Origin of the sequence: Klebsiella michiganensis (assembly GCA_000963575.1) — a bacterium.
Taxonomy (GTDB): Bacteria; Pseudomonadota; Gammaproteobacteria; order Enterobacterales; family Enterobacteriaceae; genus Cedecea; species Cedecea michiganensis_A.
Genome location: CP011077.1, coordinates 4,323,555 through 4,381,225, shown reverse-complemented (window position 1 = coordinate 4,381,225; position 57,671 = coordinate 4,323,555). Strand labels below are relative to the sequence as shown.

General features: G+C 55.0%; 53 protein-coding genes and 1 tRNA gene (2 of these 54 cut by a window edge). 29 read left to right on the top strand and 25 right to left on the bottom strand.

Features of this window, described 5'->3' with window-relative positions:
* The 5 genes from VW41_20245 to VW41_20225 all read left to right on the top strand — a co-directional run.
* Positions 1-1,121 carry the 3' portion of a 5-dehydro-2-deoxygluconokinase gene (locus VW41_20245; protein AJZ91181.1) on the top strand. It extends 793 nt beyond the left edge of the window, so the window shows 1,121 of its 1,914 coding nt (coding positions 794-1,914); its start codon lies beyond the left edge, outside the window; the stop codon is at positions 1,119-1,121.
* Positions 1,122-1,131: 10 nt separating this feature from the next.
* Entirely contained in the window at positions 1,132-2,022 is an 891-nt protein-coding gene (locus VW41_20240; GenBank protein AJZ91180.1) for a hypothetical protein, read from the top strand.
* Between the two features lie 9 nt (positions 2,023-2,031).
* The gene (locus VW41_20235) at positions 2,032-2,856 is read left to right on the top strand and encodes a 5-deoxyglucuronate isomerase (GenBank protein AJZ91179.1); all 825 of its coding nucleotides are present in this window, start codon (positions 2,032-2,034) and stop codon (positions 2,854-2,856) included.
* A gap of 218 nt (positions 2,857-3,074) precedes the next feature.
* Complete coding sequence (locus VW41_20230; protein AJZ91178.1) at positions 3,075-3,602, top strand: acetyltransferase; 528 nt, start codon at positions 3,075-3,077, stop codon at positions 3,600-3,602.
* Position 3,603: 1 nt separating this feature from the next.
* A complete protein-coding gene (locus tag VW41_20225; protein ID AJZ91177.1) occupies positions 3,604-4,758 on the top strand; it encodes a hydrolase in 1,155 nt (384 codons plus the stop codon).
* Between the two features lie 15 nt (positions 4,759-4,773).
* Here the strand turns inward: VW41_20225 and VW41_20220 are convergent, their stop codons facing one another.
* Genes VW41_20220 through VW41_20210 form a run of 3 tightly spaced genes read right to left on the bottom strand, consistent with a single transcriptional unit; the run spans position 4,774 to position 8,388 of the window.
* Positions 4,774-5,970 carry an aspartate aminotransferase gene (locus tag VW41_20220; protein AJZ91176.1) on the bottom strand — a complete coding sequence of 399 codons (1,197 nt, stop codon included), beginning with the start codon at positions 5,968-5,970 and terminating at the stop codon, positions 4,774-4,776.
* A gap of 5 nt (positions 5,971-5,975) precedes the next feature.
* Positions 5,976-7,277, bottom strand: coding sequence for a nitrilotriacetate monooxygenase (locus VW41_20215; GenBank protein ID AJZ92031.1), 1,302 nt, complete (start codon positions 7,275-7,277; stop codon positions 5,976-5,978).
* A 16-nt stretch (positions 7,278-7,293) separates the two neighbouring features.
* Entirely contained in the window at positions 7,294-8,388 is a 1,095-nt protein-coding gene (locus VW41_20210) for a glycerol dehydrogenase (protein ID AJZ91175.1), read from the bottom strand.
* 254 nt (positions 8,389-8,642) lie between these two features.
* Between VW41_20210 and VW41_20205 the strand changes: the two genes are divergently transcribed.
* The gene (locus VW41_20205; protein ID AJZ92030.1) at positions 8,643-9,959 is read left to right on the top strand and encodes a hypothetical protein; all 1,317 of its coding nucleotides are present in this window, start codon (positions 8,643-8,645) and stop codon (positions 9,957-9,959) included.
* Between the two features lie 17 nt (positions 9,960-9,976).
* On the opposite strand, the gene VW41_20200 is transcribed toward VW41_20205, so the two are convergent.
* The 3 genes from VW41_20200 to VW41_20190 are packed head-to-tail and all read right to left on the bottom strand — an operon-like array spanning position 9,977 to position 12,550.
* Positions 9,977-10,738: an arginine ABC transporter ATP-binding protein gene (locus VW41_20200; GenBank protein ID AJZ91174.1), complete on the bottom strand. Its 762-nt coding sequence runs from the start codon at positions 10,736-10,738 to the stop codon at positions 9,977-9,979.
* Complete coding sequence (locus VW41_20195) at positions 10,731-11,657, bottom strand: amino acid ABC transporter permease (GenBank protein ID AJZ91173.1); 927 nt, start codon at positions 11,655-11,657, stop codon at positions 10,731-10,733. Before VW41_20195 ends, VW41_20200 begins: the two co-directional genes overlap by 8 nt.
* The gene (locus VW41_20190) at positions 11,654-12,550 is read right to left on the bottom strand and encodes an ABC transporter substrate-binding protein (GenBank protein AJZ91172.1); all 897 of its coding nucleotides are present in this window, start codon (positions 12,548-12,550) and stop codon (positions 11,654-11,656) included. Before VW41_20190 ends, VW41_20195 begins: the two co-directional genes overlap by 4 nt.
* Positions 12,551-12,920: 370 nt before the next feature.
* On the opposite strand from VW41_20190, the gene VW41_20185 reads away from it, so the two are divergent.
* Together VW41_20185 and VW41_20180 are read left to right on the top strand one after the other, a co-directional pair.
* Positions 12,921-14,783, top strand: coding sequence for a glutathionylspermidine synthase (locus VW41_20185; protein AJZ91171.1), 1,863 nt, complete (start codon positions 12,921-12,923; stop codon positions 14,781-14,783).
* Positions 14,784-14,852: 69 nt separating this feature from the next.
* Positions 14,853-15,248, top strand: coding sequence for a hypothetical protein (locus tag VW41_20180; protein AJZ91170.1), 396 nt, complete (start codon positions 14,853-14,855; stop codon positions 15,246-15,248).
* Positions 15,249-15,623: 375 nt separating this feature from the next.
* Here the strand turns inward: VW41_20180 and VW41_20175 are convergent.
* Positions 15,624-15,699: transfer RNA gene (locus VW41_20175), tRNA-Phe, on the bottom strand.
* Between the two features lie 432 nt (positions 15,700-16,131).
* On the opposite strand from VW41_20175, the gene VW41_20170 reads away from it, so the two are divergent.
* Positions 16,132-18,267: an ornithine decarboxylase gene (locus tag VW41_20170; protein ID AJZ91169.1), complete on the top strand. Its 2,136-nt coding sequence runs from the start codon at positions 16,132-16,134 to the stop codon at positions 18,265-18,267.
* Between the two features lie 114 nt (positions 18,268-18,381).
* On the opposite strand, the gene mltC is transcribed toward VW41_20170, so the two are convergent.
* The 3 genes from mltC to VW41_20155 are packed head-to-tail and all read right to left on the bottom strand — an operon-like array spanning position 18,382 to position 20,871.
* Positions 18,382-19,464 carry a murein transglycosylase gene (mltC, locus tag VW41_20165; GenBank protein ID AJZ91168.1) on the bottom strand — a complete coding sequence of 361 codons (1,083 nt, stop codon included), beginning with the start codon at positions 19,462-19,464 and terminating at the stop codon, positions 18,382-18,384.
* Between the two features lie 40 nt (positions 19,465-19,504).
* Positions 19,505-19,780, bottom strand: coding sequence for an oxidative damage protection protein (locus VW41_20160; GenBank protein AJZ91167.1), 276 nt, complete (start codon positions 19,778-19,780; stop codon positions 19,505-19,507).
* A gap of 2 nt (positions 19,781-19,782) precedes the next feature.
* Positions 19,783-20,871: an adenine glycosylase gene (locus VW41_20155; GenBank protein AJZ91166.1), complete on the bottom strand. Its 1,089-nt coding sequence runs from the start codon at positions 20,869-20,871 to the stop codon at positions 19,783-19,785.
* A 149-nt stretch (positions 20,872-21,020) separates the two neighbouring features.
* Here VW41_20155 and trmB point away from each other — a divergent pair, with 149 nt between their 5' ends.
* The 3 genes from trmB to VW41_20140 all read left to right on the top strand — a co-directional run bounded on the left by trmB (position 21,021) and on the right by VW41_20140 (position 22,850).
* Positions 21,021-21,740, top strand: coding sequence for a tRNA (guanine-N7)-methyltransferase (gene trmB, locus VW41_20150; protein ID AJZ91165.1), 720 nt, complete (start codon positions 21,021-21,023; stop codon positions 21,738-21,740).
* Positions 21,740-22,066, top strand: coding sequence for a hypothetical protein (locus VW41_20145; protein ID AJZ91164.1), 327 nt, complete (start codon positions 21,740-21,742; stop codon positions 22,064-22,066). The genes trmB and VW41_20145 overlap by 1 nt, the downstream gene beginning before the upstream one ends.
* 67 nt (positions 22,067-22,133) lie before the next feature.
* Positions 22,134-22,850, top strand: a complete 717-nt coding sequence (locus VW41_20140) for a hypothetical protein (protein ID AJZ91163.1) — start codon at positions 22,134-22,136, stop codon at positions 22,848-22,850.
* A 153-nt stretch (positions 22,851-23,003) separates the two neighbouring features.
* On the opposite strand, the gene VW41_20135 is transcribed toward VW41_20140, so the two are convergent.
* The 5 genes from VW41_20135 to VW41_20115 are packed head-to-tail and all read right to left on the bottom strand — an operon-like array spanning position 23,004 to position 26,325.
* Entirely contained in the window at positions 23,004-24,146 is a 1,143-nt protein-coding gene (locus tag VW41_20135) for a coproporphyrinogen III oxidase (protein ID AJZ91162.1), read from the bottom strand.
* The gene (locus VW41_20130) at positions 24,139-24,732 is read right to left on the bottom strand and encodes a nucleoside-triphosphate diphosphatase (GenBank protein ID AJZ91161.1); all 594 of its coding nucleotides are present in this window, start codon (positions 24,730-24,732) and stop codon (positions 24,139-24,141) included. The genes VW41_20135 and VW41_20130 overlap by 8 nt, the downstream gene beginning before the upstream one ends.
* Before the next feature lie 13 nt (positions 24,733-24,745).
* Positions 24,746-25,045 carry a hypothetical protein gene (locus VW41_20125; protein AJZ91160.1) on the bottom strand — a complete coding sequence of 100 codons (300 nt, stop codon included), beginning with the start codon at positions 25,043-25,045 and terminating at the stop codon, positions 24,746-24,748.
* Positions 25,042-25,596, bottom strand: a complete 555-nt coding sequence (locus tag VW41_20120; GenBank protein ID AJZ91159.1) for a membrane protein — start codon at positions 25,594-25,596, stop codon at positions 25,042-25,044. Before VW41_20120 ends, VW41_20125 begins: the two co-directional genes overlap by 4 nt.
* Positions 25,597-25,620: 24 nt before the next feature.
* Positions 25,621-26,325 carry a hypothetical protein gene (locus tag VW41_20115; protein AJZ91158.1) on the bottom strand — a complete coding sequence of 235 codons (705 nt, stop codon included), beginning with the start codon at positions 26,323-26,325 and terminating at the stop codon, positions 25,621-25,623.
* A 16-nt stretch (positions 26,326-26,341) separates the two neighbouring features.
* Here VW41_20115 and VW41_20110 point away from each other — a divergent pair, with 16 nt between their 5' ends.
* Both VW41_20110 and VW41_20105 read left to right on the top strand, forming a co-directional pair.
* Entirely contained in the window at positions 26,342-27,367 is a 1,026-nt protein-coding gene (locus tag VW41_20110; protein ID AJZ91157.1) for a Twitching motility protein PilT, read from the top strand.
* Between the two features lie 267 nt (positions 27,368-27,634).
* Entirely contained in the window at positions 27,635-28,090 is a 456-nt protein-coding gene (locus VW41_20105; GenBank protein AJZ91156.1) for a CopG family transcriptional regulator, read from the top strand.
* A gap of 5 nt (positions 28,091-28,095) precedes the next feature.
* On the opposite strand, the gene VW41_20100 is transcribed toward VW41_20105, so the two are convergent.
* The 8 genes from VW41_20100 to VW41_20065 all read right to left on the bottom strand — a co-directional run bounded on the left by VW41_20100 (position 28,096) and on the right by VW41_20065 (position 35,382).
* Positions 28,096-28,515: a Holliday junction resolvase gene (locus VW41_20100; protein ID AJZ91155.1), complete on the bottom strand. Its 420-nt coding sequence runs from the start codon at positions 28,513-28,515 to the stop codon at positions 28,096-28,098.
* A complete protein-coding gene (locus VW41_20095; GenBank protein ID AJZ91154.1) occupies positions 28,515-29,078 on the bottom strand; it encodes a hypothetical protein in 564 nt (187 codons plus the stop codon). Before VW41_20095 ends, VW41_20100 begins: the two co-directional genes overlap by 1 nt.
* A gap of 147 nt (positions 29,079-29,225) precedes the next feature.
* Positions 29,226-30,173 carry a glutathione synthetase gene (locus VW41_20090; GenBank protein AJZ91153.1) on the bottom strand — a complete coding sequence of 316 codons (948 nt, stop codon included), beginning with the start codon at positions 30,171-30,173 and terminating at the stop codon, positions 29,226-29,228.
* Between the two features lie 12 nt (positions 30,174-30,185).
* Positions 30,186-30,917: a 16S rRNA methyltransferase gene (locus tag VW41_20085; protein AJZ91152.1), complete on the bottom strand. Its 732-nt coding sequence runs from the start codon at positions 30,915-30,917 to the stop codon at positions 30,186-30,188.
* A gap of 145 nt (positions 30,918-31,062) precedes the next feature.
* A complete protein-coding gene (locus VW41_20080; GenBank protein AJZ91151.1) occupies positions 31,063-31,770 on the bottom strand; it encodes a DNA-specific endonuclease I in 708 nt (235 codons plus the stop codon).
* Between the two features lie 92 nt (positions 31,771-31,862).
* A complete protein-coding gene (locus VW41_20075; protein AJZ91150.1) occupies positions 31,863-32,336 on the bottom strand; it encodes a hypothetical protein in 474 nt (157 codons plus the stop codon).
* A gap of 112 nt (positions 32,337-32,448) precedes the next feature.
* A complete protein-coding gene (locus VW41_20070; protein AJZ91149.1) occupies positions 32,449-33,843 on the bottom strand; it encodes a D-galactose transporter GalP in 1,395 nt (464 codons plus the stop codon).
* Between the two features lie 384 nt (positions 33,844-34,227).
* The gene (locus tag VW41_20065; protein AJZ91148.1) at positions 34,228-35,382 is read right to left on the bottom strand and encodes an S-adenosylmethionine synthetase; all 1,155 of its coding nucleotides are present in this window, start codon (positions 35,380-35,382) and stop codon (positions 34,228-34,230) included.
* 901 nt (positions 35,383-36,283) lie between these two features.
* On the opposite strand from VW41_20065, the gene VW41_20060 reads away from it, so the two are divergent.
* Both VW41_20060 and VW41_20055 read left to right on the top strand, forming a co-directional pair.
* The gene (locus tag VW41_20060; GenBank protein AJZ91147.1) at positions 36,284-38,182 is read left to right on the top strand and encodes an arginine decarboxylase; all 1,899 of its coding nucleotides are present in this window, start codon (positions 36,284-36,286) and stop codon (positions 38,180-38,182) included.
* Between the two features lie 205 nt (positions 38,183-38,387).
* Positions 38,388-39,308, top strand: a complete 921-nt coding sequence (locus VW41_20055; protein ID AJZ91146.1) for an agmatinase — start codon at positions 38,388-38,390, stop codon at positions 39,306-39,308.
* 36 nt (positions 39,309-39,344) lie between these two features.
* Here VW41_20055 and VW41_20050 read toward each other — a convergent pair whose 3' ends face one another.
* The gene (locus tag VW41_20050) at positions 39,345-40,103 is read right to left on the bottom strand and encodes a metalloprotease (GenBank protein AJZ91145.1); all 759 of its coding nucleotides are present in this window, start codon (positions 40,101-40,103) and stop codon (positions 39,345-39,347) included.
* A gap of 268 nt (positions 40,104-40,371) precedes the next feature.
* Here VW41_20050 and VW41_20045 point away from each other — a divergent pair, with 268 nt between their 5' ends.
* From VW41_20045 to VW41_19990, 12 genes are all read left to right on the top strand, one after another.
* On the top strand, positions 40,372-42,363 hold the full coding sequence (locus tag VW41_20045) for a transketolase (GenBank protein AJZ91144.1): 1,992 nt from the start codon (positions 40,372-40,374) through the stop codon (positions 42,361-42,363).
* Between the two features lie 327 nt (positions 42,364-42,690).
* A complete protein-coding gene (gapA, locus tag VW41_20040) occupies positions 42,691-43,737 on the top strand; it encodes a glyceraldehyde-3-phosphate dehydrogenase (protein ID AJZ91143.1) in 1,047 nt (348 codons plus the stop codon).
* A gap of 21 nt (positions 43,738-43,758) precedes the next feature.
* Complete coding sequence (locus VW41_20035) at positions 43,759-44,922, top strand: phosphoglycerate kinase (protein ID AJZ91142.1); 1,164 nt, start codon at positions 43,759-43,761, stop codon at positions 44,920-44,922.
* A gap of 98 nt (positions 44,923-45,020) precedes the next feature.
* Positions 45,021-46,100 (top strand): fructose-bisphosphate aldolase, encoded by a 1,080-nt coding sequence (locus VW41_20030; GenBank protein AJZ91141.1) that lies wholly within the window; start codon positions 45,021-45,023, stop codon positions 46,098-46,100.
* Positions 46,101-46,500: 400 nt separating this feature from the next.
* A complete protein-coding gene (locus tag VW41_20025; protein ID AJZ91140.1) occupies positions 46,501-47,439 on the top strand; it encodes a transcriptional regulator in 939 nt (312 codons plus the stop codon).
* 105 nt (positions 47,440-47,544) lie between these two features.
* Complete coding sequence (locus tag VW41_20020; GenBank protein ID AJZ91139.1) at positions 47,545-48,543, top strand: threonine dehydratase; 999 nt, start codon at positions 47,545-47,547, stop codon at positions 48,541-48,543.
* Positions 48,544-48,558: 15 nt separating this feature from the next.
* Positions 48,559-49,890: a septum site-determining protein gene (locus VW41_20015; protein ID AJZ91138.1), complete on the top strand. Its 1,332-nt coding sequence runs from the start codon at positions 48,559-48,561 to the stop codon at positions 49,888-49,890.
* A gap of 36 nt (positions 49,891-49,926) precedes the next feature.
* The gene (locus tag VW41_20010; protein AJZ91137.1) at positions 49,927-51,135 is read left to right on the top strand and encodes a propionate kinase; all 1,209 of its coding nucleotides are present in this window, start codon (positions 49,927-49,929) and stop codon (positions 51,133-51,135) included.
* Between the two features lie 29 nt (positions 51,136-51,164).
* Positions 51,165-53,459: a pyruvate formate-lyase gene (locus tag VW41_20005; protein ID AJZ91136.1), complete on the top strand. Its 2,295-nt coding sequence runs from the start codon at positions 51,165-51,167 to the stop codon at positions 53,457-53,459.
* Positions 53,460-53,630: 171 nt separating this feature from the next.
* Positions 53,631-54,491 (top strand): mechanosensitive ion channel protein MscS, encoded by an 861-nt coding sequence (locus VW41_20000; GenBank protein ID AJZ91135.1) that lies wholly within the window; start codon positions 53,631-53,633, stop codon positions 54,489-54,491.
* A gap of 142 nt (positions 54,492-54,633) precedes the next feature.
* Positions 54,634-55,269, top strand: a complete 636-nt coding sequence (locus VW41_19995) for an arginine exporter protein (protein ID AJZ91134.1) — start codon at positions 54,634-54,636, stop codon at positions 55,267-55,269.
* Positions 55,270-55,378: 109 nt separating this feature from the next.
* Complete coding sequence (locus tag VW41_19990; protein ID AJZ91133.1) at positions 55,379-56,116, top strand: hypothetical protein; 738 nt, start codon at positions 55,379-55,381, stop codon at positions 56,114-56,116.
* 53 nt (positions 56,117-56,169) lie between these two features.
* On the opposite strand, the gene VW41_19985 is transcribed toward VW41_19990, so the two are convergent.
* Positions 56,170-57,069 carry a chromosome replication initiation inhibitor protein gene (locus VW41_19985; GenBank protein ID AJZ91132.1) on the bottom strand — a complete coding sequence of 300 codons (900 nt, stop codon included), beginning with the start codon at positions 57,067-57,069 and terminating at the stop codon, positions 56,170-56,172.
* Between the two features lie 188 nt (positions 57,070-57,257).
* Here VW41_19985 and VW41_19980 point away from each other — a divergent pair, with 188 nt between their 5' ends.
* Positions 57,258-57,671, top strand: the 5' portion of a protein-coding gene (locus VW41_19980) for a ribose 5-phosphate isomerase (GenBank protein ID AJZ91131.1). It continues 246 nt past the right edge of the window; only the first 414 of its 660 coding nucleotides appear in the window; it begins with the start codon at positions 57,258-57,260; the stop codon falls past the right edge of the window.

Sequence of the window (57,671 nt, the reverse complement as noted above, 5' to 3'; positions counted from 1 at the left end):
TTAGCGGCGTGCGGGTGGAAGTGCTCAACGTGCTGGGCGCGGGGGACGCGTTCATGTCCGGACTGCTGCGCGGCTACCTTAATGACGAAGGCTGGGAGCTGGCCTGCCGCTATGCCAATGCCTGCGGCGCGCTGGTGGTTTCACGCCACGGCTGCGCCCCGGCGATGCCGAGCAAAATCGAGCTGGATGATTACCTGTCGCGTGAACATCAGGTGCCTCGCCCGGATCTCGACCCACGTCTGAACCATCTGCACCGCGTCACCACGCGCCGCCGTCAGTGGCCGGAACTCTGCGTGATGGCGTTCGACCATCGCAGCCAACTGGAAGAGATGGCGCTGAAAAGCGGCGCGGATTTACGCCGTATTCCGGTGCTGAAACAGCTGATTCTGCAGGCCAGCCGCGAAGCCGCACAGCGCGCTGAACTGGAGGGCAAGGCCGGGCTGCTGTGCGACGGTACTTTCGGCCAGGATGCGCTGAATTCAATCACCGGTGAAGGCTGGTGGATTGGCCGTCCGATTGAGTTGCCCGGTTCGCGCCCGCTGGAGATGGAGCACGGCAATATCGGCTCGCAGCTGATTAGCTGGCCGCAGGAGCACATCGTTAAGTGCCTGGTCTTTTTCCACCCGGAAGATGCTCACGCGCTGCGCCTGGAGCAGGAGCAGAAGATTGCGGAGGTGTACCGCGCCTGCTGCCAGTCGGGCCACGAACTGCTGCTGGAAGTCATCCTGCCGGCGGATATGCCGCGCAGCGACGAGCTTTATCTCAGAGCGGTTTCCCGCTTCTACAACCTCGGTATTTACCCGGACTGGTGGAAGCTTCCGCCGCTGAGCAGCGCTGGCTGGGCGGCCATGAGCGAGCTGGTTGAGAAACGCGATCCCCACTGCCGTGGCGTGGTGATCCTCGGCCTGGATGCTCCAGTTGATGTGCTGCGCGAGGGGTTCAACGCTGCCGCTAACTACCCGATTGTGAAAGGCTTTGCGGTAGGACGCACGCTGTTTGGTGAAGCGTCGCAGGCCTGGTTAAAACGCGATATCGATGATGCGCAACTGGTGGCGCGCATCCGTGACAATTATCTGCGGCTGATCGCCCTGTGGCGCGAGCGCGGCCAGCATAAACAATAAGGAGAGCATTATGACCGTGCATTTAGGCATTAACCCGCTGACCTGGACCAATGACGATCTGCCTTCTTTGGGCGCCGACACGCCGCTGGAAACCTGTCTGAGCGAAGGCAGAGAGGCCGGGTTTGAAGGTTTTGAACTGGGGAATAAGTTCCCGCGAGAGGCTGGCGTGCTGGGGCCGATTCTCGATAAGCATGATTTGAAGCTGGTCTCCGGCTGGTATTCCGGCCGCTTGCTGGAGCGCACCGTTGAGGAGGAAATCGAGGCCGTGCAGCCTCACCTGACGCTGTTGCGCGAGCTGGGCGCGAAGGTGTTGGTCTTTGCCGAAGTCACCCACTGTATTCACGGGGAGCAGCAAACCCCGGTGCATTTACGACCTCGTTTCCCCGTCGAGCGCTGGCAGGAATACGGCGAAAAGCTTACCGCCTTCGCCCGTTATACCCAGCAGCAGGGCGTGCAAATTGCCTATCACCACCACATGGGGACGGTGATTGAGAGCGCGGATGACGTCAATAACTTGATGATTCATACCGGGCCGGAAGTCGGGCTGCTGCTGGACACCGGGCACCTGACTTTTGCGGGAGCCGATCCGCTGGCGGTGGCCGAGCGTTGGATCTCTCGTATTAACCATGTGCACTGCAAAGACGTGCGCGCTGGGGTGCTGGCGGATGTGAAAAACCGTAAAACCAGCTTCCTGGATGCGGTACTGAGCGGCGTGTTTACCGTGCCGGGCGACGGCTGCGTGAACTACCCGCCGATCATGGCGCTGCTGAAAAAACATGGTTATCAGGGGTGGCTGGTTGTCGAGGCCGAGCAAGATCCGGCGGTGGCACACCCGATGACCTACGCGCGGCTGGGCTACGCTAACCTGAGCCGTTTTGCTCGCGAAGCCGGGCTGATTTAAGGAGGGAGCATGGCCGAATTACTTTCCCGCTGGCAACAGCCAGACTCGCAGGGGCAGACGCAGCATATCACGCCGGAAAACGCGGGCTGGGGCTACGTGGGATTTGCCGCTTATCAGCTTCAGGAAGGGCAAGTGCTGGAGCTGCCGGCCGTGGACGAGGAGCGCTGCCTGGTTCTGGTCGCAGGCCGCGCGACGGTGGACACGCCTCTCGCTCGCTTTCCTGAAATAGGGGATCGCATGAGCCCGTTTGAGCGCCGCAAGCCCTGGGCCGTGTACGTGACGTCCGGTGAGGCGGTAAAGGTTCAGGCGCTCACCGCGCTCGAACTGGCCGTTTGCTCCGCGCCAGGCAAAGGGACTTATGCCACGCGACTTATTGCCCCACAGGATATTGATGCCGAAGCGCGCGGCAAAGGCCACAACCAGCGCTATGTCCACAATATCCTCCCGGAGGATAAGCCCGCCGACAGTCTGCTGGTGGTGGAGGTGTACACCAACGAGGGCTGCACCAGCTCATACCCGAGCCACAAGCACGATACCGATAACCCGCCCAACGAGACTTATCTTGAAGAGACCTATTATCACCGGCTCAACCCGTCGCAGGGGTTCTGTTTGCAGCGCGTTTACACCGATGACCGCGCGCTGGATGAGTGCATGGCGGTGTACGACAAAGACGTGGTGAAAGTGCCGAAGGGCTACCATCCGGTGGCCACGATGGCCGGGTACGACAGCTATTACCTGAACGTGATGGCGGGGCCGGTACGCAAGTGGATGTTTACCTGGGAGAAAGATCACGCCTGGGTGAACGGCAGCGAGTACGGCACTCAGCCGAAGTAACAGGCCGATAGACCAAAAAGGCTGCCCGATGAGGCAGCCTTTTTCTTTGGAGGCACGGCCAGAGATATATAGCTTTTGGCGCTGGCATATAGCGTTACATTATCACCGGCTGTTACCCGGAATGTTATTTTAGACGTATCTGGCACAGAAAAAGTGACCGCCGATAGCGTCACCTGCCGCAGGCTTTTCCCCCTAAAAGATGTTCCGGAGTCAAGGTTATGAGCGACAGCTTTCGTCAGTTAACCGCTGAAGATACCGCGATTTATTATCCACTGGTGCATGAGGCATATGCCTCCGCGCGCGAGCTGGGCATTAAGTTCGATGCCGCCAGCGCCGATGCGGAAAAAATGCAGGCCCACATCAATAGCCACGCCGTTTATGGCATGTTCCGCGACGGCGAGCTTATCGCGTCGGTCACGCTCCGTTACCCGTGGGGGCCGCTGCCGGGGCCGTTTGGCCTGCCGCATATCGGCTGGTTTGCCACCGCCCCGCGGCTTCGGGGCCAGCGCCTTGGCGCCCGGTTACTCGACTGGCTTGAGCAGGCCGTACTACACCGGGAGCTACGCGCGCCCGCTTATTCACTGGGCACCGCCGAGAGCCATCCCTGGTTGATTCAGCTCTACCGCTCGCTGGGATTTGAAACAGTCAGTACCAAAGATCTCGGTAAAGGCCACATCACCGTTTATATGCAGAAAACCATTAGCCCCAGACAGCCCGCTTTCGAGCGATGTTTCAGGAGGACATAAGATGAAAGAGCTTCTCGCCGAACACCGGCCACTGGCCGAACAGATTCAGGCTTTCCGCCACGATATGCATCGCTTCCCCGAGTTATCCAATCAGGAATTCGAAACCACTAAAAAAATTCGGGCTGCCCTGGGCGAGGCCGGAATCCGCGTGCTTGATTTGCCGTTAAAGACGGGCCTGGTTGCGGAGGTCGGTGGTTTTCAGCCGGGGCCGTTAGTGGTCCTGCGTTCTGACATTGACGCACTGCCCATTGAAGAAGAGTCCGGCGTGGCGTTCAGTTCTCAGCACAAAGGCGTAATGCATGCCTGTGGGCACGATTTTCATACGTCAGCCGCATTAGGGGCAGCCATTTTGCTTCGCCAGCAGGAGGAGCGCCTGCCCGGGAGAGTGCGAATTCTTTTCCAGGCGGCGGAAGAAACGGGCCTTGGAGCCCCGGAGCTGATCGCCACAGGCGCCCTGGATGACGCGGCGGTTATTTTTGGCATTCATAACGATCCTACCCTGCCGGTGGGCGTGCTGGGCGGCAAAGACGGGGCGTTAACGGCGGGCGTCGATCGTTTCGAAATTAAGATCGCGGCCAAAGGTGCCCACGCCGCCAAACCTCACGAAGGCAACGATCCGATCGTGATAGTCAGCCAGATAGTGACTGCGGCGCAGACGCTGATCAGCCGTAATCTGCCGTCCGAACAGAATGCGGTTGTTTCTATCACGCAGATCCACAGCGGCAGCACATGGAACGTTATTCCTGACACCGCTTATATGGAGGGAACGGTGCGCACCTTCAACGCGCAGGCGCGTGAACTGATTGAAAAGCGTTTCCGTGCTTTGCTGAATGGCCTTGCGGTGGCGTTTGACGCCCAAATTGAGTTTCTGTGGCACGCGGGGCCGCCTTCGGTGGTCAACACGCCCGAATGGGTGGCGTTTGCCCTGGCGCAGGCGAGTGAGGTGGGTTTTGAGGCTCGCCGGGTTGAAGCGAGCCCCATCGGGGAAGATTTTTCGTTCTATCAGCAGAAGGTGCCCGGTACTTTCATGATGGTCGGCTCCGGCGGGCCCTGGGCGCTGCACCACCCTAAATTCAGGGTGGATGACAACGCGCTGTTCCCGACCGCCCAGTATCTGGCGCAGCTGGCGGAGAAGGCGCTGGAAAAACTGTCTTAGCTTTATGCGCCTGAGCTACCTTAGCGTGGCGCAGGCGCGCGCTATTCGCCTGCCGGCTTCTACAACCGTGTCGAAGTCGGTGGCAATGGAAAGCCGGAAATAGGGAGAAAGCCCGTAGGCGCTTCCCGCCACGCCTGAAACACCGTTTTCCAGCAATAAGTGCATCACATCCTCTTCATGTTCAAGGCGTTTACCGTTCGCTTTCACCCTGCCGAGCAAACCTGCGACGCGGATAAAAACAAAGAATGCCCCTTCAGGCTGGAGAAGTTCCAGCCCTTCAACCGGTCGCAAAATATCGACCAGGGCATCACGCCGCGCCTGATAAGCGGCCACCTGCTGCGGCAGGAAATCCAGCCCACCGTTAAACGCGGCGGCCGCAGCGGCCTGGCTGACGGCGCTTGCGCCGGAGCTAATTTGCGATTGCACCACCGCGAGCTGATGCGCCAGCGGCACGGGGGCAGCGCCATAGCCGATACGCCAGCCCGTCATGGCATAGGTTTTGGAGACGCCGCCGACCAGCAGCGTGCGCTGCCGCAGATCTGGCGCAACGTTGAGCAGGTTTACGTGCTGGCGAGCGTCGAACAGGATGTGCTCATACAATTCGTCCAGCAGGATCCAGACTTGCGGGTGCTGGCGCAGAACGTCGGCCAGCGCCTCAAGCTCTTGCGGGCTATAAACCATGCCAGAAGGATTGCCGGGATTATTCAGCACCAGCCAGCGGGTGCGGGGCGTGATGGCTTGCTCAAGCTGGGCCGGGAGCAGCTTGTAGTGCTGTTCCAGCGGGCAGGCAAGAATGACGGCTTCTCCGCCGTTAAAGCGGACGCTATCCGGGAACGTCGGCCAGTAGGGGGCGGGCACCAGAACTTCATCCCCGTCATCAAGCGTGGCGGCGAAAGCATTGAAGATTATCTGCTTGGCCCCGTTGGCGATGACGATTTCGTCGCTGGTGAAGTCGAGATTATTCTCGCGCAGAAGCTTGGCCTGAACGGCTTTCCGCAGTAGTAAAGTCCCCTGCGTTGGCGTATAGCGGGTTTGCCCCTCTTCCATTGCCTGCCACGCGGCTTCACGAATGTGGCGCGGCGTGTCGAAATCAGGTTCGCCGGTCGTCAGGTCGAGGATGTCCACGCCATCGGCCTTCAACTGGCGGGTTAAATCTCTTGCCGCCGCGTTGGCCGATAGCGTCACCCGCTGGACTCGCTGTGAAAGTTTCATCCTGGTTACACCACCGGCAGGCCAAGGTTCTCACGCAGCGTCGCGTGTTCATACTCGGCCGGATACAGGCCCCGACGACGCAGTTCAGGCATGACCAGCTCAACGAACAGATCCAACTGCTCCGGCATGACGGCGGGCATGATGTTGAAGCCGTCCGCGCCGCCTTGCTCAAGCCAAAGCTGGAAGTCGTCGGCAATATCGTCGGCGGTACCGACGATGACGCGGTGCCCGCGAGATCCGGCGGCAACGGCAGCCAGCTCGCGCAGCGTCAGGTTTTCGCGTTTTGCCAGGTCGGTCATCAGCTTCACGCGGCTTTGGTTACCTTCGCCCAGCGGTACTTCAGGCACGGGGCCATCCAGCGGGAAGGCTGACATGTCCATGCCAAAGCGCAGCGAAAGTTGTTTCAGGCCATTGTCTATATCCACCAGCGCATTTAGCGATTTCCAGAGTGCGGTCGCTTCTTCACGGGTGCGGCCAATAATCGGCATCACGCCGGGCATAATCACCACCTGGTCGGGGTTACGGCCTGCGGCTTTAACCTGGTTTTTTTGCGACTGATAAAACGCCTGCGCTTCTTCCAGGCTTGCTGCGGCCGTGAAGATGACCTCGGCGGTTTCTGCGGCTAGTTTCTGCCCGTCAGAGGACGAGCCGGCTTCGATGATCACCGGGCGTCCTTGCGGAGAGCGGGTGATATTGAGCGGCCCCTGCACCTGAAAATGTTCGCCCACATGGTTAATAGGCTGAATTTTCTCGTTCACAAAATACTGCCCGCTCTGTTTGTCCGGCTGGACCGCGCCTTCCTGCCAGCCTTCCCACAGCTTAAAAGCGACGTCCAGAAATTCACGGGCGCGGGCGTAGCGCTCGGCATGGTTTGGCATGTCATCGCGGCTGAAGTTTTTTGCCACATCGGCCGAGAAAGAAGTCACCACGTTCCATGCGGCGCGACCACGGCTAATGTGGTCCAGCGATGAGAAGCTGCGTGCCATGGTAAACGGGTCGCTAAAGGTTGTGGACGCGGTTGCCGCCAGACCAATGCGCCGAGTGTGGACGGCCAGGGCAGACAGCAGGGTCAGCGGCTCCAGGCGCGCCATGGTCGAAGGCAGGCGGTACATACTGGTGGCTAGCGCATCGCCGACAAAGAACAGGTCGAAGCGGCCTGCTTCGGCTTTTTTGGCAAGGGTAATCAGCCAGTCGATATCCGTCGGTGAACCAAGCTGCTCCGTGAGACGCCAGCCGCTAACGTGCTGGCCAACAGGTTGAACGAACAGGCCAAGACGCAGGCGTTTATTTGCGGTGAGAGTGTCGATGTTGTTCATAGTAAATTCAAAAATTGTCCTGAAGCGGCGGTGAAAAATGGTCGGTGGCAAGCAGCGCTTGTTCCAGCGAGTCTGGCGAGAGTGCAAACGGCAGCCGGGCAGCACTGGCCGCAGGGAAACTAAACTGTGTGGCTAACGCCCGGAATCTTTCTGCCCGGCTGCCGGTCAGTTCCGGGAGGCGCAGCGGGCTGCCGAAACGGCGCAGCAGCGCCACAAGTTCGTGGTCCGGCTCGCCGTTTTTTTGCTCAAGCAGGGACTGCACCAGCAGGCAGTAACCGACTTTTTCGCCGTGCAGCCAGGTATGTAATTCCGGCTGGTGGGTGAGTCGGTTATGAATGGCGTGGGCGACGCCGGGCGTGGGCAAATCATCACGCATGCTGTTAGCCAGCCCGGCTAACACGATATTCGCGTCAATAACGCGTTCCAGCGCAAAGCTCACTCGCTGCGCCTGGTTGTCTTCAACCGCCTCATCGCCCCACTGACGATAAGCCTCGACGGCACGCTGAGCGGCCATCACCTTAAGATCGAGTGCGAGGCTGTCGGGATTCTGGCGCTGATAAGGGCGGAATTCGTACCATTTTGCCAGGGCGTCAACAATGCCGGCTTTCAGGTAACGCGCGGGGCTGCTGGCAATCACTTCGCTGTCGACCAGAACCAGCGCCGGCATTTTCTTCAGCGGCTGGCTGCGCAGGTGCCCACCTTCGGCGTTGTAGATAATCGCCACCGGTGACCAGGCCGCACAGGTGGCTGCCAGCGTAGAAAAGTTGATGACGGAAACGTGCTCCAGCTTATCGCCAGCGGCTTTGGCGCAGTCGAGCACCCGCCCGCCGCCGATAGCCAGTATGGCGCTGGCACCTTGCTCAAACGTCTGTTCGCTAAGGCCGCTGATGGCCTCGTCGGTGCATTCCCCGGCAAGCCAGGTGACTTCCCAGCGGATCCCGTGGGCGTCGAGGCTCTGAGTCAGTTCTGGGTTTACGGCCTGCCAGGCTTTGGGGGAGGTAATAATGCGAATGTGGCTGGCAAGGGGCTTGACGTACTCGCCGACTTTGGCCCGCAGGCCGGGCCGTTGCAGATAGGCTTTGGGGGATTTGATCGCTAACACGTTTCTACCTTGATGAAATAGCCTGAATTCTTATTAACTTCTTAATAATAAAGGGGTAATTGTTTTTTGTTTTAGCGCTAAAGCCTTCCTGAATGGTACGGCAACGCGAAATTTAAGCAATGCATAATTAGGCGATTGCTATTCACAAATTTGCATAACCTTTGCCTGATTTCAGATATAGAAGGCGAGGGCTTTGTTGCTATTCTGCTGCGCTGTGCCACGCAATCTCTTCGAGGGTAAAAATGCAGAATAAGATGAGCCTGACCGCGTCGCTTAGCCAGTTGATTGCCAGCTCTCAGCCCGATCCCACCGTGCAGGAAAAAGCGCGGCAGGGGCTGCAGGATTTCTTTGCCGTGAGCTGGCCGGTGTTAACGCAGCAGGTCCCGGACAGCGGTTTGCCTGTTTTAAAGGCCGTTTATCAGGAGAGATCCCCGTCTGCTCTTGCCTTGCGGCTGGGGTATGCCGGACACGCGCTGGACTATGATGATTTTCACGCTGATTTTCGTGGCCATCCCGGCGTGGTGATTCTGCCGGCGCTGCTGGCCTGGGCGGGTGAGATGCCGGCGTTAAGCCTGGGGCACTTTTTTGACGCCTACGCGATTGGCGTTGAAGTGGCCGGGCGGCTGGGGCTGGCCGTCACGCAAAAGCACTACACGCTTGGCTACCACAACACGGCTTCCCTGGGGGCGCTTGCGGCCACGGCGGCCCTGGCACGTTTCACCGGCGCCACGGCAGAGCAGACGGCAATTGCGCTAGGGATAGCCGCAACCCAGGCCAGCGGGCTGCGCGCGCAGTTTGGTTCAGCGGTAAAGCCGCTCCATGCCGGACTGGCGGCAGAAAACGCGGTACGCGCCACGCAGCTGGCGCTGGCGGGTTTCGATGGCAAAGCGGAAGGGGTACTGGAAGCCTTCTTACACATTGGCAGCGGGAGCGAAGCCTTACCCGAGAAACTGCTGCAGGGGTGGGGGCAGCCGTGGCGCATTATCAGCCCGGGGCTTGAGTTTAAGCCGTTCGCAACCTGTGCCGGGACGCACAGTGCGGCGGAGGCCAGCCGTGAGATCCGCCGGCGCTGGCAGGCGGCAGGGCGGCCGGTTGCCGATCTGCTGCGCAGCATTGAGCGTATCACGGTGGCATTCCCGCCCGGCGGGGATATTGCGGCCTCAGTGCGCGTGCCGAAAAACGGTATAGAAGCGCGATTTAGCCTCGAATATGTCATCGCGGGGATGCTGATTTACAACGATTTAAGGATGGCTGATTTTGCCGAAGGTGACGTTAACGCAGAGATTATGCTCCTGGCGGAAAAAGTGGTACGCACCCCGGATGACAGCGCGCCGCCGGATGCCATTGACCCCGCCCGGCGCTTTCATGAAGTGACGCTTTATCTTAATAATGGCGAAACGCTACGCCAGCGCCGCACCCGTCAGCAGTCGCTGGCCACTCCGGTAAACGTGCTGGCTAAGCTTGAGGCTGCGAGTACACCCGATAAAACCAGCCTGTTTGCCCGCGTTTCCCGTCTGGAAAATGAAGAGGATTTGCGCCAGCTGATACTGGCGCTGAACGATGCGCTTTAGTTGCTATCAAAAAGCCCTTACAGCACGGTGGCGATGAAGTTGCGGACGCGCGCGTTGTTTGGGTCATCCAGCACTTGCTGAGTGGGACCGGCGGCGACAATTTTGCCGTTTTCCATAAACACGATATTGTCGGCAACTTCCCGTGCAAAGCCGATTTCGTGGGTCACAATCACCATGGTGATCCCGGAGTGGGCCAGCTGTTTGATGGCCTGTAATACTTCACCCACCAGTTCGGGATCCAGCGCGGAGGTGGGTTCGTCGAACAGCATCACGCCGGGGTCCATAGCCAGCGCCCGCGCAATCGCTACGCGTTGCTGTTGGCCGCCTGAAAGGTTCTGCGGCCACTCCTCTTCGCGCCCGGAAAGCCCGACCTGGCGTAAGAGCGCCCGCGCTTTTTCCGTGGCCTGCTGGCGGCTTTGGTTTTTCACCCGCACGGGCGCGTCGGTGATATTTTGCAGCACCGTGCGGTGAGGGAACAGGTTGAATTGCTGAAACACCATGCCAATTTCACTGCGCTGACGGGCGATTTCCCGGCTGCTGAGCTCGTGCAGGGCATTGCCTTTTTGTTTGTATCCTACCAGTTCGCCCCCGATACGAATCGTGCCGCCGTCCAGTTTTTCCAGGTGATTGATGCAGCGCAGCAGCGTCGATTTCCCTGAGCCCGATGGCCCAAGAATAACGGTGACCGAACCGGCGGGAATGTCCAGGTTGACCTCGTCAAGAACGGTCACGCCCGAAAAGTGTTTGGTGACCTTACGCAGGGTAATTGCCTCAGCCATGGCTGGTACTCCTTTCTCTGCGCTGCGGGGCAAAGCCATCGAGCAGTGTTTTTAGCAGGCTACGTTTCGCCCCACGGGTAATACCGCGGGAGAAATAGCGTTCAACATAATATTGGCCGACGGACAGCACCGAGGTGAGCAGCAAATACCAGAGCGTGGCGACCAGCAGCAGCGGGATAACCTCATACGTTCTTTGGTAGATAATCTGCGCGGAGAACAGCACATCCTGCAGCGAAATAACGGACACCACGGCGGTGGTTTTGAGCTGGCCGATAACTTCATTCCCGGCGGGAGGCAGGATAGCGCGCATGGCCTGCGGCAGGATGGTATGGCGGAAGATTTGCGCCGGACGGTAGCCAAGCGCTCTGGCGGCCTCCAGTTGCCCGTTGCTGACGCTCTGAATGCCCGCCCGCACTATCTCTGCCGCGTAGGCGGATTGGTGCATCACCAGGGCAATGACCGCCGCGCTAAACGGGCTGATTAGCGCGTTAGATTGTGCGCTCCAGAGTTCGCCTATTCCCGGAAGTGAGAGTGAAATCGTGGGATAAAGCGCGGCGATGTTATACCAAAGAAATAGCTGAACCAGCATCGGCACGCCGCGGAAAAACCACGTATAGCCCCAGCTCACGGCGACAAGTACCGGATTGGATGAGAGGCGCATTAACGCCAGAACGGTGCCGAAAGCAAAGCCCAGAACCACGGAAATAGCCGTTAGTTGCAGGGTCATTAACACGCCCTGCAAAATAGATGTTTCGGTAAAGCTTTGTGCGATAACGCCCCATTCAAAACGTGGGTTGTTGATCATCGAATGCGCCATGGCGACGACGCAAATCAACACCACCAACGCGCTTAGCCAGCGGCCATAATAGCGTTTACCGACAATGCGCAAATCGTCCGTACTGTCTGGTGACGGATTCATTTAAAGATCTCTTCATTACGTTTGGCTTCGGTGACGGCACCATAGCCAATGCCCCAGTTGTCGAGGATTTTCTGATAGCTGCCGTCTTTGATAAGCGAGTTCAGTGCGGCCTGTACCGCGGGTTCAAGCGCAGATCCCTTCGGGAAGGCAACGGAAACTGGCGCATCATTGACGGCAATTTCGCCGCTCATCGCCAGAGGTTTGATGAGCTTCACTTGCCAGGTCAGCCCTTCATAAGGACCAAAGAACATCGGGACGCGGCCGCTCACTACCGCCTGAACGCCTGCCGGGCGGTCCGGGAATACGGCAATTTTTATGGGCGGCTTGCCGGCGGCTTCACACGCTTTGCCGGCTTCTTCCAGACGGGTAATTTGCGTGGTGCCTGCGCCCGCGCCGACTTCTTTCCCACATACGGCGTCGAAGGTTTTAAACGGCGTGATGTTGGCGCTTTTCAGCGAAATAATGCCCAGCCTGCTGGCGTTGTAGTAGCCCACAAAATCAACCTGCTTCAGGCGCGCCTGGGTCGCGTTAATATTGGACAGCGCGACATCGTAGCGGCCCGTTTTCAGGCCTGGAATAATATTGTCGAACCCACCCGTGTCCCGCCACTGCACGGCCAGACCAAGCCTTTCGCCTACCGCGTTCATCACGTCAATTTCTCTGCCTGCCAGGGTTTTATTGTCTTCTTTGTAGAACGTGGTTGGCGGCGTATTGGGGTTGGTGCCCGCCACGATATACCCACGCTGGGCGATATCGGCAGGCAGCAAGCTTTTTAATGAGGGATCGGCTTTGACGTGCAGCGTGCTGTCTGTCGGCACCGCCGCTTCTGCCGCGAATGCTGAGTGAGTCGACATGGCGAGGGCCATAAGGGTCAGGCCTTTTGCTATTTTCACTGGGATTTTCTCCTGATATTAACGAATTACAGCTCCCCGCCTCGGGGGCAATATGCCCGGTGGAAACCCGGACTCAATGTTGAAAAACGTGTTTTCATTTTTAAATGCAGGAGCGCCCTACATCGTCGGCAGGGGCCATTCTCAGGGAATAACGGCGGGCTTAACAAATGCGAATAACGGATAACTATTTCTGTTAAATGGCAAAACGTTTTGCCGATGTGGTGTTTTAAAATTGGGGCGGTTAGCCGCTTCGTCTCTGCACAAAGTGAGTCGCAGAGGTGTATGATGATGACTTCTCTGTCAGGTTAATTTTAACGTGCAGACGACAATCAGCGTGACCTTTGCCGCCTGCCTGATTTAGGTTGGACACATGCATACAGGAACACCAGACAACGACGCGCCCTTCGGTACACTTTTAGGTTATGCGCCGGGCGGCGTGGCCATTTACTCTTCTAACTACGGTAGCCTTGACCCGCGTAATTACCCCGAAGAAGCTGAATTTCGCAGCTACATCGGCAACGAATATATGGGCCACAAGTGGCAGTGCGTAGAGTTCGCGCGCCGCTTCCTCTTCTTAAACTACGGCTTTGTGTTTACCGACGTTCACATGGCGTGGGAAATCTTCTCGCTGCGCTTTTTACGTCAGGTGGTGAATGACAATATTCTGCCGCTGCAGGCCTTTGCTAATGGCTCAAAACGGGCGCCGGAGGCGGGCGCGCTGCTTATCTGGCAGAAGGGCGGCGAGTTCCATGAAACCGGCCATGTCGCCGTGATTACTCAGCTTCTCGGCAATAAAGTGCGCATCGCCGAGCAGAACGTGGTTCATGCGCCGTTGCCCGCCGGACAACAATGGACGCGTGAGCTAACCCTGGTTGAGTACGACGGTTGTTACACGCTGGAGGATACTTTTGCCGACACGTCGATTCTTGGCTGGATGATCCAGACTGAAGATACTGCCCACAGCGAGCCACAGCCAGACATCGGCGGTGAAGCGTTAAAAATTGGTGGTGCTCGCCTGGCCAATAAGCGCCAGTTCGACGGCAAGTGGTTGAATGAAAAAGATGAACTCCAGCGGGCCTATATACAGGCCAATGGCCACATTATTAATCAAGATCCCTGCCAGTACTTCATTATCACCGAAAGCGCCGAGCAGGAGCTGATTAAGGCCACCAACGAGCTGCATCTGATGTATCTGCACGCTACGGACAAGGTGCTGAAAGATGACAATCTTCTGGCGCTGTTTGATATTCCAAAAATCCTCTGGCCTCGCCTGCGCCTTTCCTGGCAGTGGCGCCGCCACCAGATGGTCTCCGGCCGCATGGATTTTTGCATGGATGAGCGCGGGTTAAAGGTGTACGAATATAACGCCGATTCTGCCTCCTGCCACACCGAGAGCGGACTGATTCTTGAGGAGTGGGTTAAGACGGGCTATCGCGGTACCGGCCATAATCCGGCGGAAGGATTACTGGAGGAGCTAACCGGGGCCTGGAAGCACAGCAGCGCTCGCCCGTTTGTCCACATCATGCAGGACAATGACGCTGAAGAGGATTACCACGCGTTGTTCATGCAGCGTTCGCTGATGCAGGCCGGGTTTGAGATCAAAATATTGCACGGCCTTGGCGAGCTAAACTGGGATAGCGCCGGGCAGCTTATTGATAATGATGGCCGGGCGGTGAACTGCGTCTGGAAGACCTGGGCTTGGGAAACGGCAATTGAGCAAATTCGTGAGGTTAGCGAAACCGAGTATGCCGCCGTGCCAATCCGTACAGGTCATCCGCAGGGAGAAGTGCGCCTGATTGACGTATTACTTCGCCCGGAAGTGCTGGTGTTTGAGCCGCTGTGGACGGTTATCCCCGGCAACAAAGCCATTCTGCCGGTGCTCTGGCAGCTGTTCCCGAACCACCGTTACCTGCTGGATACGGATTTCGAGGTGAACGACCTGCTGGCAAAAACGGGTTACGCGGTGAAGCCGATAGCCGGGCGCTGCGGCAGCAATATCGATCTGGTAAGCCACCACGATGAACTGCTGGATAAAACCAGCGGCAAGTTCGTTGACCGCAAGAACATCTATCAGCAGCTGTGGTGCCTGCCGAAGGTGGATGGCAAATACATCCAGGTCTGCACTTTTACCGTGGGCGGCAGCTACGGCGGCACTTGTTTGCGTGGGGATGATTCGCTGGTGATTAAAAAAGAGAGCGATATCGAACCACTGATTGTGGTCAAAGACAGGTAGATTATTTAAATGGAAAATAGAGCCCCCTGTTATTGATGGGGCTCTTTATTTTTGTGATGTGATTATGCGATGAAAAAAATACTAACTATTGTTATAGGTCTTTTCACCTCTGGTGCGGCATTGGCCGAACAATGTACTGGCGTTCTGATTCGGGATACACAGATCAGCACTGGAGAAGCCGTAGCGGGTGGTGTATCCAGATATCCACTTAACTATGCAGAAAGAGGCAATTTATTATCTATCAGCATTAATGGCACTGATTTAGATTTTCAAACCACGCCTGTTTACAACGATAAGTGGAAGAAAAATGCCAAAATGCAGATGCGCACTGGATTAATTGATACTGGGGAATTTAGTGCTGAGGTAATAACCATCAAGGAAAGTAACAAGATGTCGGCTATTCAGCTGACGATAAAGAACGGTGACAAAGAACGAATAATTAGTGGGTCAAGATGCGGCGAATAATAAAACGTCGGGAACGTTTTTGAACAGCGCCTGCGCTGGCCTCTAAGGGGTGAGCCTCACGGATGAGGCGAATACTAAAACGTCGGGAACGTTTTTGAACAGCGCTTGCGCTGGCCCCAAAGGGGTGAGCCTCATGGATGAGGCGAATACTAAAACGTCGGGAACGTTTTTGAACAGCGCTTGCGCTGGCCCCGAAGGGGGGAGCCTCATGGATGAGGCGAATACTAAAACGGCAGGAACGTTTTTGAACAGCGCTTGCGCTGGCCCCGAAGGGGTGAGCCTCATGGATGAGGCGAATCATCGAACGTTAGTTCGATGCAGAGGCCGTATCGCCAAAAGCAAAAAACCAGCCCGTAGGCTGGTTCTTCTAAATAGTGGTGCCCGGACTCGGAATCGAACCAAGGACACGGGGATTTTCAATCCCCTGCTCTACCGACTGAGCTATCCGGGCAACGGGGCGCATTAAACCGTAAACCCTATTCCGCGTCAATGGCTTTGTTGCACCGTACGGTGCGTTTGCCTGATTTATGTGCGGGCTGTTACAGACTTCATGTTGAACCCCCTGGCAGAAGGTGCCATGATTGCGCCAGTTTTGTTATCCACTACGGGGCGCCTTGATGTTTACTCTCAATTCCCATGCATCTTTCGGGATGGCGCTCGTCCGTGCTGCTATTACCTTCCGAAGTCCCTTGCTCACCATGCGGTGAGGGCAACGCCTGCTCGCTGCAGGACATCAGTAAAATCAGGAGTCGCCTGGTTTTACTGATGTCTGGCGGTCGAAGTGGATTCACACCTAAGACCCTCAGAACGCCTTCGTTGGGGAATTTTCCCTTTGCCGTGCCGGTTGGCACTCACTCATCCTTGCAGACGGGGATTTGTGCTTATGAAATCACTGAAAATTGCCGCCAGCCACGACGTGGCTGCATTACTCTCCACGCATCGCGAAGTGGTCACGCTCGACGAGACCGACTTCACCGATGTGGCGGCAGTTGCCATCTCCGTTGCGGACAGCCGCAGCGGCATTCTGGCCTTGCTAAAACGCACGGGTTTTAATTTACCGGTATTTATTTTCAGTGAGGCCGCCGTTGACGGTTTGCCTGCGGTAACCGGCGTGATAACCGGAAAAGCCCAGGATTATCTGGAACTGGAAACCGCGGCCAGCGACTACGAAGAAGCGCTGTTGCCGCCGTTTTTCAACACGCTGACGAAGTACGTGGCGATGGACAACAGCACTTTTGCCTGTCCGGGTCACCAGCACGGCAAATTCTTCAAAAAACACCCGGCGGGCCGGCAGTTTTATGATTTCTTTGGCGAGAATGTGTTTCGTGCCGATATGTGCAACGCGGACGTCAAACTGGGGGATTTGCTTATCCACGAGGGCTCGGCCAAGCATGCCCAGAAGTTTGCCGCCAAAGTTTTCCACGCCGACAAAACCTACTTCGTGCTGAACGGTACCTCTGCGGCGAACAAAGTAGTGACCAATGCGCTGCTGACGCGTGGTGACCTGGTCCTGTTTGACCGCAACAACCATAAATCAAACCATCACGGGGCGCTCATCCAGGCCGGTGCGACGCCGGTTTATCTGGAAGCTTCACGTAATCCATTTGGTTTTATTGGCGGCATTGACGCGCACTGTTTTGATGAGAAATATCTTCGGGAGCTGATTGCGGAAGTGGCGCCTGAACGTGCTCAGGAGGCCAGGCCGTTCCGCCTGGCGGTTATCCAGCTCGGAACCTATGACGGCACCATTTATAACGCCCGTCAGGTGGTGGATAACATCGGGCATCTTTGTGATTACATCCTTTTTGATTCGGCGTGGGTCGGCTACGAGCAGTTTATTCCGATGATGGCTGATTGTTCACCACTGCTTCTGGAACTGAACGAAAACGATCCGGGGATCTTTGTTACCCAGTCGGTTCACAAGCAGCAGGCCGGATTCTCCCAGACTTCGCAGATCCATAAAAAAGACAATCACCTTCGCGGGCAGGCTCGCTTCTGCCCGCACAAGCGGCTGAACAATGCTTTTATGCTGCATGCCTCAACCAGCCCCTTCTACCCGCTGTTTGCCGCGCTGGATGTGAACGCCAAGATCCATGAAGGCGAAAGTGGTCGCCGCCTGTGGGCGGAATGCGTGGCGCTGGGCATTGAGGCGCGTAAGGCGATTATCGCTAACTGTAAGATGATTAAACCGTTTATTCCACCCGAAGTGGCTGGGCGCCCGTGGCAGGATCACCCCACGGAGAAGATCGCTCAGGAGCGCCGTTTCTTCAGCTTTGAGCCGGGTGAGCGCTGGCACGGCTTTGAGGGCTATGCGAAGGACGAATATTTTGTCGATCCCTGCAAGCTGCTGCTCACCACGCCGGGCATCGATCCGCAAACCGGCAGCTATACCGAGTTCGGCGTGCCTGCGGCGATCCTCGCTAATTATCTGCGTGAAAACGGGATTGTGCCTGAGAAATCGGATCTTAACTCGATCCTGTTCCTGCTCACCCCGGCGGAAAGCCACGAGAAGCTGGCTCAGCTGGTCGCCATGCTGGCACAGTTTGAGCAGCATATTGAGGACGACACGCCGCTGGCGGACGTGCTGCCAACGATTTATCAGAAATACCCGGTGCGCTATAAAGGCTACACGCTGCGCCAGCTTTGCCAGGAGATGCACGACCTGTACGTGAGCTTCGAGGTGAAAGAGTTGCAGAAAGCGATGTTCCGCAAGGAGAGCCTGCCTGCCGTGGTGATGAACCCGCAGGACGCCAACATCGAGTTTATTCGCGGCAACGTGGAGCTGGTGCGCCTGAGTGAATCCGAGGGACGCATCGCGGCGGAAGGCGCATTGCCTTATCCTCCGGGCGTGCTTTGCGTGGTACCGGGTGAAGTTTGGGGCGGGGCGGCGCTGCGCTACTTCCTGGCGCTGGAAGAGGGCGTGAATATGCTACCGGGTTTCTCTCCTGAGCTGCAGGGCGTGTACAGCGAGACGGATTCGGACGGCATTAAGCGGCTGTATGGCTATATGTTGAAGTAAGAGGAAATTGTCCCTCACCCAGCCCTCTCCCCAGGGGAGGAAGGAGCAAACAGGGGTTACGAAATGTAGTCTCAGAAAACACCCTCTCCTTTTTAAGGAGAGGGTGAGGGGACATTACCGCCGACGATAGCTCTTCTGGGCGTTATTCACTTTATACAGATAGCGACGAGACTCAGCGGACGGGTGGCGGGTGGTCAGTGTTTGATAGACATCGCCCGGCGCCATGCTGTTAATCAGGCTAAACGCCTGCGTCTTATCGTTAGAGAACACCCGCAGCACGCTGCCTGCGCCGCCGTTATACGCAGTAATGACCGCATAGCGACGCGACGTTGGGTTATCAATCTGCCCCAGATAGCTGTTCTGCAAAATCGCCAGATAAGCCGTGCCGGTATCGATATTGCTTTCCGGATCGAACAGGAAGCTGCGGCTTGGTTTACCCCATTTTCCCTGAGCCTTAAACACGTCTACCCCTGCGCTGTGCTGAACAACCTGCATCAGGCCCAGCGCATCCGCGTGGCTAACCGCGTATGGGTTGAAGCTGGATTCAGTCTGCATGATAGCCAGAATCAACGATTCATCCACGCCGTATTTCTTCGAAGCTTTACGCACCATACCGATGTATTTATGGGCACGCTTATCGAGGTGGTTAGGCACAAGGTTGATGGTAACGCTATAGACGATTTTCAGCCCGGTACTGCGCTTTTGCAGGCGTGTTTGCAGCAGATAGTCGGCAAACTTCGTCGCACGGCCCTCCCAACGAATGGGTTGACCGGTGTTATCCACTACCTGCCCGTAAAGGAACGGCTCTTTGGATATCTGGACATCGTTGGCGTCGGAATAGAGATCTATCGAGCCAGGGTCGTCCCCCATCAGCAGGGTAGTAATGATTGCCTGGCGCAGGTGCGCGGCAGGATCGGTGCCCGCGATGGTCTCAACGGTGATGGTACCTTCGTCGAAGTTAATGTGGCTGCGCGTCAGATATTGGTCGGTGTATTTGACGTAATCTTTCGGGCCTGCAATCAGTACCTCTTTGATACCCCAGATATTTTCAATGTTATTGGCAAATTGCCCCATTAAAATATCAAACCCGTTGGTGTCCTTGACGTAGGCTTCGTTAAAAGCGTCATCGCCTTTTTTACTGGAACAGGAGATCAGCAACGGGGCCACGAGAGCCAGCGCGAGAAGTTTTTTCATCATTCCGTGTATGCGTGTTGTGTTTGCAAAAAGGTGCCGACGATTACTGTTTTTCTGGCGGGGTGAAGCCTTCGATATGGACTTCTTTCCCTTCAAACAGGAAATTAACCATCTCGTTTTCCAGCTCTTTACGGTGTTCCGGGTTCATCATGCTCATCTTTCTTTCATTGATAAGCATGGTTTGCTTGGACTGCCATTGTGCCCAGGCTTCTTTAGAGATTTCGTTGTAGATCCGCTTGCCCAGTTCACCTGGATACAGTTGAAAATCCTGGCCTTCAGCTTCGCGCTGCAGGTAAGTACAAAAAATCGTTCTGCTCATGACTATTCCTCTTCTTCGGCGCGAACGGGCGCTAAGGCAACCGGTTCGGCACGTAATTGTTGTAGCAGGCGCTCTACGGGAGCCGCCAGCCCGACAGATGGTGGCTGGCCTAAGTTATACCAGAGAGCGGGGCCTTCATCCATGCAGCCGCCCATCGAGGACACCGGAAGCCACATCGGCACAATGTCCAAATGGAAATGGCTAAAGGTGTGGCGGAAAGCCGTTAACTGCGTGAGATTATCAGCCGGAATGCCGCGCTGCTCCAGCCAGCTATGTAATTCTTGTTCTTCAGCGAACTGTGGGAAGCAGAATAAGCCTCCCCATAGCCCCACGGCCGGGCGCTGTGCCAGGAACACGTCATCACCATGCTGCATCATCAGCATATAGCCGGTGCGCTCCGGCAGCGTCACTTTAGGTTTCTTGCCCGGATAATTCGCCCAGCTATGGTTGGCATAAGCCACGCAGCCGTTGTTTAGCGGGCAAAGTTCGCATTTAGGCTTTGAACGGGTGCAGACCATGGCGCCGAGATCCATCATCGCCTGGTTAAACTGGCTAACGCCCTGCGCCGGGGTTACGCGCTCGCTGATTTCCCAGAGGCGGTTTTCAACCTCTTTTTTGCCTGGCCAGCCGGAAACGGCATAGCAACGGGCGAGCACACGCTTAACGTTACCGTCGAGAATCGGGAAGTGTTTACCCAACGAAAGGGACAGAATTGCGCCTGCGGTAGAGCGTCCGACGCCCGGCAGGTCGGCAACTTCGTCATATGTCTGGGGGAAAACGCCGCCGTGTTTATCGGCCACCTGCTGCGCCGCTTTATGCAGATTACGCGCGCGGGCGTAATAGCCCAGCCCGGTCCACAGATGCAGCACTTCATCCAGCGGGGCTTTTGCCAGATCGGTAACGGTTGGGAAGCGCGCCATAAAGCGCTCAAAATAAGGAATGACCGTCGCGACCTGGGTTTGTTGCAACATCACCTCAGAGAGCCATACTTTATAAGGCGTTTTCTCCTGCTGCCACGGCAGGGTTTTGCGCCCATACTTGTGGTACCAGTCGAGGACTTGTTGGGCGAATTGAGGGGCTTGCATCGTCAACGCGGGATATCCGGCAAAGGTGTAATAAAGGAGCCGATTCCAGCACAGAGGCGTAAAGCTGTAAACCGGAACTTTCTGCCACTTGCTTCTCACCCTTAACTTTGGATAATGCCCGTTTCCCGAACACTAAGCGAAGCGTTAAGAAAACCATGAAGAATGACGTCATTTCACCGGAATTTAATGAAGAAGGCCGTGTACTGCGCCGCATCCGCAGCTTTGTCCGTCGCCAGGGGCGGCTGACAAAAGGCCAGCAGCACGCGCTGGATAACTACTGGCCGGTGATGGGCGTTGAGTTCCAGGCCGAACCAGCTGGTTTTAGCGAGATTTTTGGCCGCGAAGCGCCGGTCACGCTGGAAATCGGTTTTGGCATGGGGACTTCGCTGGTGACTATGGCGCAGACCAATCCACAGCATAACTATCTGGGTATAGAAGTGCATTCCCCGGGCGTTGGCGCATGCCTGAGCACCGCTCATGAGGCGGGCGTGGAGAACCTCCGCGTGATGTGTCACGACGCGGTTGAAGTGCTGGAAAACATGATTCCTGACAATTCTTTGAACATGGTTCAGCTGTTTTTCCCTGATCCATGGCACAAAGCACGTCATAATAAACGCCGTATCGTTCAGGTACCTTTTGCGGACCTGGTGAAACGCAAGCTGAAGCTGGGCGGCGTGTTCCATATGGCCACCGACTGGGAACCTTATGCGGAACATATGCTCGAAGTGATGTCCTCTATCGAAGGGTATAAAAATCAGTCGGAGAGTCACGACTACGTACCGCGTCCGGATTCGCGTCCGGTAACCAAATTTGAACAACGTGGCCATCGTCTTGGCCACGGCGTATGGGACTTAATGTTCGAGAGGGTGAAATAATGGCAAAGAATCGTAGCCGTCGTCTGCGTAAGAAAATGCATATCGAAGAGTTCCAGGAACTGGGGTTCTCGATTGCCTGGCGCTTCCCGGAGGGCACTTCCGAAGAGCAAATCGATAAAACCGTGGACGAGCTGATCGCCGAAGTGATTGCGCCGAATAAGCTGGCGTTTGACGGCAGCGGTTACCTGGTCTGGGAAGGTCTGGTGTGCATGGAAGAGATTGGGAAATGCACCGAAGAGCATCAGGCGCTGGTGCGTAAATGGTTGGAAGACCGCAAGCTCGAAGATGTTCGCATCAGCGATCTGTTCGACGTCTGGTGGGACTAAGCTTTAGCAAAACAGGCTGGTTAATTAACCGGCCTTTTTTTCAGGAGCTGATTTTTCAGGAGAGAATATGATCCGTAAGGTTCTTTTAGGTGCGCTTCTGGTTACCGCCGCTTCTGCTCACGCGGACTACCAGTGCAGCGCCAATCCACGCGATGACGTGGTCATTAACCCGCAGTCCGTGCAGGTTGTGGGTGAGAACGGCAACTTGATCATCGCGCCTGACGGCAGCGTGAAATACAACGGTGTTCAGAAGACGCTGACCACCGCGCAGCGCCAGCAGGCATTGAACTACCAGAAAGCACTGCGCACGGATTTGCCGTGGATCGATAATGGTGCCCGCTCTCGCGTAGAGAAAAGCCGCATCGCGCTGGACGGCATTATTGCTAAACAGGTCGGGGAAAGCAGCAGCATGCGTAACCGCCTGACCAAGCTGGATGCCCAGCTAAAAGAGCAGATGAACCGGATTATTGAACGCCGCCAGGACGGGCTAACGTTCCACTATAAAGCGGTCGATCAGGTCAGAGCCGACGGTCAGCAACTTGTGAACCAGGCGATGGGCGGCATTCTGCAGGACAGTATCAATGAAATGGGCGCGCAGGCCGTGCTGAAAGGCGGCGGCAATCCGCTGCAGAATGTGCTGGGCAACCTGGGTGGCCTGCAAACGGCGGTTCAGAACGAGTGGAATAATCAACAGGCTGATTTTGAACAGTTCGGCCACGAGGTGTGTAACCGGGTGGTGTCGCTGGAAAACCAGCGCAAAGGGCTTGTGGGTTCACTGAAGTAATTTTCCCCTCACCCTCTCCCCATAGGGGAGAGGGAATAAACCGTGTTCCCCATCACTTGTTTTCCCCCTCAAAGAGAGGGGGAATCAGTCATGTTTCCCATCACTTGTTTTCCCCCTCTCCCTCTGGGAGAGGGCCGGGGTGAGGGCAGAAACTTACGACTCGTCGGCTAAAAACAGCTCCAGCAGGGAGTTTAAAAACAGCTTCCCGTGCTCGGTTATCTGCCAGTGCTCATCCGTTTCAGTCATATAGTTTTTCGCCAGCGCTTCATCCAACTGTGGGCGAATCGTCGCCTCATCTAAACCGGTATAAAGCGTGAATTCACTGCGCGGGGCGGCTTCCAGCAGGCGGAAGCGGTTCATAAAGAATTCGAACGGTTTATCTTCCCGCTCAACGTCATGCTGGCGATCGAGATATTTTCCTTCCATATAGCCGCGCGGATGGCGCGTTTTCGCCGTGCGCATAATGCGCCCGTCCGGGAAGGTGATTTTGCCGTGTGCACCACAGCCAATCCCCAGATAATCGCCAAAACGCCAGTAGTTCAGGTTGTGCTGACACTGGTAGCCCGGCCTGGCATAGGCGGAGGTTTCGTATTGCTGGTAGCCAGCGGCGGTCAGCAGCTTATCGCCCTGCTCGAAGATATCCCACAGTGCGTCGTCATCGGGCAGCTTCGGTGGGCGCGACCCAAACAGCGTATTTGGCTCGATGGTTAGCTGATACCAGGAAAGGTGCGGCGGATTTAGGGCTATGGCCTGGCGCAGGTCGTCCAGCGCCTCTTCGAGCGACTGGTCAGGCAGGCCGTGCATCAGGTCAAGGTTAAAGCTGCGCAGCCCCAGGCCGCTGGCCAGGTTCGCGGCACGTTTGGCTTCGCCCGCATCATGAATGCGGCCCAGGCGTTTTAATTTGGGTTCGCTAAAGCTCTGTACGCCGATAGAAATTCGGTTCACGCCCGCCTTCTGGTAGCCAACAAAGCGGTCGGCTTCGACGGTGCCGGGGTTGGCTTCCATGGTGATTTCAGCGTCATCCGCCAGCTTCAGGCGTGAGCGCACGCCGTCCAGCAGCGTTTGCATCGCTTCGCTGGAGAGCAGGCTTGGGGTACCGCCCCCGATGAAAATAGTCTTTACCTCGCGTCCCTGAGCCAGAGGCACGTCGCGGTCGAGATCGCGCAGCAAATGGCTGACGTATTCGTCGTGCGGCACATCCCCTTTTAGGGCGTGGGAGTTGAAGTCACAGTACGGGCACTTCTGTACGCACCAGGGGATGTGAATGTAAAGACTCAGAGGTGGCAAATTAGCCATTACGCATTGCTTCCAGTAACAGTTTCAGCGCTTGTCCACGGTGGGAGATGGCGCTCTTTTCATCGCGGGTCAGCTCCGCCGCGGTTTTCCCCTCGGACGGAACATAGAAAATAGGATCGTAGCCAAAGCAACCCTGGCCTGCTGGCTCGTGGGTAATCACGCCCGGCCATCTGCCGTGAAACACCAGCGGCGTCGGGTCTTCGGCATGACGCATATAGACCAGCACGCAGTGGAACTGAGCCTGGCGTTTTTCGTCCGGCACCTCTTTCAGCGCTTGCAGAAGCTTGTCGAGATTCTGCTGGTCACTGGCATCTTCGCCCGCATAGCGTGCGGAGTAGATCCCCGGTGCGCCGCCCAGTGCATCCACCGCCAGGCCTGAGTCGTCGGCCAGCGCCGGAAGCCCGGTTACTTTTGCCGCATGGCGGGCTTTGAGAATGGCATTCTCAATAAAGGTCAGGCCGGTCTCTTCAACAGACTCTACGTTCAGCTCGGTTTGCGCGACCACATCAAAGCCAAAATCCGCCAGCAGATTGGCGAGTTCACGCACTTTACCGGCGTTACCGGTAGCTAATACGACTTTTTGCATAGTCAGTCCTGTGTTATTCGAGGGGGGCAATCAATGCCGCGACTTCCGTCGGGATCTGCTGCGGGTCGATAATTTTAACTTGTTTATGGCGACCAAGTTCGCCTTTCTCAATCACTACCTGACCTTTCGCTACCCGGAATTGCTTCGCCAGATATTTTACCAGGTGAGCGTTGGCCTGCCCGTCTACCGGTGGCGCGGTGATGGCGACCTTTAACTCGTCGCCATGCGCACCGACCAGGCTATCGCGGCTGGCCTTTGGCTGGATATACAGCCGCAGTACCAGCCCGTCAGGCCGCTGAGTCACAGCACTCAAATGGCGTACCAGAGTCCAGGGAACAGGTCCATACCGAGGTAGTTCAGCGCATAAAGGATCAGAATGACTACCATGGCGGAGAAATCAATGCCCCCCATGGCAGGCAAGATGCGGCGAATCGGCGCCATCAGAGGCTCGGTCATTTGTATCAGCACGTATTCAATCGGGCTGCGTCCCTGGCTTATCCAGCTCATCAGGGAACGAACGATGATCACCCAAAACACCAGGGTACCGGCTGATTTCAGCAGCGACAGAACGCCGATGAGTAAGTTTAACGGATCGAGCGACAGCCCGCCGGACTGGATGAGCAGCAGAATAGGGAATTTCAGCGTGGTGAGAATAAACGCCACCAGCAGGGATGAGGTATCAATGGGGCCCAGGGAAGGCAGCACGCGGCGAAGCGGCCCGACAACGGGCTGAGTAACTTTAACGATAAACTGGGCAAATGGGTTGTAGAAATCACAGCGTGCCCACTGCATCCAAATGCGGATAAGCAGCACCATTACGTAAAGCTCAATCAGGGTTTTGACCAGGAAAGTCAACGTTAGCATGGTTTTCCTCAAGAATGATGGTGATTAACGAGCGGGGTAATCCCGCGCGCCGAAAATAGCGGTTCCAATGCGCACCATGGTGCTGCCTGCGGCAATCGCGGCTTCCATGTCATCGGTCATGCCGAGAGATAATGTATCGACCGTGGCAAAGCGGTCTTTGAGCTTATTGCAGGCCTCTGCCATTTTGCGGCAAACCGCAAGCTGGCGCTCGTAATCCGGTTCTGGCGCAGGGATGGCCATCAAGCCCCGCAGCCTCAGCCCCGGCAAAGCCGCCACTTCAGCAGCCAATTGCTCCAGCTCACTTAACGCGATGCCGGACTTACTGTTTTCGTCGCTGATATTAATTTGAATCAGCACGTTTAACGGCGGCAGCGTTGACGGGCGTTGTTCACTGAGTCTGCTGGCAATCTTCAGCCGATCGACGGTATGGCACCAGTCAAAATTCTCCGCCACGAGGCGGCTTTTGTTCGACTGCAGCGGCCCGATAAAGTGCCATTCCAGTCCTTCTACACCTTGTTCAATAAAGTAGTGAATTTTATCCACGCCTTCCTGCACATAGTTTTCGCCAAAGGCGCGCTGCCCGGCCGCAATCGCTTCTGCGAGGGCGCTCGCAGGCTTGGTTTTGCTGACCGCAAGTAGAGTCACTTCTTCGGGGCGTCTGCCGCAACGTGCCGCAGCGGCTGAGATTTTCCCATGTACCTGTGCCAGATTGTGCGCTATCTCATTCATGATCGTTGGAAGTGATATGGATATCGAAGAAATTGTGGCCCTTAGTGTAAAGCATAATGTCTCCGATCTACACCTGTGCGCACGCCAGGCGGCACGCTGGCGAAAGTGTGGCCGGCTGGAAGTGTGCCCGGAGAAGGTGCCGGAAGTCGAAGAGGTTCTCAGCACATGGTTAAATGAAGAGCAAAAGTTGCAGCTTAACCGGGCCGGGCAGTTAGATTTTTCCCTTTCGCTCATGAACGGCATCAGGCTACGCGGCAATGCTTTTCGTCACCAGAAAGGCTATTCGCTGGCGCTTCGATTGCTGGCCTCCTCTTGCCCGGATCTGAATGCGCTTGGCGCACCGTCCCAACTGAGGGAGCTTTTACGGGAAAGCGAAGGGCTGATACTGGTGACAGGTGCCACCGGGAGCGGGAAGTCTACAACCCTTGCCGCGATGATCCAGCACCTCAACCAGCATCTTGACGGCCATGTGCTAACGCTGGAAGACCCCATCGAATTTATTCACGCCTCTGGCCGCTGCCTGATTCAACAGCGGGAGCCCGGCCTGCACTGTGAAAGCTATGCTGCAGCGCTAAAAGCCGCTTTAAGGGAAGACCCGGACGTCATTCTGCTGGGGGAGCTCAGGGATAGCGAGACGATTGGCCTGGCACTGACCGCGGCAGAAACAGGGCATTTAGTCCTGGCGACGCTGCACACGCGCGGCGCTGCTCAAGCGATAGAGCGGCTCGTAGATGTGTTCCCTGCCCAGGAGAAAAGCCTTATTCAAACCCAACTGGCCGGAAGCCTGAAAGCCGTGCTGGCACAAAAGCTTGTGCCGGCGAGTGAGGGGGGCCGGGTGGCGCTGTACGAACTTTTGGTCAATACCCCGGCCGTGGCAAATTTGATTCGTGAAGGAAAGACGCACCAGCTTCCTGGCGTGCTGCAAACCGGCCAACAGCATGGTATGCAAAGCTTTGCCCAGAGCGAGGCGCAGCTGCTGCACGAAGGTAAAATTGCTGTGCATAGTCGGGCCGCCTGCGGGCCATGGGAGGCGACATTTTGAACGCTTTTATTGCTATGGTGTGTATTGGTGTGTATATTGGGCGTCAGTCAGGGAGAGCATGATGACCTCCGCTGAGCTGATAAAGGAATTGAGGGCCGCAGGGTGCGAACCCGCCAGGCGTTCTGGGGGTAGCCACTGGATCTGGTGGTCGCCCACAACCGGAAAAACTTTCCCCGTTCCACATCCCAAAAAGGATTTGCCCGTCGGTACCGTCAAATCCATTCGTAAAATGGCGGGCGTTTAGCCTGTCGCTGCCGGAGGTTGATGATGTTTTTTTCCGTTGGTGTGGAGTTACCCGCAACTGAAAACGAAGCGTTTGGCCTGGTCGTACCCGCGTTATGCAACGATGAATTTGGCTGCGTATCGGCAGCAGATAGTCAGGCGGATATCGCCCCGATGGTGCAGGACGCGGTGCTGTCGATTGTGGATTTAATGGTGGAGAGCGGAAAAGACATCACCCAACTTTGTGATGCCGGGCCTTTTGCTTATGCCGCAGACCCGGAGTACAGCTATTGCCAGCAATGGTTGCTGGTTGATGTGGATTTATCCGCACTGGAAGGAAAGCAGCAACGGTTAAACATCATGCTGCCGGACGCGCTGCTGCGGCGTATTGATTCCCGGGTAAAGCAGCCCTCGTCAGGCTACCGGGACCGCAGCCATTTTCTGGCCATTGCCGCAAGGCATGAACTGCTGAACGCCCGGCACGATACGCCCGGCAGTTAAGCCCTTCACGGATGGTACTCGAACCAGCTTTCGAGAATAATCACGGCGGAGGCGGAGTCGATGCTGCCTTTGTTCAGAGCGCGAAAACCGCCGTGTTCGAACAACCCGGCGCGGGCTTCGACGGTGCTCAGTCGCTCATCCTGAAGAGAGACTTTCACGCCAAAGCGGCCGTGCAGCCGGTTAGCAAACTTGCGGGCTCTCGCCGTCAGGGGTTGTTCAGTGCCATCCATATTCAGCGGCAGGCCGACAACCACTTCTTCCGGCTGCCACTCTTTCAGGATTTTTTCTACCGCATTCCAGTCCGGAGTACCGTCCTGCGCTTTAAGCGCGGTTAACGGGCGCGCAGTGCCGGTAATGCGCTGGCCGATTGCGACCCCGATACTCTTGGTGCCGAAGTCAAAAGCCATTAAAGTTCCGCTGCTCATCAGGCGTGCCCCGCTTCGCTTGGCATGGTGTGGATATCGATACCAATCAGGCGGGCGGCTTCGCGCCAGCGCTCTGAAATAGGCGTATGGAACAAGATCTCAGGTGAGGCGGGCGCCGTTAGCCATGAGTTTTCCATGATCTCCTGCTCAAGCTGCCCCTTTTCCCATGAAGCATAGCCGAGGGCAACAATCACCTCTTTCGGCTGTTTGGCCGTGCCTAACGTTTCCAGCACATCACGAGAGGTTGTAATCACCGTGTCGTCGGAGATACGAATGCTCGAGCCGAAATTGTCCGGCGGCGAGTGCAGGATGAAGCCGCGATCTTCCGCCAAAGGGCCGCCAATAAAAACGGGTTTATCCAGGCGAATGGTTTCGTCGCGCGGGTCTGGTTCGATTTTTAGCTTTTCGAGAACGCCATCCACCTGCAGGTTTTCCAGCGGTTTATTGATGATAATCCCCATCGCGCCTTCATCGTTGTATTCACAGATATAGACTACGGAACGTTTAAATAAGGGGTCCTGGAGAGCCGGCATGGCAATAAGAAAGTGATGCTGTAAATTCATTGTCAGAGCTTCTGATCCCGGTTGATAAAAGCGGCAGTGGCTGCGCAAAGTCTAGCCAGCTTACCACTAATGAAGGAAGGCGGGCTACCCGGCCTGAATCGCGCCTTCGAAGGGGAAAGGCGGGTAGCTGCTACCCGCCAGATGTGTTTAGTGTGCGAGGCGTTTTTCGATGGCGTCGAACAGCATACCGGTGATCGAAACAGGGAATTCGGCTTCGATTTCGCGGATGCAGGTTGGGCTGGTGACGTTAATCTCGGTGAGACGATCGCCAATGATATCCAGACCAACAAAAATCAGCCCTTTGGCCTTAAGCGTAGGCCCTACTCGGCGGGCAATTTCCCAGTCGCTTTCGGTCAACGGACGCGGCTCACCGCGGCCACCGGCGGCCAGGTTGCCGCGAGTCTCACCGCCCTGTGGAATACGCGCCAGGCAGTAAGGTACCGGCTCGCCGTCTACCACCAGCACGCGCTTATCGCCATCTTTGATAGCCGGCAGGTAGTTTTGTGCCATGCAGTAGCGGGTGCCCAGTTCGGTAAGCGTCTCGGCAATTACGCCGATGTTTGGGTCATCCTGCTTTACGCGGAAAATCGACGCGCCGCCCATGCCGTCCAGCGGCTTCATAATGATGTCGCCGTGCTGCTGCCAGAAGGCTTTCAGCTGCGCTTTGTTGCGGGTGACCAGCGTTTCCGGCGTGAGGTCGGCAAACCAGGCGGTGAACAGCTTTTCGTTACAGTCGCGCAGGCTCTGCGGTTTGTTAACGATCAGCGTACCTTTCTCTTCTGCGCGCTCAAGAATATAGGTCGCGTAGATAAATTCCGTGTCGAACGGTGGGTCTTTGCGCATCAGTACAACGTTCAGATCGGCCAGGGCGATGTCCTGCTCGCTACCAAACTCGTACCACTTGTCGTAGTTCTGCTCGACGCTGAGCAGGCGCGTACGGGCGCGAGCTTCGCCGTTGTTCAGATACAGGTCGGCCATTTCCATGTAGTGCAGTTCGTAACCACGACGCTGCGCTTCCAGCAGCATGGCAAAGCTGGAGTCTTTTTTAATGTTGATGTGTGCGATGGGGTCCATCACGATGCCGAGCTTGATCATTGTTGTTCTCCTTTAGCCCAGATCGCCAAAGCGCACCTGCAGTGCGGTGATGGCGGTGAGCGCGGTGGTCTCAGTACGCAGAACGCGCGGTCCCAACAGAATATCAGTAAATTGGTGCTCTGCGGTCATGGCAATCTCATCCGCAGACAGGCCACCTTCCGGGCCAATCAGCAGGCGGACGCGTTCGACCGGCTGCGGCAGCGTGTTGATGCTGGCGCTGGCTCGCGGATGCAGATTGAGCCTCAGGGCGTTGTCCTGCTCGGCGCACCAGGCTGCCAGATCCATCGCCGGGCGAATGTCCGGCACCCGGTTGCGGCCGCATTGTTCGCAGGCGGCAATCGCAATCTTTTGCCACTGCTGGAGTTTCTTATTCAGCCTTTCCGCGTCCAGTTTTACCCCGCAGCGCTCGGAAAACAATGGTGTGATCGTGTTTACACCCAGCTCCACGGCCTTCTGAATGGTGAACTCCATCTTTTCACCGCGTGACATGACCTGGCCGAGGTGCAGCCAGAGCGGTGACTCACGGTCATCCTCGTTGCTCGCCAGGATTTTAACGCGCACGCTTTTTTTATCCGCCTGTACGATTTCCGCGTCGAATACGTGATTACTGCCGTCGAACAGCTGAATGGCCTGGCCCGCGCCCATACGCAGGACGCGCCCAACGTGGTTGGCTGCATCTTCGCTCAGAGCAACGTCCTGGCCAACGGAGAGGTTTTCAGGATGGTGAATGCGGGGTATACGCATGAAGTTAGTTCCGGTTAGTTGCGCTGCAGGAATTGACCCTCATCCTGACCTTCTCCCAAAAGGGAGAAGGGATTTCCACCCCCGTTTTTTTTGAACCAAGGGGCGATGTTCGTCACAGCAAATAAAGAATTGCCGCTAGTGTAGGTTAGCTGTTTCGCGCCTGGCAAGCCCGCAGCACATATGGATTATGATTGCCCTGGACTTTCGCAATGCGCTCATCCCGCTCACACTCCCAGTCGTTGACCGGATAGCGTTTATCCCACGCCTGGAATAATTGAGTCTGCTGGCGTGAAAGCGAAAGCTGGTACTGGTCGCGCATGTAGAAATAAGTGCGCGCAATCGCACCTCGTGCACGCTCCGGTGGCTCGGCTACTTTATCTTTGAAATCAACCTTCATGGCGCACTGGCCATATTGCCCTTCACCGCCGTTCCACTGGCCGTACATAAAGTTATTTCTGTCGGCGTTAACCTCGCCTACGGCAGGCTGCAGGTTGTGCATATCGCTTTCGATTTTGCGATAGACGGGATCTTTGGCGCAGTTTTTACGCCCACCATCCTGCCAGCATTGCAGCAGGTGGCCAAACTGCCAGGCCGGCATGACGTGTTCCCATTCAATACGAGTGGCACGGTTTTCGTTCTTCCGCACTTTATAGCCACAGGATTCAAGATCCGGGATGCCCTTTTTGCCTTGCCAGCTGATTTTACAGCCGCAGTAGAAGTCGCCCGGAGCATCGGCGTTGACCTTTACGCCAGCGGTTTTGGCCTGCGCGAAGCTGTTGATGCCGTTACTGAATGCGGGAAGCGAACTGAGGGCTGCAACGAATGCAACAGCCCAAGAAATTTTGCGAGACATTTCGAGAATCCTTACTAAAACGTGCCCGCACCCTACCTGATCGAATATCCAGTTTCAATCAGAGGCGGTGTAAAAATTCCAGAAATAAATGATTAATTACATGGGGTTGTAACGTCAGGCTTTAATAACTGGCCGCAATGCGTGCAGCGATATTCGGCTTCGCCGCGCAATACCCGATTATGACGGCGGACGGTGAGCTGGTGCTGCTGGCAAGGGCAGCGGTAGGGGAAGGTATTTTTGCGTACCGAATCGACTTCAAATTTATGCGTGCGGCTGGCCGGGACGCCCAGCACGGTTTCCATCATCCATTTCCATTCTCTGCCGTGAGGGGCGACGCGGCCAAAGTGCTTCCAGACCAGCAGATGAGCCAGCTCATGAGGAACGACCTCATCGACAAAGGCTTGCTGATTTTCCATCAACAGGACGGGATTAAGGCGTATTTCGTAGCTTTCCAGCCAGGCGGTTCCGGCGGCGGTGCCACGCTGCTGATAGACCACTTTGGGCTCGGGATAGCTTCGGCCTAAATGCGAGTTGGCCTGCTGGAGTTTTTCGCGCAGGCAGCGCATCACGGCTTGCTGGAGGGCGATGGGGAGTCGGGGGGCTTTCATAACCGCAGAGAATAATGGGGGAGAGAATTCGGTGCAAGCCCCTCCCGCGACCGGGAGGGGACATTCAGGCTTAATTATGTGCGCCGATTTCGCGTAATTTACGGCCTTTCATCAGGTTACGTTCTATATGTTCCAGAGAAACATGTTTAGTCTCAGGAATAAGCCACAGCGTCAGAACGATGAAGAACAGGTTAAGCGCCGCATAAACCCAGAAGGTGTTGGCATTGCCCAGCGTGTTCAGCATGGTCAGGAAGGTGGCACCGACTATCATGTTGGCAATCCAGTTGGTGGCGGTGGAGCAGGTGATGCCGAAATCGCGCCCTTTTAGCGGCTGGATTTCGGAACACAATACCCAAATCAGCGGGCCCGCGCTCATGGCGAAGCCAACGATAAACATCAGCAACATGGCAATCGCGAAGTACTGCGCACCCTGAGAGTGAATACCGATGTGCAGCATGGTACCCAGTACGCCCATCCCAACCGCCATGACCAGGAAGCCGAGAACCAGCGTTGGCTTGCGCCCCCAGCGATCGACCAGACCGATAGCGATGAAGGTTGCCAGCACATTAATCAGGCCGACGATCACGGTGCCCCACATTTGCTGGGTGGTGTTCGCGAATCCGGCAATTTCAAAGATTTTTGGCGCGTAGTACATGATGACGTTCATGCCGGTGAACTGCTGCATGACCTGTAGCAGTACGCCGAGAAAGACCGCGCGACGGAAGTTAGAGTTGTCCTTAAATAACGCCCAGCCGCTCTGTTTGACCTTCAGGCTTTCGCGGATCTCTTCCAGCTCACGTTTCGCTTCTGCGCTGGTATCGCGCAGACGCAGCAGCACGCGTTCTGCGTCGTGGAAACGGCGCTTGGCGGCAAACCAGCGCGGGCTATCAGGCAGGAAGAACACGCCAACCAGCAGCAGCAAGGCGGGAAGGGTGATCACCCCAAGCATCCAGCGCCAGGACTCGGTGTAGCTGAAAGCGGTATCGGAGAGATAAGCCCCCAGAATACCGATGGTTATCATGAGTTGGTACATGGAGATCATGCTGCCGCGAATCTTCTCCGGCGCAATTTCTGACAGGTACAGCGGCGCAGTGTAGGAAGCGACGCCGACGGCCAGACCCAGCAGGACGCGGGAAACAATCAACACTTCAACGTTAGGTGCAAAGGCCGAGAACAGGGAACCGAGCACAAACAGCACGGCACCAATCATCAGGCTGTATTTTCGCCCCAGCTTGAAAGAGAGCCAGCCGCTACCGATGGCTCCGACGGCAGCGCCGAACATCATCGAGCTAACTACCCATTCCTGGGTGTGGGAGGTGATGGCGAAGTCTTTGGCGATAAACGGCAACGCACCGGCAATCACGCCGATATCCAGGCCAAACAGCAGGCCGGCGAGTGCGGCGAGGAAGCAGACGAAAAAGGTCATGCTTTTGTTTGAGCGCCCGGATTTTTTATTGTCAGGCATAACGCCCTCCACGTAGGTTATTCGGATTTGACGGTATTAAGGGTAGGGCAGCGGCGCGCAGAAGTGTGTGATGATAATCACAGCAATGTAATCGCTTACACTAAGAATATGGATTAAAAAGAGACTGAATACCGATGAAACAGGAAGTTAATGGCGATTAAATCCAATATTGTGGTTAAAAATTGGTGCAATATGAAGCGTAATGTAACAAGTGATGTGCTTGAGCGTTCATTTGAATGAAAATAGCGATAAAGCCCCATTTGGGTGGATGTAATCGGTTTCAATGCGTTGCCAAGGGCAGTTGGGCGGGGAGGCTTGCGGGCGCAGAACCAAAAAGCAAAAGGCCAGCATAAGCTGGCCTTTAAAACGCAAAGCGACGGATGATTATTTCAGGCCAGCGGCTTCACGCAGCAGTGCTGCTTTGTCGGTTTTTTCCCATGGGAAATGTTCGCGACCAAAGTGACCGTAAGCGGCGGTCTCTTTGTAAATCGGGTGCAGCAGATCCAGCATCTGAATCAGACCGTATGGACGCAGGTCGAAGAACTCGCGCACCAGCAGGGTCAACTGCTCGGTAGAGATTTTCTCGGTACCGAAGGTTTCCACCATGATAGAGGTTGGCTCCGCCACGCCGATGGCGTAAGAAACCTGAATTTCGCAGCGGTCAGCCAGGCCTGCGGCCACGATGTTTTTCGCTACATAACGTGCAGCGTAGGCAGCAGAGCGGTCTACTTTAGACGGATCTTTACCGGAGAATGCGCCGCCACCGTGGCGAGCCATGCCGCCGTAGGTATCAACAATGATTTTACGGCCGGTCAAGCCACAGTCACCCATTGGGCCACCGATAACAAAACGACCGGTTGGGTTGATGTGGTATTTGGTGGATGCGTTCAGCCACTCGCCCGGCAGAACAGGTTTGATGATCTCTTCCATCACCGCTTCCTGCAGGTCTTTCAGCGCGATATCTTCGGAGTGCTGAGTGGACAGCACGACCGCATCGATCCCAACGATTTTACCGTCGTCGTACTGGAAGGTGATCTGGCTTTTCGCGTCCGGGCGCAGCCACGGCAGGGTACCGTTTTTGCGCACTTCTGCCTGGCGCTGCACCAGACGGTGAGCGTAGGTGATTGGCGCCGGCATCAGCACGTCGGTTTCGTTAGTGGCGTAACCAAACATCAGGCCCTGATCGCCCGCACCCTGCTCCAGAGGATCGGTACGGTCAACGCCCTGATTGATGTCCGGGGATTGTTTACCAATCGCGCTCAAAACTGCGCAGGAGTTGGCGTCAAAGCCCATATCTGAATGCACATAGCCGATTTCACGCACGGTCTTACGGGTGATTTCTTCGATATCCACCCACGCGCTGGTAGTGATTTCGCCGCCAACCAGAACCATGCCGGTTTTGACGTAAGTCTCACAGGCTACGCGCGCTTTCGGATCCTGCTCGAGGATAGCGTCAAGGACGGCGTCGGAGATTTGGTCAGCGATTTTATCAGGATGCCCTTCAGATACAGACTCGGACGTAAAGAGGTGTTTAGCCATATTTTCTTCACCCTAAAAGGATTTATTTAGTTCAGGCTGCTGCTCTACGCCACAGCAGTGGCGAGATAGACCAACCCGGGAACTTATTGCCACAGATTGAAAAACAGGCAGTCTAACAGTTAATCAGTATAGATGGATTAACATCTGGACGGCCATTTTAGATTATACAATCGACAGATAGCCAGAATTTTTTAGGGTAACGGCAACATGTGATAAATCTTAACTGGAAAGTGAAGCTGACACTGCTGGCAATTTACACATTTTGTTTTGCTTTTTACCCCTTATATGGGTATAAAGCGGCGCGCGCGGCTTAATCAAAAGCACACGATTCGTGTTGCCCACTTCCAGCCGGGTTGAGCAATTATTTAGAGCCTGTCAGGTACAGTGTTCGCAGCTTTGGCTTGTCGCATACATGTTCAACGTATGCGTGGAGGTGATACGAGTAATGAACCGTCGTCATTCAATTAATACGGCCCGCCGTCCTGGCGCGCATATGCTCCTCGCAGCCTACATCTCATTTTTTCAAACTTGCCGATGTTTTACCCATCTCGGCGCTTCTCAGGATCCCCGGGCCGGTCTGTAATCCGCCGTGGTAACTGAACAAGGGCGCTCTTGTATTACAAGAGTTTTCTCGTGGTTTCGCCGTCCTGTCATACAGGGTTCGGATACGTGTTTTACAATGATATGAAAATGAAACCGGTCGCACAGCCTGGCTGTCAGCGTCTTGTGCTGTCAATACGCGCTGTTAATGGGTTGTTATTGCAGGATGCCCCTGCGATAGTAGTCAACTGTTTTGCACAATCGACAAAATTTGAGGTTCGCCATGACTGACAAAATCACTTCTGTTTCGGGTTCGTCAGTGGGCGAGCAGGATGTACATCGTTCCATTCAGGAGGTTGCCATGAGCTCCGAGGAAGCCAGCAAGATGCTGCGTACATACAATATTGCCTGGTGGGGCAATAACTATTATGACGTCAATGAACTGGGCCACATCAGCGTTTGCCCTGACCCGGACGTTCCGGAAGCTCGCGTGGATCTCGCTGAACTGGTGAAAGCGCGTGAAGCTCAGGGCCAGCGCCTGCCTGCGCTGTTCTGCTTCCCGCAGATCCTGCAGCACCGCCTGCGTTCGATTAACGCCGCCTTTAAGCGTGCGCGTGAATCCTACGGTTATAACGGCGACTACTTCCTGGTTTATCCCATCAAGGTTAACCAGCATCGTCGCGTGATTGAGTCGCTGATTCACTCCGGCGAGCCGCTGGGCCTGGAGGCTGGCTCTAAAGCTGAGCTAATGGCCGTGCTGGCGCACGCGGGCATGACCCGGTCGGTTATCGTCTGTAACGGCTATAAAGACCGCGAATACATCCGTCTGGCGCTGATCGGCGAGAAGATGGGCCATAAGGTCTACCTGGTTATCGAGAAGATGTCCGAGATTGGCATCGTGCTGGAAGAAGCCGAGCGACTGAATGTAATTCCTCGCCTGGGCGTGCGCGCACGTCTGGCCTCCCAGGGATCCGGCAAATGGCAGTCCTCCGGCGGTGAGAAATCCAAATTTGGCCTCGCGGCAAACCAGGTTCTGCAACTGGTGGAAATCCTGCGTGAACGTGGCCGCCTGGACAGCATTCAGCTTCTTCACTTCCACCTGGGTTCGCAGATGGCGAACATTCGCGATATCGCTACTGGCGTCCGTGAATCTGCGCGCTTCTACGTGGAGCTGCACAAGCTGGGCGTAAACATCCAGTGCTTCGACGTTGGCGGTGGCCTGGGCGTGGACTACGAAGGGACTCGCTCCCAGTCCGACTGCTCGGTTAACTACGGCCTGAACGAGTACGCGAACAACATCATTTGGGCGATTGGCGACGCCTGCGAAGAAAATGGCCTGCCGCACCCGACCGTGATCACCGAGTCTGGCCGCGCCGTGACCGCGCACCACACCGTGCTGGTTTCCAACATCATCGGCGTGGAACGTAACGAATACACCGAAGCGACCCCGCCGGCAGATGACGCCCCTCGCGCGCTGCAAAGCATGTGGGAAACCTGGCAGGAGATGCATCAGCCGGGAACTCGTCGTTCACTGCGTGAATGGCTGCACGACAGCCAGATGGACTTGCACGATATCCACGTTGGCTACTCCTCCGGGGCATATAGCCTGCAGGAGCGCGCCTGGGCAGAGCAGCTTTATCTGAACATGTGCCACGAGGTACAGAAGCAGCTTGATCCAAGCAACCGCGCACACCGCCCAATCATCGACGAACTGCAGGAGCGCATGGCGGACAAAATGTACGTCAACTTCTCGCTGTTCCAGTCTATGCCGGACGCGTGGGGCATTGACCAACTGTTCCCGGTGCTGCCGCTGGAAGGGTTGAATCACGCACCAGAGCGTCGTGCGGTGCTGCTGGACATCACCTGCGACTCCGACGGGGCTATCGACCACTACATTGACGGCGATGGTATTGCCACGACGATGCCGATGCCTGAATACGATCCGGAGAACCCGCCAATGTTGGGCTTCTTCATGGTGGGCGCATACCAGGAAATCCTCGGCAACATGCACAACCTGTTCGGGGACACCGAAGCTGTGGACGTTTTCGTCTTCCCTGACGGTTCCGTGGAAGTTGAGCTGTCTGACGAAGGCGATACCGTGGCGGATATGCTGCAGTATGTGCAGCTCGACCCGAACAAGCTGTTGACCCAGTTCCGTGACCAGGTGAAGAACACCGGCCTTGATGATGCGCTGCAGCAGCAGTTCCTCGAAGAGTTCGAAGCCGGTCTTTACGGTTATACGTATCTGGAAGACGAGTAATTCAATCGCCCTCTTTCTGAGAGAGAGGGCAGGGTGAGAGCGCCAGGCGGCATCATCGCCTATACTCTCTTGAACCCGTATGAATTAGCGGCGATAATCCGCGCAATAAATAGCAGTCCCCAATCCAATCCCTTCCTCGTCGGGTTTAACGACGCGGAGGGGATTTTTTTTAGGCGTTTTTTAACCCCAACCGAGAGGTCAGACAATGAGCACCTTAGGCCACAAATACGATAACTCCCTGGTATCTAATGCCTTTGGTTTTTTACGTTTCCCGCTGAACTTCCAGCCGTACGATAGCGATGCAGACTGGGTTATCACCGGCGTTCCTTTTGATGCTGCAACTTCAGGTCGCGCCGGTGGCCGCCACGGCCCGGCAGCGATTCGTCAGGTGTCCACTAACCTGGCATGGGAAGGAAACCGTTTCCCGTGGAACTTCGACATGCGCGAGCGTCTGAACGTTGTGGACTGCGGCGATCTGGTATACGCCTTCGGTGATGCCCGTGAGATGAGCGAAAATCTCCAGGCGCACGCCGAACGTCTGCTGGCTTCCGGCAAGCGTATGCTTTCCTTCGGTGGTGACCACTTCGTAACCCTGCCGCTGCTGCGCGCCCATGCTAAGCACTTCGGCAAAATGGCGCTGGTTCACTTTGATGCCCATACCGATACCTACGCGAACGGCTGCGAGTTCGACCACGGCACCATGTTCTACACTGCGCCAAACGAAGGTCTGATCGATCCGAACCACTCCGTGCAGATCGGTATTCGTACCGAGTTCGACAAAGATAACGGCTTCACCGTGCTCGATGCCTGCCAGGTTAACGATCGCGGCGTGGACGATATCATTGCCCAGGTTAAGCAGATAGTAGGCGACATGCCGGTTTATCTGACCTTCGACATTGACTGCCTGGATCCTGCGTTTGCGCCGGGTACCGGTACGCCGGTGATTGGTGGCCTGACGTCTGACCGTGCTATCAAGCTGGTTCGTGGCCTGAAAGATCTCAACATCGTGGGGATGGACGTTGTGGAAGTGGCTCCGGCCTACGACCAGTCTGAAATCACCGCCCTGGCTGCGGCAACGCTGGCGCTGGAAATGCTGTATATCCAGGCGGCGAAAAAGGGCGAATAAGCCTTTAAATACCGCCCCGTTTGGGGCGGTATTGCTTTACTTAATTCCATCCGCCGCCATGCGGTCGCGGATATGCTGGGCTCGGGCGGCCGACGCCGGGTGATCGTCCAGCATTGAGCTTTGACGTCCTTCGTCGAGCTTCGCCAGTTTTTCGAAACTGGTGGCAAGGCCGGTTGGGTTAATGCCGCGTTTGCGCAACAGATCGTAAGAGTAGTCGTCCGCTTCTGACTCCTGGCGCTGGGAGAACTGAGCGTTCACCAGTTTTTCGCCTAAATCCCCAAGCTGAGACTGCGACAGATTGCCAATCACGCCGCCTGCGGATGCCGCTGCAACGCGTGCAGCGTTAGCACCGAGCGCGACCTGCATCCCTTTTTTTACATGGCCCAGCGCGACGTGCCCCATTTCGTGGCCAATCACCGCTTCAACTTCGTTGTCGTCCATCATGTCCATCAGGCCGCTGTAAACGCGGATGCAGCCGTTCGCCATCGCGAAGGCGTTGACGTCTTTAGTCACGTAAACCTTGTAGTTGACCGGCAGGCCATTAATGTTATCTCCCAGCGCGGAGGCAATCTTGTTCAGCCGCTGGGTGTAAGGACTGCTTGTCGGAGCAATAGTGGCTTTGCTGTCCTGCTGCTTACAGGCATCATCGCTGAGAGTTTTCACCTGAGCGTCGCTCAGGGTGTAGGCCTGAAAAGCTTCGGCTCCAGAGGTAAGTAGCCCGTTGGAATCCATTCCCTGGCAGCCGCTCAGCAGGGCAGCGACGCTTAGGCTCAACAATATTGGGCGCATCTTCATGGCCATTTTCCTTTCTTTATAATAGGTAAAAACAGAATCGGATTTACCGCAGGCGAGGCGGCTCCAGACTCAGTATAAAGAAGAATAAATGGCCTGCGCATCAGGTTGCGCAACTTGCGAGCGTTATCCAGAGATTTCTTACCCTGTCAACGGCACGCCGCATGTACATGACCATTCCCCTGGTGTACATTGTTGTCACATTTTCGGGCGTAGCCCATAACGCATCGTAGTCAAGGCGCGACCTTCAACCATCCGATCTGGAGTCAAAATGTCCTCTCGTAAAGAGCTTGCCAATGCTATTCGTGCGCTCAGCATGGACGCAGTACAAAAAGCCAAATCCGGTCACCCGGGTGCCCCTATGGGTATGGCCGACATTGCCGAAGTCCTGTGGCGTGATTTCCTGAACCATAACCCGCAGAACCCATCCTGGGCTGACCGCGACCGCTTCGTGCTGTCCAACGGCCACGGTTCTATGCTGATTTACAGCCTGCTGCACCTCAGCGGTTATGACCTGCCGATTGAACAACTGAAAAACTTCCGTCAGTTGCACTCTCAGACTCCGGGCCACCCGGAAGTGGGCTACACCGCAGGTGTTGAAACCACGACCGGCCCACTGGGCCAGGGTATTGCGAACGCGGTCGGTATGGCTATCGCAGAGAAAACGCTGGCGGCGCAGTTCAACCGCCCTGGTCACGACATCGTTGACCACTTCACCTATGCATTCATGGGTGATGGCTGCATGATGGAAGGCATCTCTCACGAGGTTTGCTCCCTGGCAGGTACTCTGAAGCTGGGTAAACTGGTTGCGTTCTATGACGACAACGGCATCTCCATCGACGGCCACGTTGAAGGCTGGTTCACCGACGATACCGCAAAACGCTTTGAAGCCTACGGCTGGCACGTAGTGCGCGGCGTAGACGGCCACGACGCCGCGGCTATCAAACGTGCGGTAGAAGAAGCGCGTGCGGTTACCGACAAGCCATCCCTGCTGATGTGCAAAACCATCATCGGTTTCGGTTCCCCTAACAAAGCCGGTACTCACGACTCTCACGGCGCACCGCTGGGTGATGCAGAAATCGCACTGACCCGCGAAGCGCTGGGCTGGAACCACGCGCCGTTCGAAATCCCTTCTGACATCTACGCGCAGTGGGATGCGAAAGAAGCAGGTCAGGCTAAAGAAGCCGCATGGAACGAGAAGTTTGCCGCTTATGCGAAAGCCTTCCCGCAGGAAGCCGCAGAGTTTACTCGCCGTGTGAAAGGCGAAATGCCTGCTGACTTCGACGCGAAAGCGAACGAATTCATCGCCAGGCTGCAGGCTAACCCATCCAAGATTGCCAGCCGTAAAGCATCTCAGAACGCTATCGAAGCGTTTGGCCCGTGGCTTCCGGAATTCCTGGGCGGCTCCGCTGACCTGGCGCCTTCTAACCTGACCCTGTGGTCCGGTTCTAAAGCGATCAACGAAGATACCGCCGGGAACTACATCCACTACGGCGTGCGCGAATTCGGTATGACCGCTATCGCCAACGGGATCTCCCTGCACGGTGGCTTCCTGCCGTACACCTCTACCTTCCTGATGTTCGTAGAATACGCCCGTAACGCGGTGCGTATGGCTGCACTGATGAAACAGCGTCAGGTGATGGTATACACCCACGACTCCATCGGTCTGGGCGAAGATGGCCCGACTCACCAGCCGGTTGAGCAGGTCGCTTCCCTGCGTGTGACCCCAAACATGAGCACCTGGCGCCCATGTGACCAGGTTGAGTCTGCGGTAGCGTGGAAGTATGGCGTTGAGCGTCAGGATGGCCCGACTGCCCTGATCCTTTCCCGTCAGAACCTGGCTCAGCAGGATCGTACCGAGCAGCAGCTGAAAGACATCGCTCGCGGTGGCTACGTGCTGAAAGATTGCGCTGGTCAGCCAGAGCTTATCTTCATCGCTACCGGTTCTGAAGTTGAGCTGGCGGTTGCCGCATGGGACAAACTGACTGCCGAAGGCGTGAAAGCGCGCGTGGTTTCCATGCCGTCTACCGACGCGTTCGACAAACAGGATGCGGCCTACCGTGAATCCGTACTGCCGAAAGCCGTTTCTGCTCGTGTGGCTATTGAAGCTGGTATCGCAGACTACTGGTACAAATATGTTGGCCTGAACGGCGCTATCGTTGGTATGACCACCTTCGGTGAGTCTGCGCCAGCGGAACTGCTGTTCGAAGAGTTTGGCTTCACCGTTGAAAACGTGGTGAAACAGGCTAAAGCGATTCTGTAATCCGTCTCGCTAAATATTAGGGTCGCTTCGGCGGCCCTTTTTTATGCCGATTATTCCATCTGAGTGCTGTTCTTTATTCCACCATCGTGGCGGTCAGTTGCGGTTATTCCACCAAAACTGTGATGTGCGTCAGAAGTTGAGCGGAGCATAATGGGGTATCGTTCCTTTTATTCCCGCTTTCGCTTAACATAGCTGAAGCGTTTCAGTCGAATAAATGTTCGACAATTAAGCAAACAAGTGCAGTTTCATGAGTGCGAGGATTCCCCTCAGGCGGTTGCTGGATTACTCTGTCAGCCACTAAATCCCAGGGATTCTGGCAGGAGAGATATGACCGTACGCATCGCTATTAATGGCTTCGGTCGCATTGGGCGCAACGTGGTACGTGCTTTGTACGAATCTGGTCGCCGTGCGGAAATTACCGTGGTAGCAATCAACGAACTGGCAGACGCTGCGGGTATCGCGCATCTGTTGAAGTACGATACCAGCCACGGCCGCTTTGCCTGGGATGTGCGTCAGGAACGTGACGTCCTGTTTGTGGGGGATGACACCATCCGCCTGCTGCACGAACCTGGCATTGAAGCGCTGCCATGGGCCGAGCTGGGCGTTGATATCGTGCTGGACTGTACCGGCGTATTTGGTTCCCGCGCTGACGGGGAAGCCCATCTGGCGGCAGGGGCGAAGAAAGTCTTGTTTTCGCACCCCGGCGGGAACGATCTCGATGCGACCGTCGTATACGGCGTGAACCATGAGCAGGTCGAAGACAGCCACCGTATCGTCTCCAATGCCTCCTGCACCACAAACTGTATTATCCCGATCATTAAACTGCTGGATGAAGCGTTTGGCATTGAGTCCGGGACGGTCACAACTATCCACTCGGCAATGCACGATCAGCAGGTTATTGACGCCTATCACCCTGATTTGCGACGCACCCGCGCGGCGAGTCAGTCGATCATTCCGGTAGATACGCGTCTTGCAGCCGGTATCACGCGTATTTTCCCACAATTTAATGACCGTTTTGAGGCGATCGCGGTACGCGTTCCAACCATAAACGTGACGGCAATTGATTTGAGCGTGACGGTCAGAAATTCAGTAAATGCATGTGAAGTCAACCACTTGCTGCAAAAAGCGGCACAGGAAGCATTTCATGGTATAGTTGACTATACGGAATTACCGTTGGTCTCTACTGATTTTAACCACGATCCGCACAGTGCAATCGTCGACGGCACGCAAACGCGGGTCAGTGGGCAACATCTGATTAAAACTCTAGTCTGGTGTGATAACGAATGGGGCTTTGCCAACAGGATGCTCGATACCACGTTGGTTATGGCTCAATGGATTTCAGGTAAGGCGCACGTTGCGTCTGCAAAACTTTAAGAATCAACGAGAGGATTCACCATGTCTGTAATTAAGATGACCGATCTGGATCTGGCGGGCAAACGCGTATTCATCCGTGCCGATCTGAACGTGCCGGTTAAAGACGGGAAAGTCACCAGCGATGCGCGTATCCGTGCTTCTCTGCCGACCATTGAACTGGCCCTGAAACAGGGTGCTAAAGTCATGGTGACTTCTCACCTGGGTCGTCCGACCGAAGGCGAGTACAACGAAGAATTCTCTCTGCTGCCAGTGGTTAACTACCTGAAAGATAAACTGTCTAACCCGGTTCGTCTGGTAAAAGATTACCTGGACGGCGTAGACGTTGCTGCGGGTGAGCTGGTTGTGCTGGAAAACGTTCGCTTCAACAAAGGCGAGAAAAAAGACGACGAAGCGCTGTCCAAAAAATACGCCGCACTGTGTGACGTGTTCGTTATGGATGCGTTCGGTACCGCTCACCGCGCACAGGCTTCTACTCACGGCATCGCTAAATTCGCTGACGTTGCCTGTGCAGGCCCGCTGCTGGCAGACGAACTGGAAGCGCTGGGCAAAGCCCTGAAAGAGCCAGCTCGCCCAATGGTTGCTATCGTTGGTGGTTCTAAAGTTTCTACCAAACTGACCGTGCTGGACTCCCTGTCCAAAATCGCTGACCAACTGATCGTTGGTGGCGGTATCGCGAACACCTTCGTTGCAGCCCAGGGCCACAACGTGGGTAAATCCCTGTACGAAGCAGACCTGGTTGATACCGCAAAAGATCTGCTGACCCGTTGCGATATTCCAGTGCCAACCGACGTGCGTGTTGCGACTGAGTTTTCCGAAACTGCGACCGCAACCCTGAAGTCCGTGAACGACATCAAAGATGAAGAGCAGATTCTGGACATGGGCGACGTTTCCGCTGAGAAACTGGCCGTGATCCTGAAAAACGCGAAAACCATTCTGTGGAACGGCCCGGTTGGCGTATTCGAATTCCCTAACTTCCGTAAAGGGACCGAAATCGTTGCCCGCGCTATCGCAGACAGCGAAGCCTTCTCTATCGCTGGCGGCGGCGACACTCTGGCGGCTATCGACCTGTTCGGTATCGCAGACAAAATTTCCTACATCTCTACCGGCGGTGGCGCATTCCTCGAGTTCGTGGAAGGCAAAGTACTGTCAGCAGTAGCCATGCTCGAAGAGCGCGCTAAGAAGTAATTCCTACGGGCAGGGTATCCTGCCCGTTGATTTATTGCCGCCCGGCAAGACTCAGGACGGTGATTCGATTTTTTCCAAGGCCTACAGGACACATCAACATGTCTAAAATTTTTGATTTCGTAAAACCAGGTGTTGTAACTGGCGACGACGTACAGAAAATCTTCCAGGTAGCAAAAGAGAATAACTTTGCGCTGCCAGCCGTTAACTGCGTCGGTACTGACTCTATTAACGCCGTTCTGGAAACCGCTGCGAAAGTAAAATCCCCGGTTATCGTTCAGTTCTCTAACGGCGGTGCTGCTTTCATCGCTGGTAAAGGCGTGAAAACTGATGTTCCACAGGGTGCTGCTATCCTGGGCGCAATCTCTGGTGCACACCACGTACACCAGATGGCTGAACACTACGGCGTGCCGGTTATCCTGCACACTGACCACTGCGCTAAAAAACTGCTGCCGTGGATCGACGGCCTGCTGGACGCGGGTGAAAAACACTTCGCCGCTACCGGTAAACCACTGTTCTCTTCCCACATGATTGACCTGTCCGAAGAGTCTCTGGAAGAAAACATTGAAATCAGCTCCAAATACCTGGCGCGCATGTCCAAACTGGGCATGACCCTGGAAATCGAACTGGGCTGCACCGGTGGTGAAGAAGATGGCGTGGACAACAGCCACATGGACGCTTCTGCTCTGTACACCCAGCCAGAAGACGTCGATTACGCTTACACCGAACTGAGCAAAATCAGCCCACGTTTCACCATTGCGGCTTCCTTCGGTAACGTACACGGCGTGTACAAACCAGGTAACGTGGTTCTGACCCCAACCATCCTGCGCGATTCTCAGGAATATGTTTCTAAGAAACACAACCTGCCGCACAACAGCCTGAACTTCGTCTTCCACGGCGGTTCCGGTTCTTCTGCTCAGGAAATCAAAGACTCCGTAAGCTACGGCGTGATCAAAATGAACATCGATACCGATACCCAGTGGGCGACCTGGGACGGCATCCTGAAATACTACAAAGAAAACGAAGCTTACCTGCAGGGTCAGCTGGGTAACCCGAAAGGCGCTGACCAGCCGAACAAAAAATACTACGATCCGCGTGTTTGGCTGCGTGCAGCACAGACTTCTATGATCGTTCGCCTGGAGCAGGCATTCAAAGAGCTGAACGCGGTAGACGTTCTGTAATTTGAGCTAATCTTGCCTCGTTAAAACCCGCTTCGGCGGGTTTTTTTATATTCAAATAAAAGTGTAATATTTGCAGCTGTTTTTAATATTGAGTTATATTTTAACCGGTCAGGCTGAATTGACGAAAATACGCATGAATCTTCATTTCAAATAACAGCTTACTTACATTTATATGAATTTATTATCACCATAAATTTATTTTATCTGGGATATTTAGGTTGACCTTAATCATATAAATAGCAGATCGAAAAATAATAACTTATTGTTATTTATGGGTTTTATTTGTGTTGTGTGCTTATTAAGCAAATCCGGCTTAAGCACTTGTGAGTCGCAGCACATAACCTTTGACGGGGAATCCGTAAGATCGCCGCCATCGGCAACTAATTAGGCATGGCGCTTTATGGATAATACGACATTACCTAAAACACAGCACCTGGTTGTATTTCAGGAGGTGGTAAGAAGTGGTTCATTTGGCTCTGCGGCGAAGCAGCTGAGTTTGACCCAGCCAGCGGTCAGTAAAATCATCAGCGACATGGAGAGCCTGTTCGGGCTGGAGCTTATCATCCGCAAAAATACCGGCGTGCAACTCACCGCAGCAGGAAAAGTGCTGCTCGGTTACGCCGAGTCGATTACCCGCGAAATGCGCAATATGTGCAACGAAATGAGCAGTCTGGTCGGAAGCGAAGCGGTAGATGTTTCGTTTGGCTACCCTTCACTTATCGGCTTCACCTTCCTGCCGGGGATGATGAAAGCCTTCAAAGAGCAGTATCCTCATGCCGAAGTTTCGATGTTTGAAGCGCAGCTTTGTTCGTTCTTACCGGCAATACGAGACGGAAGGCTGGACTTTGCCATCGGCACCCTCAGCGACGAGATGCTGCTTCAGGATTTACACATTGAGCCGCTGTTCGAATCGGAGTTTATTCTGGTTGCCAGCCGAACACGAACGCGCGGAGGCGCGATGACGCTTCGCTCATTAAGCCATGAGCAGTGGGTGTTGCCTCAAACCGAAATGGGCTACTACCGTGAACTCCTGACCATCCTGCAACAGAACCACATCACCAGCGATAAAATCATTAAAACTGACTCTGTAGTCACCATTTATAATATGGTGCTGACCGCTGGTTTTCTGACGATTATTCCTCGTGAAATGATTGCCCCCTTTGGTTCTCAGGAATTTATTCAGGTTCCACTAACGGATGAATTGCCTGTCGCGCGCTATGCCGCAGTATGGTCGAAAAACTGTCGAATAAAAAAATCTGCTGCCACTTTGGTTGAGTTGGCCAAAGTACATTCAGTGCGTAACAAATATGAATTTAATAAATTAACGGTGGTAGCTTAGCAAAACTAACCGACTCGATTTTTATCATTAATTAATCCAGAGTGGCGAATTAAATCTATTTGCCATCTCTAATATCGCTTATTGTTTTTTCATGCAGAGGTCAACATGCATATCGACAACGAACTCCCTGTCACTATTAACGATGTTCTGGAAGCCAAGAAAAGAATATCTGGATTCGTGTATAAAACCGGAATGCCGAGATCTAATTACCTTAGTGAATGCTGTAAAGGTGATATTTATTTGAAGTTTGAAAATATGCAGCGTACCGGCTCATTTAAAATGCGTGGTGCGTTTAATAAACTTAGCTCACTGAGTGAGGAAGAAAGAGCCCGCGGCGTTGTGGCTTGTTCTGCGGGGAACCATGCTCAGGGCGTTTCGTTGTCATGCGCGCTGCTGGGAATCGACGGTAAGGTCGTGATGCCAAAAGGTGCGCCGAAGTCAAAGGTCGCCGCCACGACTGACTATTCGGCCCAAGTGATAATCCACGGCGATAACTTTAACGAAACAATCGCTAAGGTCAGCGAAATTGTTGAGATGGAAGGGCGCATTTTTATCCCGCCTTATGATGATGAAAAAGTCATTGCCGGGCAGGGAACAATTGGCCTGGAGATTCTTGAAGATCTTTACGACGTTGATAACGTGATTGTGCCTATTGGCGGTGGTGGGCTAATTGCCGGGATTGCGGTGGCAATTAAATCCATTAACCCGACTATTAATATTATTGGCGTGCAGGCAGAAAACGTCCACGGCATGGCTTCTTCTTTCCGTACTGGCGAAATCACCGCGTATCGAGCAAGCAGCACGTTGGCTGACGGCTGTGATGTCGCTCGTCCAGGAACGTTAACCTTCGAAATCGTTAAGAAATTAGTTACTGATATTATTTTGGTCAGTGAGGACGATATCAGAAATAGTATGGTGGCACTTATTCAGAGGAATAAAATTGTCACTGAAGGTGCCGGGGCACTTGCTTCTGCCGCATTATTAAGTGGCAAGCTAGACCAGTATATTAAAGGCCGTAAAACCGTGAGTATTATTTCTGGCGGAAATATTGATTTGTCTCGTGTCTCTGAAATTACGGGCACCGCGGAAGCCTGCCTGAGCTAAATAAGGATCTTCATTATGAGTAATGTAGAAACAACTCTTGTTGGTCAAAAAGAATCCTCCCTGTGGCGTAAGTCCGATACCACCTGGACTTTGGGTCTGTTTGGCACCGCCATCGGCGCGGGGGTGCTGTTTTTCCCGATTCGTGCGGGCTATGGCGGCCTGATCCCAATATTGATTATGCTGGTTTTGGCTTATCCAATCGCTTTCTTCTGCCATCGTGCGCTGGCGAGACTTTGTCTTTCCGGCAGCAATCCGTCGGGTAATATCACCGAAGTTGTAGAGGAGCATTTTGGTAAAACTGGTGGGGTAGTCATCACCTTCCTTTACTTCTTTGCCATTTGCCCGCTGTTGTGGATTTATGGCGTCACCATTACCAACACCTTCATGACTTTTTGGGAAAATCAGCTCCAGCTGATGCCGTTAAATCGTGGGCTGGTGGCGTTGTTCCTGCTGATGCTGATGGCGTTTGTCATCTTCTTCGGCAAGGATCTGATGGTGAAGGTAATGAGCTATCTTGTGTTCCCGTTTATCGCAAGTCTGGTCATTATTTCCCTGTCGCTCATCCCCTACTGGAATTCAGCGGTTATCGATCAGGTGAACCTGAGTGAAATCGCGCTGACTGGCCATGACGGCATCCTGGTGACGGTGTGGCTCGGGATTTCTATCATGGTGTTCTCCTTCAACTTCTCACCGATTGTCTCTTCATTTGTGGTGTCGAAGCGCGAAGAGTACGAAGCTGATTTCGGGCGAGGGTATACCGAGGATAAATGCTCAAAAATCATCTCTCGTGCCAGCATGTTGATGGTTGGCGTGGTGATGTTCTTCGCCTTCAGCTGCCTGTTCACGCTCTCGCCACAGAATATGGCCGAAGCAAAAGCGCAAAATATCCCGGTACTTTCCTATCTCGCCAACCATTTCTCTTCACTGTCTGGTTCGAAGTCAACCTTTGCCACCGGGCTGGAATACGGTGCGTCGATTATCGCCCTGGTGGCCATTTTCAAATCCTTCTTCGGCCACTATCTGGGAACGCTGGAAGGGCTGAACGGCCTTGTCCTGAAGTTTGGCTATAAGAGTGACAAGACGAAGATTTCTGAGGGCAAACTTAATCTGATCAGCATGGCGTTTATCATGGGATCAACCTGGGTTGTGGCCTACGCCAATCCAAACATACTTGATCTGATTGAAGCGATGGGTGCCCCAATTATTGCCTCGCTGCTTTGTCTGCTGCCGATGTACGCGATTCGTAAAGTTCCGGCGCTGAGCAAATATAAAGGCAGAACCGAAAATATCTTTGTTACCGTGATCGGCGTGCTGACGATCCTTAATATTGTATACAAACTCATGTAATTAATTTCCATTGGCTCAGGATGAGTGAACGTTAATATGAATGAATCTCCGGTAATATTAACCATAAATTGCGGTTCATCTTCGGTTAAATTTTCCGTGCTGGATGAGTTAACCATGGAGCCACTTTTAACGGGAATTTTTGAGGGCATAAATACCGAATCCGCAACGCTTATTGTTAATGGCGGTGAACCGGTGAAACTGGTGCATTCTGATTATGAGGATGCGCTGGCGGCAGTAGCCCTTGAGCTTGAAAAACGTAATCTGACTGAAAGCGTGGCCTATATAGGCCACCGCATTGCGCACGGCGGCGCGGTTTTTAGCGAGTCAGTATTGCTCACGGACGATATCGTGGAGCAAATTCGCGCCGTCTCGCCTCTCGCGCCGCTGCACAACTATGCCAACCTCAGCGGCGTGGCTTCGGCCAGGCAACGTTTTCCGGGCGTGCCGCAGGTTGCGGTTTTTGATACCAGCTTTCATCAGACCATGAGCCCCGAAGCCTATCTCTACGGCCTGCCATACCGCTATTTCACAGAGCACGGCGTCAGGCGGTATGGGTTTCACGGGACCTCTCACCGCTATGTTTCAATTCAGGCAAATGCGTTACCTGAACTGAAAGGGCGCCCATCAGGGTTAGTGATTGCTCACTTAGGCAACGGAGCATCGGTGTGTGCGGTTGTCGACGGGCAAAGCGTTGATACGTCGATGGGGATGACGCCGCTGGAAGGGCTAATCATGGGGACACGCTGCGGTGACGTCGACTTTGGAGCAATGGTGTGGCTGGCAAGGCAAACCGGGCAGTCGCTGGACGATCTTGAGCAGGTTGCAAACACCGAGTCAGGGCTGCTGGGGCTTTCAGGTATATCTTCTGACTTACGGACGCTGGAAAAAGCCCTGCAGCAGGGGGATGCCCGTGCGGAGCTGGCAATCAACACCTTTGTTCACCGCATTGCCAAAGCCATCGGCGGGCACGCAGCTTCGCTGCCAAATTTTGATGGGCTAATTTTTACCGGCGGCATTGGTGAAAACTCCGCGCTTATTCGCCGTCTGGTTATTCAGCATTTACGGGTATTCGGTTTCGAATTGGATGAAAAAGAGAATGCGCGACCTAATTCTGACGGCGAACGTGTTATTTCAAGCAAGAACTCGGCAGTGCTGTGCGCGGTTATTCCGACCAACGAAGAAAAAATGATTGCTCTTGATGCCCGGGAATTAGGCAAGGCATCGCAGTTTGCGGCATTCGCTTAATATTATTTGCGGTACAGAGGATTGAATAAATGAAAATGGATATTGATATTTCCCATGATAATTATGCTCAGGCATGGCAGCAGTTTCGTGGGGAATGCTGGCAGCATGAGATTAATGTTCGGGATTTTATCCAGCAAAACTACACGCCGTATGAAGGGGATGACACGTTTCTGGCGGGAGCAACGTCAGGGACGACGGCGCTATGGGAAAAGGTGATGGAGGGCATTCGCGTCGAAAATGCCACTCATGCGCCGCTCGATTTTGACACTAACGTTGCCACTTCAATTACCGCCCATGCCCCCGGTTACATTATCCAGCAGCATGAGAAAATTGTCGGTCTGCAGACGGACAAACCGCTAAAACGCGCGCTGCATCCTTTTGGCGGTATCAATATGATCAAAAGCTCGTTTGAAGCCTATGGTCGTAAAATGGACCCTGACTTTGAGTATCAATTTACCGAGCTGCGGAAAACGCACAATCAGGGCGTGTTCGACGTTTATTCGCCGGATATTCTCCGCTGCCGCAAGTCCGGCGTACTGACGGGGCTGCCGGATGGTTACGGGCGGGGGCGAATCATCGGCGATTACCGCCGCGTGGCGCTGTATGGTATTGCCTACTTGGTGCGAGAGCGCGAGCTTCAGTTTGCCGATCTGCAGCAGAAACTTGAGCGCGGAGAGGATCTTGAAGCGACGATTCGCCTGCGTGAAGAGCTGGCGGAGCATCGCCATGCGCTGCTGCAAATTCAGGACATGGCCGCCGGATACGGGTTTGATATCTCGAGGCCGGCGAGCAACGCGCAGGAGGCGATTCAATGGCTTTACTTCGCGTATCTGGCGGCAGTGAAGTCACAAAACGGTGGGGCGATGTCCCTTGGCCGCACCGCAACCTTTATCGATATTTATATGGAGCGCGATATCCGTTCTGGCCTGCTCAATGAGCAACAGGCGCAAGAGCTTATTGACCACTTTATTATGAAAATCCGCATGGTGCGCTTCCTGCGCACGCCGGAGTTTGATTCACTGTTTTCAGGGGATCCTATCTGGGCGACGGAAGTGCTGGGCGGAACGGGGCTGGATGGTCGTACGCTAGTGACCAAAAGTACCTTCCGCTATCTGAACACGCTATACACCATGGGGCCATCGCCGGAGCCGAATATGACCATCCTTTGGTCTGAGGCGCTGCCGAAAGCGTTCAAGGTTTATGCCGCCAGGGTGTCTATCGAAACCTCGTCATTGCAGTATGAAAACGATGACCTGATGCGCAGCGATTTCGCCAGCGACGACTACGCGATTGCCTGTTGCGTTAGCCCGATGGTGATTGGCAAGCAGATGCAGTTCTTTGGCGCCCGCGCCAACCTGGCAAAAACGCTGCTGTACTGCATCAACGGGGGAATGGATGAAAAGCTGAAGATCCAGGTCGGGCCCAAAACCCCAATGTTGCTTGACGACGTGCTGGACTACGACAAGGTGATGGCCAGCCTGGACAATTTTATGGACTGGCTGGCGGTGCAGTATGTGACGGCCCTGAACCTGATCCACTACATGCACGATAAATACAGCTACGAAGCTTCGCTGATGGCCCTGCATGACAGGGATGTTTACCGGACAATGGCCTGCGGCATCGCCGGGCTTTCGGTGGCGGTAGATTCGCTTTCGGCCATCAAACATGCGGTAGTGAAGCCAGTGCGCGACCATACCGGGCTGGCGGTGGATTTCGTGATTGAGGGCGACTATCCGCAGTACGGCAATAACGACGATCGCGTGGACGCCATTGCCTGCGACCTGGTTGAGCGTTTCATGAAGAAAATTCAGGCGCTGCCAACCTACCGTCACGCCGTGCCGACCCAGTCTATTTTGACCATTACTTCGAATGTAGTGTATGGACAAAAAACGGGAAATACGCCGGATGGCCGCAGGGGAGGAACGCCGTTTGCGCCCGGCGCTAACCCGATGCACGGGCGAGACACTAAAGGGGCGGTAGCCTCGTTAACCTCCGTGGCTAAGCTGCCGTTCAGCTATGCAAAAGATGGTATCTCTTATACGTTTTCCATTGTGCCGGCGGCGCTGGGCAAAGATGATTCCGTCCGCCGCCTGAACCTGGTCGGACTGCTTGACGGCTACTTCCATCACGATGTCAAAACGGAAGGCGGTCAGCACCTGAACGTTAACGTGTTGAACCGCGAAATGCTGATGGACGCCATAGAGCATCCTGAAAATTACCCGACGCTGACCATTCGTGTTTCAGGCTATGCGGTGCGTTTCAATGCGCTTACCCGCGAACAGCAGCAGGATGTTATTTCCCGAACCTTTACTCAAACGTTGTAAGCCCGCTTTCAGCCCGGACATCCGTCCGGGCTTTTCCTCCCTTTTGCCGCATTAATACTCAATTTGAGAACAATTTTGTGACGTACTTGGCACATTCATGCGTTTTTGTTTACCCTTTAGGGTTTGAGCTGCCTTACCGGGCGGAGAAACTTTTCAGACAAGGAACAGTAGATGGAAGATCTCAACGTAGTAGACAGTATTCATAATGCGGGAGGCTGGCTGGTGCGCAATCAGGAACTTCTCCTGAGCTATGCGGTAAACATCGTCGCCGCCGTGGCTATTTTGATCGCCGGGATGATCGTTGCCCGTCTGGTCTCCGGGGCCGTTAATCGACTGATGCTGGCTCGCAGTATCGACAGCACCGTTGCTGACTTCCTTTCCGCGCTGGTGCGCTACGGGATCATCGCGTTCACGCTGATTGCCGCCCTGAGCCGTGTTGGGGTACAGACCGCTTCGGTGATTGCCGTGCTGGGTGCCGCCGGTCTGGCCGTTGGTCTGGCGCTGCAGGGCTCTCTGTCTAACCTGGCCGCAGGCGTGTTGCTGGTGACCTTCCGCCCATTCCGTACCGGGGAGTATGTCGATCTCGGCGGCATTGCGGGCACCGTGCTGAATGTGCAAATCTTCTCCACCACGCTGCGTACCGTTGATGGCAAAATCGTCGTTGTGCCGAACGGGAAAATTATCGCCGGCAATATCATTAACTTCTCCCGCGAACCTGCCCGCCGCAACGAATTCATCATCGGCGTGGCCTACGATGCGGATATCGATCGGGTGAAGCAGATCCTGACTGAAATCATCACCAGTGACGAGCGTGTGCTGAAGGATCGCGATATCACCGTGCGCCTGAACGAGCTTGGCCCTTCATCCGTTAACTTTGTGGTGCGGGCATGGAGCAAAAGCGGCGATTTGCAAAACGTTTACTGGGACGTGCTGGAACGCATCAAGAAAGCCCTTGATGCAAACGGCATCGGCATTCCTTACCCGCAAATGGACGTTCACGTTCGCCAGATTAAAGAATCTGATAACGCATAATGCCCGGGGCCAGCTTCCGCTGGCCTTATTTTTACCTGCAATAATTAGCCATTCTTATCAGCGATTAAAACTATCAATTTCCTCTAATAATTTTTGCGCATTACACTCACGCCCAGTGATGAATATTTGAAGGGTGTGCAGCGTGTTATCTTATTATTTTCAGGGTATTGCATTGGGGGCCGCGCTAATTCTGCCGCTGGGGCCGCAAAATGCCTTCGTGATGAATCAGGGCATTCGTCGTCAGTATCATCTGATGATTGCTTCTCTGTGTGCGCTGAGCGACATCATTTTGATTTGCGGCGGGATTTTTGGCGGTAGCGCCATTCTGATGCAGTCACCCTGGCTGCTGGCGCTGGTCACCTGGGGCGGCGTGGCATTTCTGCTGTGGTACGGCTGGGGAGCACTGCGCACGGCGATGAGCAGCAACCTGGAGCTGGCCTCGGCCGAAGTGTTAAAGCAGGGGCGCTGGAAAATTGTGGTTACCATGCTGGCCGTCACCTGGCTCAACCCGCATGTCTATCTGGACACCTTTGTGGTGCTCGGTAGCCTGGGGGGCCAGCTTGCGGACGAAGCAAAACGCTGGTTCGCGCTGGGGACCATTAGCACCTCCATTCTCTGGTTTTACGGCCTGGCTATTCTTGCCGCCTGGCTGGCACCTCGTCTGCGTACCGCGAAAGCCCAGCGCATTATCAACGGCGTGGTTGGGATTGTGATGTGGTTTATTGCCGCGCAACTGGCCCGGGATGGGGTGCAGCATATCGCCGCGCTCATGGGCTAATTCGCCATAATCTGATAGACAAGTTACCATTACAGGCTAAGCTTGCTGGCAGCGCCGGAAGTTTATTGCATGGCGTAATCACAGTGGAACGTAGCACGGAGGAGTTACAGTGAAGTTTAAAATTTTAGCATTAGCCGCGTTAATGGGATTAGGTTCTGTTTCTGTGCAGGCAGGTGAGTTGCCAAACGGGCCGCACGTGGTCACCTCCGGGACAGCCAGCGTTGATGCCGTACCTGATATCGCCACGCTCGCTATCGAAGTCAACGTGTCCGCTAAGGACGCGGCTTCTGCCAAAAAACAGGCCGACGACCGTGTGGCGCAATACCTGACTTTCCTGCAGAAAAATGGCGTAGAGAAGAAGGATATCAACGCCGCTAACCTGCGCACGCAGCCAGAATATGACTACCTGAAAGACGGCAAAACTCAGCTCAAGGGCTACCGGGCGGTACGCCAGGTGGAAGTCACCCTGCGTCAGCTGGATAAAATGAACGAATTGTTGGATGGGGCGCTGAAGTCTGGCCTGAACGAAATCCGTTCCGTGTCGCTGGGCGTAGCGCATCCAGAAGAGTACAAAGATAAAGCACGTAAAGAGGCGATTACCGACGCAACCCGTCAGGCTAAGCTGCTGGCCGAAGGCTTTAACAGCAAGCTGGGCCCGGTTTACAGCGTGCGTTACCACGTTTCTAACTACCAGCCTGCGCCGATGGTTCGCATGATGAAAGCGGATGCGGCTGCACCGGCTTCCGCTCAGGATACCTACGATCAGCAGACTATTCAGTTTGACGATCAGGTCGATGTAGTGTTTGAACTGCAGGGCGCACAAACGCCGGCGGCACCTGCTCAGTAAGATGTGATCTTCACCTTAACCCTCGCCGCTGCCGGCGGGGGTTACTCAACGCGTTATTCCGTGTCCTGCCTCAATACCTTGTGCCCGTACTCCAGCAAAGCATCCGTCACGTTGCGCATCATGCGGCTTTCCGGCGCAAAGCGGTGCCAGTAAAGCATGCGGCGCTGCAGCAGGCCCGGCGTCAGGTCGATTAATTCCCCGCTATTCAACTCGCGCTCAATTTGCAGGTGCGGGATCATACAGCACGTTGTGCCCTGGCGAGCTAGTTGCACAAAGGCCTCCGAAGAGTTAACGATGTGGCATGGCACGCTGCCGGGGGACAGATCGAAGTTCTGCTGTAAAAATGCCTGATGCATATCATCGAGATGGTCAAAGGCAACGGCAGGGGCTTTAAGCAGCGCCGACCGCGTGACGCCGTTTGGGAAATAGCGCTCGGCAAAATCTTTTGAGCCAACAAACAGGTAGTCCAGCGCACCCAGTCGATCCACCAGGCAGCTTGGCAGCGGCTGAGGCTGAATGGAAACCGCCCCCACCACTTCGCCCCGGCGCAGGCGTTCCTGAGTACGGGTTTCATCTTCAACCTGAAGGTTCAGGCGAATCGGGGAGTCGGCTAATACCGGCGCAAGGGCCGGCAGCAGCCAGGTGGCCAGGCTATCGGCGTTGACCGCCAGCGAGAGCAGCAGAGGCGTGGAGCCGGTTTGCTCGTCCCCCAGCCACTCTTCTTCCAGCAGTTCCACCTGGCGTAAAAGCGCCAGCAGTTTTTGGCCCTGCTCGGTAGGACGAGGCGGCACGGTGCGTACCAACAATGGCTGGCCGAACATCGTTTCCAGTTGCTTAATACGTTGTGACACCGCCGACTGAGTAATGCACAGCTTCTGCGCCGCACGCTCAAATCCTCGTTCACGAATTACCGCATCCAGCGCCTGCAGCGTTCTGTAGTCCGGGCGTTTCATTGTTGTTCATCTGCTCCTGATTTCGTCGTGCAGCCACTATGACATAAATTTGCCGCTGATTCAGACCAAATCAGCAAACGGGCACCGCGTTCGAACGTGATGGTGTTGGCATTGCGGCAAAGCCGGGGACATTTTCCCGACGCATGCTCTATAATGCGCGTCAGTTTCCACATCACAGGCATAAAATTATGACGCAGGATGAACTGAAAAAAGCAGTCGGATGGGCAGCACTCCAGTACGTGCAGCCGGGCACCATTGTTGGGGTGGGCACGGGCTCAACCGCCGCGCATTTTATTGATGCTTTGGGCACCATCAAACACCAGATTGAAGGTGCTGTTTCCAGCTCCGACGCTTCCACCGCGAAACTGAAAAGCCTTGGGATCCACGTTTTCGATCTCAATGAGGTGGATTCATTAGGCGTTTACGTCGACGGTGCCGATGAGATCAACGCCCAGATGCAGATGATCAAAGGCGGTGGTGCCGCGTTGACTCGTGAGAAAATCATCGCCTCCGTTGCCGATAAGTTTGTCTGTATTGCGGACGCCTCCAAGCAGGTTGATATTCTCGGTAATTTCCCGCTGCCGGTGGAAGTGATCCCGATG

Coding starts and splice junctions, on each gene's coding strand:
- VW41_20240 (AJZ91180.1), top strand. CDS start 1,132: ATGACCGTGCATTTAGGCATTAACCCGCTGACCTGGACCAATGACGAT.
- VW41_20235 (AJZ91179.1), top strand. CDS start 2,032: ATGGCCGAATTACTTTCCCGCTGGCAACAGCCAGACTCGCAGGGGCAG.
- VW41_20230 (AJZ91178.1), top strand. CDS start 3,075: ATGAGCGACAGCTTTCGTCAGTTAACCGCTGAAGATACCGCGATTTAT.
- VW41_20225 (AJZ91177.1), top strand. CDS start 3,604: ATGAAAGAGCTTCTCGCCGAACACCGGCCACTGGCCGAACAGATTCAG.
- VW41_20220 (AJZ91176.1), bottom strand. CDS start 5,970: ATGAAACTTTCACAGCGAGTCCAGCGGGTGACGCTATCGGCCAACGCG.
- VW41_20205 (AJZ92030.1), top strand. CDS start 8,643: ATGAGCCTGACCGCGTCGCTTAGCCAGTTGATTGCCAGCTCTCAGCCC.
- VW41_20200 (AJZ91174.1), bottom strand. CDS start 10,738: ATGGCTGAGGCAATTACCCTGCGTAAGGTCACCAAACACTTTTCGGGC.
- VW41_20195 (AJZ91173.1), bottom strand. CDS start 11,657: ATGAATCCGTCACCAGACAGTACGGACGATTTGCGCATTGTCGGTAAA.
- VW41_20185 (AJZ91171.1), top strand. CDS start 12,921: ATGCATACAGGAACACCAGACAACGACGCGCCCTTCGGTACACTTTTA.
- VW41_20180 (AJZ91170.1), top strand. CDS start 14,853: ATGAAAAAAATACTAACTATTGTTATAGGTCTTTTCACCTCTGGTGCG.
- VW41_20170 (AJZ91169.1), top strand. CDS start 16,132: ATGAAATCACTGAAAATTGCCGCCAGCCACGACGTGGCTGCATTACTC.
- mltC (AJZ91168.1), bottom strand. CDS start 19,464: ATGATGAAAAAACTTCTCGCGCTGGCTCTCGTGGCCCCGTTGCTGATC.
- VW41_20160 (AJZ91167.1), bottom strand. CDS start 19,780: ATGAGCAGAACGATTTTTTGTACTTACCTGCAGCGCGAAGCTGAAGGC.
- trmB (AJZ91165.1), top strand. CDS start 21,021: ATGAAGAATGACGTCATTTCACCGGAATTTAATGAAGAAGGCCGTGTA.
- VW41_20145 (AJZ91164.1), top strand. CDS start 21,740: ATGGCAAAGAATCGTAGCCGTCGTCTGCGTAAGAAAATGCATATCGAA.
- VW41_20140 (AJZ91163.1), top strand. CDS start 22,134: ATGATCCGTAAGGTTCTTTTAGGTGCGCTTCTGGTTACCGCCGCTTCT.
- VW41_20135 (AJZ91162.1), bottom strand. CDS start 24,146: ATGGCTAATTTGCCACCTCTGAGTCTTTACATTCACATCCCCTGGTGC.
- VW41_20130 (AJZ91161.1), bottom strand. CDS start 24,732: ATGCAAAAAGTCGTATTAGCTACCGGTAACGCCGGTAAAGTGCGTGAA.
- VW41_20120 (AJZ91159.1), bottom strand. CDS start 25,596: ATGCTAACGTTGACTTTCCTGGTCAAAACCCTGATTGAGCTTTACGTA.
- VW41_20115 (AJZ91158.1), bottom strand. CDS start 26,325: ATGAATGAGATAGCGCACAATCTGGCACAGGTACATGGGAAAATCTCA.
- VW41_20110 (AJZ91157.1), top strand. CDS start 26,342: ATGGATATCGAAGAAATTGTGGCCCTTAGTGTAAAGCATAATGTCTCC.
- VW41_20105 (AJZ91156.1), top strand. CDS start 27,635: ATGTTTTTTTCCGTTGGTGTGGAGTTACCCGCAACTGAAAACGAAGCG.
- VW41_20100 (AJZ91155.1), bottom strand. CDS start 28,515: ATGAGCAGCGGAACTTTAATGGCTTTTGACTTCGGCACCAAGAGTATC.
- VW41_20095 (AJZ91154.1), bottom strand. CDS start 29,078: ATGAATTTACAGCATCACTTTCTTATTGCCATGCCGGCTCTCCAGGAC.
- VW41_20090 (AJZ91153.1), bottom strand. CDS start 30,173: ATGATCAAGCTCGGCATCGTGATGGACCCCATCGCACACATCAACATT.
- VW41_20085 (AJZ91152.1), bottom strand. CDS start 30,917: ATGCGTATACCCCGCATTCACCATCCTGAAAACCTCTCCGTTGGCCAG.
- VW41_20080 (AJZ91151.1), bottom strand. CDS start 31,770: ATGTCTCGCAAAATTTCTTGGGCTGTTGCATTCGTTGCAGCCCTCAGT.
- VW41_20075 (AJZ91150.1), bottom strand. CDS start 32,336: ATGCGCTGCCTGCGCGAAAAACTCCAGCAGGCCAACTCGCATTTAGGC.
- VW41_20070 (AJZ91149.1), bottom strand. CDS start 33,843: ATGCCTGACAATAAAAAATCCGGGCGCTCAAACAAAAGCATGACCTTT.
- VW41_20065 (AJZ91148.1), bottom strand. CDS start 35,382: ATGGCTAAACACCTCTTTACGTCCGAGTCTGTATCTGAAGGGCATCCT.
- VW41_20060 (AJZ91147.1), top strand. CDS start 36,284: ATGAGCTCCGAGGAAGCCAGCAAGATGCTGCGTACATACAATATTGCC.
- VW41_20055 (AJZ91146.1), top strand. CDS start 38,388: ATGAGCACCTTAGGCCACAAATACGATAACTCCCTGGTATCTAATGCC.
- VW41_20050 (AJZ91145.1), bottom strand. CDS start 40,103: ATGAAGATGCGCCCAATATTGTTGAGCCTAAGCGTCGCTGCCCTGCTG.
- VW41_20045 (AJZ91144.1), top strand. CDS start 40,372: ATGTCCTCTCGTAAAGAGCTTGCCAATGCTATTCGTGCGCTCAGCATG.
- gapA (AJZ91143.1), top strand. CDS start 42,691: ATGACCGTACGCATCGCTATTAATGGCTTCGGTCGCATTGGGCGCAAC.
- VW41_20035 (AJZ91142.1), top strand. CDS start 43,759: ATGTCTGTAATTAAGATGACCGATCTGGATCTGGCGGGCAAACGCGTA.
- VW41_20030 (AJZ91141.1), top strand. CDS start 45,021: ATGTCTAAAATTTTTGATTTCGTAAAACCAGGTGTTGTAACTGGCGAC.
- VW41_20025 (AJZ91140.1), top strand. CDS start 46,501: ATGGATAATACGACATTACCTAAAACACAGCACCTGGTTGTATTTCAG.
- VW41_20020 (AJZ91139.1), top strand. CDS start 47,545: ATGCATATCGACAACGAACTCCCTGTCACTATTAACGATGTTCTGGAA.
- VW41_20015 (AJZ91138.1), top strand. CDS start 48,559: ATGAGTAATGTAGAAACAACTCTTGTTGGTCAAAAAGAATCCTCCCTG.
- VW41_20010 (AJZ91137.1), top strand. CDS start 49,927: ATGAATGAATCTCCGGTAATATTAACCATAAATTGCGGTTCATCTTCG.
- VW41_20005 (AJZ91136.1), top strand. CDS start 51,165: ATGAAAATGGATATTGATATTTCCCATGATAATTATGCTCAGGCATGG.
- VW41_20000 (AJZ91135.1), top strand. CDS start 53,631: ATGGAAGATCTCAACGTAGTAGACAGTATTCATAATGCGGGAGGCTGG.
- VW41_19985 (AJZ91132.1), bottom strand. CDS start 57,069: ATGAAACGCCCGGACTACAGAACGCTGCAGGCGCTGGATGCGGTAATT.